General features: G+C 67.4%; 54 protein-coding genes and 1 tRNA gene. 27 read left to right on the top strand and 28 right to left on the bottom strand.

Annotated features, from left to right (window positions below):
• Positions 1–130 precede the first annotated feature (130 nt).
• Positions 131–1,573 (top strand): coniferyl aldehyde dehydrogenase, encoded by a 1,443-nt coding sequence (locus HWX25_RS25145; RefSeq protein WP_175911124.1) that lies wholly within the window; start codon positions 131–133, stop codon positions 1,571–1,573.
• A 72-nt stretch (positions 1,574–1,645) separates the two neighbouring features.
• On the opposite strand, the gene HWX25_RS25150 is transcribed toward HWX25_RS25145, so the two are convergent.
• Both HWX25_RS25150 and HWX25_RS25155 read right to left on the bottom strand, forming a co-directional pair.
• On the bottom strand, positions 1,646–2,677 hold the full coding sequence (locus HWX25_RS25150; protein WP_175911126.1) for a serine/threonine protein kinase: 1,032 nt from the start codon (positions 2,675–2,677) through the stop codon (positions 1,646–1,648).
• Positions 2,678–2,726: 49 nt separating this feature from the next.
• Complete coding sequence (locus HWX25_RS25155) at positions 2,727–2,939, bottom strand: hypothetical protein (RefSeq protein ID WP_011886311.1); 213 nt, start codon at positions 2,937–2,939, stop codon at positions 2,727–2,729.
• Between the two features lie 627 nt (positions 2,940–3,566).
• On the opposite strand from HWX25_RS25155, the gene HWX25_RS25160 reads away from it, so the two are divergent.
• Together HWX25_RS25160 and HWX25_RS25165 are read left to right on the top strand one after the other, a co-directional pair.
• Positions 3,567–4,448 (top strand): DMT family transporter, encoded by an 882-nt coding sequence (locus HWX25_RS25160; RefSeq protein ID WP_175911128.1) that lies wholly within the window; start codon positions 3,567–3,569, stop codon positions 4,446–4,448.
• Between the two features lie 301 nt (positions 4,449–4,749).
• Positions 4,750–4,935 carry a hypothetical protein gene (locus tag HWX25_RS25165; RefSeq protein ID WP_014895742.1) on the top strand — a complete coding sequence of 62 codons (186 nt, stop codon included), beginning with the start codon at positions 4,750–4,752 and terminating at the stop codon, positions 4,933–4,935.
• A gap of 119 nt (positions 4,936–5,054) precedes the next feature.
• Here HWX25_RS25165 and mgrA read toward each other — a convergent pair whose 3' ends face one another.
• The gene (gene mgrA, locus HWX25_RS25170; RefSeq protein ID WP_059819940.1) at positions 5,055–6,098 is read right to left on the bottom strand and encodes an L-glyceraldehyde 3-phosphate reductase; all 1,044 of its coding nucleotides are present in this window, start codon (positions 6,096–6,098) and stop codon (positions 5,055–5,057) included.
• Between the two features lie 184 nt (positions 6,099–6,282).
• On the opposite strand from mgrA, the gene HWX25_RS25175 reads away from it, so the two are divergent.
• Positions 6,283–6,489 carry a DUF3185 family protein gene (locus HWX25_RS25175; protein WP_059534988.1) on the top strand — a complete coding sequence of 69 codons (207 nt, stop codon included), beginning with the start codon at positions 6,283–6,285 and terminating at the stop codon, positions 6,487–6,489.
• Between the two features lie 157 nt (positions 6,490–6,646).
• On the opposite strand, the gene HWX25_RS25180 is transcribed toward HWX25_RS25175, so the two are convergent.
• Positions 6,647–7,420, bottom strand: a complete 774-nt coding sequence (locus tag HWX25_RS25180) for a phytanoyl-CoA dioxygenase family protein (protein ID WP_175911130.1) — start codon at positions 7,418–7,420, stop codon at positions 6,647–6,649.
• Between the two features lie 353 nt (positions 7,421–7,773).
• On the opposite strand from HWX25_RS25180, the gene HWX25_RS25185 reads away from it, so the two are divergent.
• Complete coding sequence (locus tag HWX25_RS25185; protein ID WP_059819942.1) at positions 7,774–8,115, top strand: hypothetical protein; 342 nt, start codon at positions 7,774–7,776, stop codon at positions 8,113–8,115.
• 119 nt (positions 8,116–8,234) lie between these two features.
• On the opposite strand, the gene metK is transcribed toward HWX25_RS25185, so the two are convergent.
• Positions 8,235–9,422 (bottom strand): methionine adenosyltransferase, encoded by a 1,188-nt coding sequence (gene metK / locus HWX25_RS25190; protein WP_043184698.1) that lies wholly within the window; start codon positions 9,420–9,422, stop codon positions 8,235–8,237.
• Positions 9,423–9,687: 265 nt separating this feature from the next.
• Between metK and lpxL the strand changes: the two genes are divergently transcribed.
• From lpxL to hslU, 9 genes are all read left to right on the top strand, one after another.
• Positions 9,688–10,572 carry a lauroyl acyltransferase LpxL gene (gene lpxL, locus HWX25_RS25195; RefSeq protein WP_175911132.1) on the top strand — a complete coding sequence of 295 codons (885 nt, stop codon included), beginning with the start codon at positions 9,688–9,690 and terminating at the stop codon, positions 10,570–10,572.
• Positions 10,573–10,868: 296 nt separating this feature from the next.
• On the top strand, positions 10,869–11,738 hold the full coding sequence (gene dapF, locus HWX25_RS25200) for a diaminopimelate epimerase (RefSeq protein ID WP_175911133.1): 870 nt from the start codon (positions 10,869–10,871) through the stop codon (positions 11,736–11,738).
• Positions 11,739–11,774: 36 nt separating this feature from the next.
• Positions 11,775–12,500 (top strand): DUF484 family protein, encoded by a 726-nt coding sequence (locus HWX25_RS25205; RefSeq protein ID WP_059534978.1) that lies wholly within the window; start codon positions 11,775–11,777, stop codon positions 12,498–12,500.
• Positions 12,501–12,510: 10 nt separating this feature from the next.
• Positions 12,511–13,431 (top strand): tyrosine recombinase XerC, encoded by a 921-nt coding sequence (xerC, locus tag HWX25_RS25210; protein WP_059534976.1) that lies wholly within the window; start codon positions 12,511–12,513, stop codon positions 13,429–13,431.
• Positions 13,432–13,508: 77 nt separating this feature from the next.
• Positions 13,509–14,723: a class I SAM-dependent rRNA methyltransferase gene (locus tag HWX25_RS25215; RefSeq protein ID WP_059819944.1), complete on the top strand. Its 1,215-nt coding sequence runs from the start codon at positions 13,509–13,511 to the stop codon at positions 14,721–14,723.
• 198 nt (positions 14,724–14,921) lie between these two features.
• The gene (locus HWX25_RS25220) at positions 14,922–15,992 is read left to right on the top strand and encodes a GTP-binding protein (protein ID WP_059819945.1); all 1,071 of its coding nucleotides are present in this window, start codon (positions 14,922–14,924) and stop codon (positions 15,990–15,992) included.
• Positions 15,993–16,487: 495 nt separating this feature from the next.
• Entirely contained in the window at positions 16,488–16,904 is a 417-nt protein-coding gene (dksA, locus tag HWX25_RS25225) for an RNA polymerase-binding protein DksA (RefSeq protein ID WP_006477498.1), read from the top strand.
• Positions 16,905–17,141: 237 nt separating this feature from the next.
• Entirely contained in the window at positions 17,142–17,678 is a 537-nt protein-coding gene (gene hslV, locus HWX25_RS25230; RefSeq protein ID WP_006760749.1) for an ATP-dependent protease subunit HslV, read from the top strand.
• A gap of 10 nt (positions 17,679–17,688) precedes the next feature.
• Positions 17,689–19,032, top strand: coding sequence for an ATP-dependent protease ATPase subunit HslU (gene hslU, locus HWX25_RS25235; RefSeq protein WP_175911135.1), 1,344 nt, complete (start codon positions 17,689–17,691; stop codon positions 19,030–19,032).
• Positions 19,033–19,116: 84 nt separating this feature from the next.
• On the opposite strand, the gene HWX25_RS25240 is transcribed toward hslU, so the two are convergent.
• From HWX25_RS25240 to HWX25_RS25250, 3 genes are all read right to left on the bottom strand, one after another.
• Positions 19,117–19,659, bottom strand: a complete 543-nt coding sequence (locus HWX25_RS25240; protein WP_044847841.1) for a response regulator transcription factor — start codon at positions 19,657–19,659, stop codon at positions 19,117–19,119.
• A gap of 13 nt (positions 19,660–19,672) precedes the next feature.
• Positions 19,673–21,079: an ATP-binding protein gene (locus HWX25_RS25245; protein WP_059703134.1), complete on the bottom strand. Its 1,407-nt coding sequence runs from the start codon at positions 21,077–21,079 to the stop codon at positions 19,673–19,675.
• Between the two features lie 112 nt (positions 21,080–21,191).
• Positions 21,192–21,416: a cysteine-rich CWC family protein gene (locus HWX25_RS25250; protein WP_059691929.1), complete on the bottom strand. Its 225-nt coding sequence runs from the start codon at positions 21,414–21,416 to the stop codon at positions 21,192–21,194.
• A gap of 296 nt (positions 21,417–21,712) precedes the next feature.
• Between HWX25_RS25250 and argB the strand changes: the two genes are divergently transcribed.
• The 7 genes from argB to HWX25_RS25285 all read left to right on the top strand — a co-directional run bounded on the left by argB (position 21,713) and on the right by HWX25_RS25285 (position 28,605).
• On the top strand, positions 21,713–22,612 hold the full coding sequence (gene argB, locus HWX25_RS25255; RefSeq protein ID WP_175911136.1) for an acetylglutamate kinase: 900 nt from the start codon (positions 21,713–21,715) through the stop codon (positions 22,610–22,612).
• A complete protein-coding gene (locus HWX25_RS25260) occupies positions 22,609–23,400 on the top strand; it encodes a pyrimidine 5'-nucleotidase (protein WP_175911138.1) in 792 nt (263 codons plus the stop codon). The genes argB and HWX25_RS25260 overlap by 4 nt, the downstream gene beginning before the upstream one ends.
• Positions 23,367–24,029, top strand: coding sequence for a nucleoid occlusion factor SlmA (gene slmA, locus HWX25_RS25265; RefSeq protein ID WP_059819946.1), 663 nt, complete (start codon positions 23,367–23,369; stop codon positions 24,027–24,029). Before HWX25_RS25260 ends, slmA begins: the two co-directional genes overlap by 34 nt.
• Positions 24,030–24,283: 254 nt before the next feature.
• Positions 24,284–25,429, top strand: a complete 1,146-nt coding sequence (locus HWX25_RS25270) for a homoserine O-acetyltransferase (protein ID WP_059534960.1) — start codon at positions 24,284–24,286, stop codon at positions 25,427–25,429.
• Positions 25,426–26,034: a methionine biosynthesis protein MetW gene (metW, locus tag HWX25_RS25275; RefSeq protein ID WP_044847830.1), complete on the top strand. Its 609-nt coding sequence runs from the start codon at positions 25,426–25,428 to the stop codon at positions 26,032–26,034. Before HWX25_RS25270 ends, metW begins: the two co-directional genes overlap by 4 nt.
• Positions 26,035–26,150: 116 nt before the next feature.
• Entirely contained in the window at positions 26,151–27,572 is a 1,422-nt protein-coding gene (locus tag HWX25_RS25280; protein WP_175911140.1) for an AmpG family muropeptide MFS transporter, read from the top strand.
• On the top strand, positions 27,562–28,605 hold the full coding sequence (locus HWX25_RS25285; protein ID WP_175911142.1) for a M48 family metallopeptidase: 1,044 nt from the start codon (positions 27,562–27,564) through the stop codon (positions 28,603–28,605). Before HWX25_RS25280 ends, HWX25_RS25285 begins: the two co-directional genes overlap by 11 nt.
• Positions 28,606–28,659: 54 nt before the next feature.
• Here HWX25_RS25285 and HWX25_RS25290 read toward each other — a convergent pair whose 3' ends face one another.
• The gene (locus tag HWX25_RS25290) at positions 28,660–29,604 is read right to left on the bottom strand and encodes an AraC family transcriptional regulator (protein ID WP_059819949.1); all 945 of its coding nucleotides are present in this window, start codon (positions 29,602–29,604) and stop codon (positions 28,660–28,662) included.
• A 227-nt stretch (positions 29,605–29,831) separates the two neighbouring features.
• Between HWX25_RS25290 and HWX25_RS25295 the strand changes: the two genes are divergently transcribed.
• Entirely contained in the window at positions 29,832–30,884 is a 1,053-nt protein-coding gene (locus tag HWX25_RS25295; protein WP_059691926.1) for an NAD(P)-dependent alcohol dehydrogenase, read from the top strand.
• Positions 30,885–30,992: 108 nt separating this feature from the next.
• Here the strand turns inward: HWX25_RS25295 and HWX25_RS25300 are convergent, their stop codons facing one another.
• The 5 genes from HWX25_RS25300 to gatC all read right to left on the bottom strand — a co-directional run bounded on the left by HWX25_RS25300 (position 30,993) and on the right by gatC (position 36,115).
• The gene (locus HWX25_RS25300) at positions 30,993–31,766 is read right to left on the bottom strand and encodes an exodeoxyribonuclease III (RefSeq protein WP_059534945.1); all 774 of its coding nucleotides are present in this window, start codon (positions 31,764–31,766) and stop codon (positions 30,993–30,995) included.
• A 49-nt stretch (positions 31,767–31,815) separates the two neighbouring features.
• Positions 31,816–32,655, bottom strand: a complete 840-nt coding sequence (locus HWX25_RS25305) for a polyphosphate kinase 2 family protein (protein WP_059534943.1) — start codon at positions 32,653–32,655, stop codon at positions 31,816–31,818.
• A 126-nt stretch (positions 32,656–32,781) separates the two neighbouring features.
• The gene (gene gatB, locus HWX25_RS25310; protein ID WP_175911144.1) at positions 32,782–34,254 is read right to left on the bottom strand and encodes an Asp-tRNA(Asn)/Glu-tRNA(Gln) amidotransferase subunit GatB; all 1,473 of its coding nucleotides are present in this window, start codon (positions 34,252–34,254) and stop codon (positions 32,782–32,784) included.
• A gap of 4 nt (positions 34,255–34,258) precedes the next feature.
• Entirely contained in the window at positions 34,259–35,749 is a 1,491-nt protein-coding gene (gene gatA / locus HWX25_RS25315) for an Asp-tRNA(Asn)/Glu-tRNA(Gln) amidotransferase subunit GatA (RefSeq protein ID WP_059691924.1), read from the bottom strand.
• A 66-nt stretch (positions 35,750–35,815) separates the two neighbouring features.
• Positions 35,816–36,115: an Asp-tRNA(Asn)/Glu-tRNA(Gln) amidotransferase subunit GatC gene (gene gatC / locus HWX25_RS25320; RefSeq protein ID WP_006407213.1), complete on the bottom strand. Its 300-nt coding sequence runs from the start codon at positions 36,113–36,115 to the stop codon at positions 35,816–35,818.
• A 367-nt stretch (positions 36,116–36,482) separates the two neighbouring features.
• On the opposite strand from gatC, the gene HWX25_RS25325 reads away from it, so the two are divergent.
• The 5 genes from HWX25_RS25325 (at position 36,483) to rodA (ending at position 42,785) form a co-directional block, all read left to right on the top strand.
• A complete protein-coding gene (locus tag HWX25_RS25325) occupies positions 36,483–37,526 on the top strand; it encodes a rod shape-determining protein (RefSeq protein WP_004189550.1) in 1,044 nt (347 codons plus the stop codon).
• 127 nt (positions 37,527–37,653) lie between these two features.
• On the top strand, positions 37,654–38,721 hold the full coding sequence (mreC, locus tag HWX25_RS25330) for a rod shape-determining protein MreC (protein WP_175911146.1): 1,068 nt from the start codon (positions 37,654–37,656) through the stop codon (positions 38,719–38,721).
• Positions 38,718–39,230, top strand: a complete 513-nt coding sequence (gene mreD / locus HWX25_RS25335; RefSeq protein WP_009687274.1) for a rod shape-determining protein MreD — start codon at positions 38,718–38,720, stop codon at positions 39,228–39,230. The genes mreC and mreD overlap by 4 nt, the downstream gene beginning before the upstream one ends.
• 109 nt (positions 39,231–39,339) lie before the next feature.
• Positions 39,340–41,625 carry a penicillin-binding protein 2 gene (gene mrdA / locus HWX25_RS25340; protein WP_175911148.1) on the top strand — a complete coding sequence of 762 codons (2,286 nt, stop codon included), beginning with the start codon at positions 39,340–39,342 and terminating at the stop codon, positions 41,623–41,625.
• Between the two features lie 11 nt (positions 41,626–41,636).
• A complete protein-coding gene (gene rodA / locus HWX25_RS25345; protein ID WP_175911150.1) occupies positions 41,637–42,785 on the top strand; it encodes a rod shape-determining protein RodA in 1,149 nt (382 codons plus the stop codon).
• Positions 42,786–42,893: 108 nt separating this feature from the next.
• Here rodA and HWX25_RS25350 read toward each other — a convergent pair whose 3' ends face one another.
• The 14 genes from HWX25_RS25350 to def all read right to left on the bottom strand — a co-directional run bounded on the left by HWX25_RS25350 (position 42,894) and on the right by def (position 55,628).
• Positions 42,894–43,670 carry a tetratricopeptide repeat protein gene (locus HWX25_RS25350; protein ID WP_175911152.1) on the bottom strand — a complete coding sequence of 259 codons (777 nt, stop codon included), beginning with the start codon at positions 43,668–43,670 and terminating at the stop codon, positions 42,894–42,896.
• Entirely contained in the window at positions 43,667–44,452 is a 786-nt protein-coding gene (locus tag HWX25_RS25355; RefSeq protein ID WP_059534929.1) for an aldolase/citrate lyase family protein, read from the bottom strand. Before HWX25_RS25355 ends, HWX25_RS25350 begins: the two co-directional genes overlap by 4 nt.
• A 276-nt stretch (positions 44,453–44,728) precedes the next feature.
• Positions 44,729–45,181, bottom strand: coding sequence for a 6-carboxytetrahydropterin synthase QueD (gene queD / locus HWX25_RS25360; RefSeq protein WP_044847357.1), 453 nt, complete (start codon positions 45,179–45,181; stop codon positions 44,729–44,731).
• 18 nt (positions 45,182–45,199) lie between these two features.
• A complete protein-coding gene (queE, locus tag HWX25_RS25365; protein ID WP_059468636.1) occupies positions 45,200–45,832 on the bottom strand; it encodes a 7-carboxy-7-deazaguanine synthase in 633 nt (210 codons plus the stop codon).
• A 75-nt stretch (positions 45,833–45,907) separates the two neighbouring features.
• Entirely contained in the window at positions 45,908–46,642 is a 735-nt protein-coding gene (gene queC, locus HWX25_RS25370; protein ID WP_059534927.1) for a 7-cyano-7-deazaguanine synthase QueC, read from the bottom strand.
• A gap of 349 nt (positions 46,643–46,991) precedes the next feature.
• Positions 46,992–47,067 (bottom strand) — tRNA-Phe (locus HWX25_RS25375).
• A 61-nt stretch (positions 47,068–47,128) separates the two neighbouring features.
• The gene (gene esaR, locus HWX25_RS25380) at positions 47,129–47,830 is read right to left on the bottom strand and encodes a response regulator transcription factor EsaR (RefSeq protein WP_175911154.1); all 702 of its coding nucleotides are present in this window, start codon (positions 47,828–47,830) and stop codon (positions 47,129–47,131) included.
• On the bottom strand, positions 47,831–50,245 hold the full coding sequence (gene esaS, locus HWX25_RS25385) for a sensor histidine kinase EsaS (RefSeq protein ID WP_059534923.1): 2,415 nt from the start codon (positions 50,243–50,245) through the stop codon (positions 47,831–47,833).
• Positions 50,235–50,825 carry a DUF4390 domain-containing protein gene (locus HWX25_RS25390; protein ID WP_044847362.1) on the bottom strand — a complete coding sequence of 197 codons (591 nt, stop codon included), beginning with the start codon at positions 50,823–50,825 and terminating at the stop codon, positions 50,235–50,237. Before HWX25_RS25390 ends, esaS begins: the two co-directional genes overlap by 11 nt.
• Entirely contained in the window at positions 50,822–52,210 is a 1,389-nt protein-coding gene (gene rsmB, locus HWX25_RS25395; RefSeq protein WP_175911156.1) for a 16S rRNA (cytosine(967)-C(5))-methyltransferase RsmB, read from the bottom strand. Before rsmB ends, HWX25_RS25390 begins: the two co-directional genes overlap by 4 nt.
• A gap of 174 nt (positions 52,211–52,384) precedes the next feature.
• Positions 52,385–53,242 carry a zinc metalloprotease HtpX gene (gene htpX / locus HWX25_RS25400; RefSeq protein WP_175911158.1) on the bottom strand — a complete coding sequence of 286 codons (858 nt, stop codon included), beginning with the start codon at positions 53,240–53,242 and terminating at the stop codon, positions 52,385–52,387.
• 100 nt (positions 53,243–53,342) lie between these two features.
• Positions 53,343–53,984, bottom strand: a complete 642-nt coding sequence (locus HWX25_RS25405; protein WP_175911160.1) for a LysE family translocator — start codon at positions 53,982–53,984, stop codon at positions 53,343–53,345.
• 110 nt (positions 53,985–54,094) lie between these two features.
• Positions 54,095–55,090, bottom strand: coding sequence for a methionyl-tRNA formyltransferase (fmt, locus tag HWX25_RS25410; protein ID WP_175911162.1), 996 nt, complete (start codon positions 55,088–55,090; stop codon positions 54,095–54,097).
• A 34-nt stretch (positions 55,091–55,124) separates the two neighbouring features.
• The gene (gene def, locus HWX25_RS25415) at positions 55,125–55,628 is read right to left on the bottom strand and encodes a peptide deformylase (protein WP_059607517.1); all 504 of its coding nucleotides are present in this window, start codon (positions 55,626–55,628) and stop codon (positions 55,125–55,127) included.
• Positions 55,629–55,690 lie beyond the last annotated feature (62 nt).

Consider the following 55,690-nt stretch of genomic DNA (forward strand, 5'->3'; position numbering starts at 1 on the left):
GTCAGCAGATTTCATAGGGGCCCGCAGCGGCGGTATTGGCTGCAACAAGGCCGGATATAGAGCTGCAGCCCATCCTGTCAGTCGGAACACACGAGAACTGTTGCAAACGGGACGCGTTCATATAGACGACATGAAGAACGATTTGCCCGAACTGGCCCCGCAAGCGCTGCCGTCGGTCGATGCCTTGACGTCGCTGCTGCGCGACCAGCGCGCGGCCTACCTGCGCGCGCCGTACCCGGAGTGGGACACCCGCGCGCAGCACCTGCGCGCGCTGCGCACGATGCTGATCGATCACGCCGATGCGCTCGCCGATGCGATCAGTGCCGACTTCGGGCATCGCGCGAAGCAGGAAGTGCTGCTGTCGGAAATCTGGATGGCGAAGGAAGAGATCGACGACGCGCTCAGGCACGGCAAGCGCTGGATGAAGCCGATCCGCAGGCCGATGAACAAGTGGCTGAGGCCGGCGCGCGCGAAGGTGCTGCCGCAGCCGCTCGGCGTGGTCGGCATCGTCGTACCGTGGAACTATCCGATCCTGCTCGCGGCCGGCCCGCTGATCTGCGCGCTCGCGGCCGGCAACCGCGCGATCGTCAAGATGTCCGAACTGACGCCGCGCACGTCGGCGCTGTTCGAACAGCTGATCGCGAAGGCCTTCTCGCGCGACCACGTCGCCGTCGTGAACGGCGATGCGGAGGTCGGCGCCGCGTTCAGCGCGCTGCCGTTCGATCATCTGCTGTTCACCGGCTCGACGCACGTCGGCCGCCACGTGATGCGCGCCGCGGCCGACAATCTCACCCCGGTCACGCTCGAGCTCGGCGGCAAGTCGCCGGCCATCGTCGGCCCGAATGCACGCTTCGACGCGGCCGTCGACGCGATCATCGGCGGCAAGACGCTGAACGCGGGCCAGACCTGCATCGCGCCCGACTACGTGCTGCTGCCGCGCGGAATGGAAGCCGCGTTCATCGAGCGTGCACGCGCGCGCTTCGCGAAGCTGTATCCGGACCTGTCGACCAACGGCGACTACACGACGATCGTGTCGCCGCGCCATTACGCCCGGCTGCAACAGCTCGCGACCGACGCGCAGGCCGCCGGCGCGCAACTGCATCCGCTATCGGACGCGCCGTCCGATCCCGCGTCGCGCCGCTTCGTGCCGTGCGCGGTCACGCACGTGCCGGCCGCGTCGCAGCTGATGCAGGAGGAGATCTTCGGGCCGCTGCTGCCGCTCGTGCCGTACGAGCGGCTCGACGAAGCGATCGCGTACGTGAACGCGCGCCCGCGACCGCTCGCGCTGTATCTGTTCGATGAGGATGGCGGCACGGTCGACCGCGTGATGCGCGAAACGATCTCCGGCGGCGTGACGGTCAACGATGCGTTGCTGCACATCGCGTGCGGCAGTTTGCCGTTCGGCGGCGTCGGCGCGAGCGGGATGGGCGCGTATCACGGCTACGACGGCTTCGTGACGTTCTCGAAGATGAAGCCCGTGCTCACGCAGGCGCGCCTGAATACCCGCGGGCTGATCGCGCCGCCTTACGGCAAGCGCTTCGCCGCGGTGATCCGGATGATGTTGAAGTTCTGAGCGGCGCGGGCCACGCGCGTTGCGCGTCGGTCCGCCCGAACATGTCGCGCGGCGACGTTGCCGCGCGCGCCGTCACACGGGCCAGAGCGGCCCTTCCTGCATCGCGCCGATCTGCTCGCGCAGTTCGAGCACGCGTGCTTCCCAATAGCGATGCGTGTTGAACCACGGGAACGCGGCCGGAAACGCCGGATCGTCCCAGCGGCGTGCGAGCCATGCCGCGTAGTGGATCAAGCGCAGCGTGCGCAGCGCTTCGACCAGATGCAGTTCACGCGGCTCGAATTCGCAGAAGTCCTCATAACCGGCGAGCAAATCCGCGAGCGCGCGCGACGCGCCTTCGCGATCGCCGGGCAGCAGCAGCCACAGATCCTGGACCGCGGGCGCCATCCGGCTGTCGTCGAAGTCGACGAAATGCGGGCCCGCATCGGTCCATAGCACGTTGCTCGGATGACAGTCGCCATGCGTGCGCAGCAGACGGATCTCGCCCGCCCGCTCGAACGCGGCCTCGACGCCTTCCAGCGCGAGCGTCACCGCCGTCTCGTAGGCGGGCCGTACGTCGTCAGGAATGAAATCGTGCGCGAGCAGATAGTCGCGCGGCTCGTAGCCGAACGTGCGGATGTCGAGCACGGGACGCGCGACATACGGCTGCGTCGCGCCGACCGCGTGAATCCGGCCGATGAAGCGGCCGAGCCATTCGAGCGTGTCGCTGCGGTCGAGGTCGGGCGCGCGGCCGCCGCGCCGCTCGAAGATCGAGAAGCGGAAGCCGTCGAACGCGTGCAGCGTGCGGCCGTCGATAACGCGCGCGGGCACCGCCGGAATCTCGCGCGCGGCGAGTTCGGCGACGAACGCGTGCTCTTCCAGGATCGCTTCGTCCGACCAGCGCGCGGGCCGGTAGAACTTCGCGACGACGGGCGGGCCGTCCTCGATGCCGACCTGGTAGACGCGGTTTTCGTAGCTGTTGAGGGCGAGCAGGCGCCCGTCGGTGCGCAGCCCGGTCGGCATCAGCACGCTGTCGAGCGCGTCGAGCACGCACTCGGGCGTGAGGCCGGCGAACGGCGGGCCGGCGGGAGCTGCGGGGGCGGAAGTGACGTCTTTCATGCCCCGCATTGTGCCGTCAGCCGCGCCGAAACACGAGCGTCCGGTGCGGCACGCGCGCTCAGTGGATCGCGGCGCCGGCCGGCAGCACGGATTCGCCGGTGTCGATCAGGTCCTCGAGAAAGAACGGCTCGGTGTTGAGTTCCTTCGACTCGCCCGGCACGCCCGCGTACCAGGTCACCATGGCCATGTCGCCCAGAACACGCTGAACGATGCCGCGCGCGCCCTTGGGCACCGCGATATGGGTAGTGCAGACAATCGACCCGACATGCATGATGGTTCCCCACTCTTGAAACTTGAAACCCGGCTCGCTGGCGAGCCGGCAAATGCACGATCCGCGCCGCCCTCGTCGGGGTGTTGCGCGTGATCCCATTGTTCACGGTTTATCGAAGCGCGAAAAGAAGAAGAAGCAGGCGAAGTGCCGCGAATTCGTCGAATGTCTCCAATCAACCACTGCGCCGCGCGTGCGCTTGCACGGGCGGATACCCCCATCATACCCTGTCGAATGTGACCGTCCGCCGAATCCGGCCACACGCACGGCACCGGCCTCCCGCCGGCCGTGGTTGCATCAGGCGGCCGCCCTGCGTTACCTTTGACGTTCATTCGCGTTCAAGCGCATTTCGACACGATGCAACCGCTCACGTCCGCTCTCGCAAATTCCCGGCCGCAGTTCGACTCGCGGCCGCAGGCGTGCGCGCATCCGTCGGTCCTCCCTCCTCCTGTCGCACCGCCGTTCGTCGGCGCCGCGCCGCCCCCGCCGGCGGCACGCGTCGGCTGACCAGCCGGCTTTCGGTTTCCGTTTTCCCTTCGCCCGTTTGGGGCCGTTCGTGCGCCATGACGCACGGCGCGTTCCCGCGCGCGCGACGTGGAACGTTTCGATCCGTTCGACAGGTGGATTCACATGGTTTCGTTCAAACGCGCGCTCGCCGCGCATGGCGTAACGTCGCTCTTCGTCTTGCTGTGGAGCAGCGGCGCGATCTTCGCTGAACTCGGTCTGCGTCACGCATCCGCGTTCGCCTTTCTCACCGCACGCTTCGCGCTCGCGTCACTCGTGCTGCTCGTGCCGGCCGTCATGCGCGGACGCTGGCTGCCGCCGCGCGGCGAGCGGCGCATGGCCGCGCTGACCGGCCTGCTGATGATGGGCGGCTATTCGATCTTCTATCTTCTCGCGCTCGAGCGCGGGATCGCACCGGGCGTGCTGGCGACGATCCTCGGCGTGCAGCCGATCCTCACGCTCGCGATCGTCGAGCGGCGCTGGCAACCGATGCGCGTCGCGGGGCTCGGGCTGTCGCTGGCCGGTCTCGCGCTCGTCGTGTGCCGCGGCGTGGGCGGTGCGGGCCTGCCGATCATAAGCGTCGCCTGCGCGCTCACGGCGCTCGTCGCGCTGACCGCCGGCTCGCTGCTGCAAAAGCGCGTGCGCGCGGCGCCCGCCGACGTGTTGCCGCTGCAGAACGCGATCGGCCTCGCGCTGTGCGTGGCGATCCTGCCGTTCCGGCCGATCTCGGTCGAGGTCGGCTGGGCGTTCATCGTCCCGCTGCTGTGGCTCGGCATCGTGATCTCGGTGATCGCGCAGTTGCTGTTCTACCGGTTGATGCAACGCGGCGATCTCGTCAACGTGACGAGCCTGTTCTATCTCGTGCCCGTCGTCACCACGCTGATGGACGCGGTCTGGCTCGGCAACCGGCCTGAACCGCTCGCGCTCGCCGGCATGGGCGCGATCGTCGCGGGGCTCGCGCTCGTGTTCCGCACGCCGGCCGTTCGCGCGCAACCCGATCGCGCGTAGACGGACGGGCCGCCGCGCCTGCGGGTGCGCCGGCCCGTATCGAACATGTCTGACGTTTCAGCGCGAACCGAAAGGAGCGGGAAAGAATGGTGCAAGGCATTCGTCCGACTTACCGGAAAAGTGCGGAATCCCCGGGGTTTTCCGCATACTTTTAATGGTTCGGATAGCGAAAAACGCAGCGAGGTTGCCTATACTCGAACTGCCGGCCCCGTTCGCAATGGGGTCGGCCCAATACGAGAAATGCCCGGCATGGGGCTGGAAGACGCGTGTGCGCCTGTTCCAGCCGGCTATGGAGACACGCATGACGACCTACTTCACGATCGGCGACTTCATCCTGTTGATTCCGATGGCGCTGGCCGGCGCGCTATTTCTCGGCGCGGTGCCGTGCGCAACCGAATTCCGTCACAACCTGCTGCGCGTGCTCGGCGTCATCCTCGGCGTCGGCGTGGCGGTATTGCTCGTCGAAGGCCTGCCCGCGCTGCTCTAGCGACGCGTTGGCGTGCGCCGGTCACGCCGCCGCATCGCGGCGACGTAACCGCTTGTGTGCGTGCACAGCGATACGGCATGCAATGATTCGCATCCCGTATCGACTTTCCTTGATGCCGATCAGATTGCCTGATCGGTTGACGGTTTTTCCCACAGATTGATGCCGCCCTCGGTCGCGTAGCGATCGATCTCCGCGAGTTCGTCGGCCGAGAATTCGAGATTCTTCAGCGCGCCGACGTTTTCACGCACCTGCTCCGCACGGCTCGCGCCGATCAGCGCGGACGTCACGCGGCCATTGCGCAACACCCATGCGAGCGCCATCTGCGCGAGGCTCTGCCCGCGCCGCTCCGCGATGCCGTTGAGCTTGCGCACGTGCTCGAGGTTGTCCGCGCTCAGGTGATCCTGCTTCAGCGAGCCGCCGCCCGGCTTGTTCACGCGCGCATCGGCCGGCACGCCGTTCAGGTATTTCGACGTCAGCAGCCCCTGCGCGAGCGGCGTGAACGCGATGCTGCCCGTGCCGATGTCGTCGAGCGTGCCGAGCAGATCCTGCTCGACCCAGCGGTTCAGCATGTTGTACGACGGCTGGTGGATCAGCAGCGGCACCTTGTATTGCGCGAGCAGTTCGGCCATCTCGCGCGTCTTCGCGGCCGAGTACGACGAAATGCCGATGTACAGCGCCTTGCCCTGCTGCACGGCCGATGCGAGTGCGCCGGCGGTTTCCTCGAGCGGCGTGTGCGCGTCGAAGCGGTGCGAATAGAAGATGTCGACGTAGTCGAGCCCCATCCGCTGCAGGCTCTGGTCGAGGCTCGCGAGCACGTACTTGCGCGACCCGCCGCCGCTGCCGTACGGCCCCGGCCACATGTCCCAGCCGGCCTTCGTCGAGATCAGCAGCTCGTCACGGTATGGCCGGAAATCTTCCTTCAGCAGCCGGCCGAAGTTGGTTTCGGCGCTGCCGTACGGCGGCCCGTAGTTGTTCGCGAGGTCGAAGTGATTGATGCCGAGGTCGAACGCGGTGCGCAGGATGTCGCGCTGCGTCGCGATCGGCGTCGAGTCGCCAAAGTTGTGCCACAGGCCGAGCGACAGGGCGGGCAGTTTGAGCCCGGATTTGCCGCAGGTGCGGTATTGCATGTCGGCATAACGTTCGGAAGCTGCTTCGTAGGCCATGAGTCGGTTCCGTGAAGACGTCGGGGATGGGACGCGCGCCGCGCGCGAACATCGCGCGCCGGCGGCGAGGGAAACGTACGACGGTTATGGTATCGAACGTGGCCGAAGCGCGCACGGCCATGGACGCGACCGCGTGCGTCGCCTACACTGCGGCGTCTCGAATCACCGTTACAGCGAGGTTGGTATGTCCCGGGTCATCTCGGTTGCGCTGCTCGTCGGCGGCGTCGTGCTGCTGTATTTCGGCGGCCAGTCGTTCCATTCGATCAACGACAACGTGTCGCGCTTCTTCACCGGCTCACCCGCCACGAAGACGATCCTGCTGATCGCCGGCGGCGCCGTCGCATCGCTGATCGGCCTGATCGGCCTCGCGATGCCGGGCAACAAGCGCTGATCGCGCGGCTGCGCGACGCACGCCGGCGGCCCGCATCGCACGAGCGGGCTGCACGAAACGCAACGGGCGGCCCAGGCCGCCCGTTTGTTCATCCGCCCGCGCGGCCGCAGCGCCGCATCGGACAACCGGCGCGGCTGCGCCGCCGCCCGAACCGCCGTTAGAACTGCACTTCCGGCTTCGCCGCCGAACGCGTGCCCGGCATCGGCCGGTTGCTCACGCCGTGGTACGTATAGACGAGCGAGAACTTCACCTGGTCGGAGCGGTTCTGCCCCGCGGAATGCAGCGTGTTGCAGTGGAAGAACACGACGTCGCCCGTCTGGAGCGACGGGCAGGTTGCCGCGTCGATCATCTTGCGGTTTTCCGGTAGGTCGCTGCGGAAGAACTTCGCGTCGTCGAACGCTTCCGGCCCGAATTCGGCTGTATGCGAACCCGGCACCAGCCAGAGCGCACCGTTTTCATTCGTTTCCGGACCGAGCGCGAGCCACACCGACACCATGTCCGCGCGTTCGAACGACCAGTAGCGGAAGTCGCGATGCCAGCCCGTCAGACTGCCGTACGCGGGGTGCTTCGTCATCATGCAGTTGTGATGCGCGCGCGACAGCACCGGCTGTTCGCCGAAGTACTCGCGCATCCACGCGCCGATTTCGGGCGCGATCGCGCGCGCGGCGAACGCCGGATCGCGCGTATAGGCATCCAGCAGCCGCCGCACCGTATGCCCGCCCGGCGCATGCTTCGATTCGGGCGCGCCCGGGTAGCGCAAATCCGCCTCGAACTCGATCGGCTCCGCCGCTTCCTGCAACTGGCGCACCGCGATTTGCTTGAGCGCCGCACACTGCGCCTCGTCGACGAGGCCGCGCGCGACGACGAAGCCGCGTTCGCGCAATTCCGCGACTTGCGCGCGGATCGATTCCGACTGCAATGAAGACGACATGGGATGCCAGACGTTTATCGTGTGAATGTGACGATTGTAAATCGGCGCCGGATGCCGCGAACAGCGCCATTGTCGTACGCAGGGGCATGCCAATCGCCGATTTGATCTGGCGCAAGGGAACTGTGCGGCGCGGCGCGAGCCTCAGCGACAGGCGGTATGCAGCCACACGCTTGCGGCACAAGGGTTTATCGCGACTTTTGCACGTCATGAATCCCTTGTAGCCTGTCGCGGCCTGTCAATTCTGGCGGGCGCGGCGCGCAACGACTTTCGTTAAGATCCGTTGCGCCTTCCGAGGCCGTTCATACCAGTGCGCTTTTCAAGGGCGCCATTCATACAAGCGAAGCATCGTTCACATGCCATTCCGTCTGACTTCCCGTCTCAACCGCACTGCGAAACGCGTCGCGCCGTCCGCTCCCGCCCGCCCGCTGCGCCATCATCGCGCACGCACGCAGGCGCTCGCCGAGCACACGCACGCGCACAGCCGGCTGGACGGCATCCGTGCCTGGTTCCACGCGTTCTTCTCGATGATGAGCGCGCAGGCGTTCGCACGCCGCGCCGGCCTGCGCTCGCTGCTGCAGAAACCGTCGTCGCTGCGCGCGCTCGCGCTGCGCCGCACATTGGGCCCGCAGCGCCGCATCAACCGCCCGCGCCGCCTCGCGGCCAGCAACGGCTGGTTCGGCTTCAGCGCACGCTGAAGCCGCGCCGGCGGGCAGCCGCCCGCCACGATCGCCGCGACGCCGTCATTCCGACGGCGATCGACAGGCATAAAAAAAACCCCGGCATGCCGGGGTTTTTCGTTTCGAGCGGACGACGCTTACGCGACGCGTGCCGTCGGCTCCACGCCGGCCGCTTCGGCCAGTGCGAGCGCCTTGTCGGTCGCTTCCCACGAGAATTCCGGCTCTTCGCGGCCGAAGTGGCCGTAAGCTGCCGTCTTCTCGTAGATCGGGCGCAGCAGGTCGAGCATCTTGATGATGCCCTTCGGACGCAGGTCGAAATGCTCGCGCACGAGCTTCGTGATCACCGCATCCGACACGCGGCCCGTGCCGAACGTGTTGACCATCACCGAGGTCGGCTCGGCAACGCCGATCGCGTACGATACCTGGATCAGCGCGCGCGATGCGAGGCCTGCCGCGACGATGTTCTTCGCGACGTAACGGCCGGCATACGCTGCCGAACGGTCGACCTTCGACGGATCCTTGCCCGAGAACGCGCCGCCGCCGTGCGGTGCGGCACCGCCGTAGGTATCGACGATGATCTTGCGGCCCGTCAGGCCGCAGTCGCCCTGCGGGCCGCCGATCACGAACCGGCCGGTCGGGTTCACCAGGAACTTGATGTCGCCCTTGATCAGGTCGGCCGGCAGCGTCGGCTTGATGATTTCCTCGATCACGGCTTCGCGCAGCGCCGGCAGTTCGATGTCCGGTGCGTGCTGCGTCGACAGCACGACGGTGTCGATCGAATCGGGCTTGCCGTCGACGTAGCGGATCGTCACCTGCGACTTCGCGTCCGGGCGCAGCCACTGCAGGCGGCCGTCGCGGCGCAGGCTCGCCTGGCGCTCGACGAGACGGTGCGACAGGTGGATCGGCAGCGGCATCAGTTCCGGCGTTTCGTCGCATGCGTAACCGAACATCAGGCCCTGGTCGCCCGCGCCTTGATCGAGGTTGTCGTCATGCGCACGGTCGACGCCCTGCGCGATGTCCGGCGACTGCTTGTCGTACGCGACGAGCACCGCGCAACCCTTGTAGTCGATGCCGTAGTCGGTGTTGTCGTAGCCGATGCGCTTGATGGTGTCGCGCGCGATCTGGATGTAGTCGATGTTGGCCGTCGTGGTGATTTCACCGGCCAGAACGACGAGACCCGTGTTGCACAGCGTTTCGGCTGCAACGCGCGAATATTTGTCCTGCTCGAGGATGGCGTCGAGAATCGCGTCCGAGATTTGGTCCGCGACCTTGTCCGGATGGCCTTCGGAGACGGATTCGGACGTGAAGAGATAATCGTTTGCCACTTTTTCAGGCTCCTGTGTGGTTACGGTTGGTTTCACGTAGCCAGCTTCGTTGGGCCTGAAGCGGCGACGCTTTAGCGGATTACCAGGACCGGGCAGCGCGCTTCGCGCCAGCCGGCTTCGCCCCGCAAGTTGTCAGTTAACTCGGCGAAGCCCGTATTATAGCGGCTTTCGTGAATTGTCACAGAGCGCCACCCGTGCTGCATCGTCCGCTGTCCTACCCCCCTGTTCGCAACGTGCCGGCCAGCCGGCCCCACGGAGATTCCGCATGCTAGGCCGCCTCGGCACGCACCTCGCCATCGGCTTGCTGAAGCTGCTCGCCCTGCTGCCGTACGGCTTGACCGCACGGTTCGGCGACGGCCTCGGCTGGCTGCTGTACCAGATTCCCAGCCGGCGAAAGCGCATCGTACATACCAATCTGAAACTCTGCTTCCCCGACTGGAGCGACGAACGGCGCGAGGAAGTGGCGGGCCAGCACTTCCGCCACGCGATCCGCAGCTACGTCGAGCGCAGCGTCCAGTGGTTCGGCTCCGAGCGCAAGCTCGCGAAGCTGATCCAGGTCGACAGCGCGGTCGATCTCACCGATCCGGATCTGCCCCCGACGCTGTTCCTGGGCCTGCATTTCGTCGGCATCGAAGCCGGCTCGATCTGGCTGAACCGTTCGCTGCAGCGCCGCTGCGGGTCGCTGTACCAGCCGTTCTCGAATGCCGTGCTCGAGAAAGAGGCGAAGCAGGCCCGCGGGCGTTTCGACGCCGAGATGGTCGGCCGCGCGGACAGCGCGCGTGTCGTGCTGCGCTGGCTGCGCGACCGCAAGCCGGTGATGCTCGGCGCCGACATGGACTATGGCCTGCGCAATTCGACGTTCGTACCCTTCTTCGGCGTGCCGGCGTGCACGTTGACGGCCGTGGGCCGGCTCGCGAAGACGGGCCGCGCGCAGGTCGTGCCGTTCATCGGCGAGGTGCTGCCGAACTACAAGGGATACCGGCTGAAGGTGTTCAAGCCGTGGGACAACTACCCGACCGGCGACGACGATCTCGACGCGCGGCGGATGAACGAATTCCTCGAGGAGCAGATTCCGCTGATGCCGGAGCAGTATTACTGGGTGCACAAGCGCTTCAAGACGCGCCCGCCGGGCGAGCCGAGCCTCTACTGAGCCGAACCCGCGGGCGCGCCGTCAGATGCGCGCCTGCACCCGTGCCGCCTTCGGCGCGCCTTTCGCGCGCGCCTGCCAGAAAATCGTGGGCCGACTGCTGCGCGAGCCACGGATCCGCCCTCCCGCCGTTTTCCTCGCCCGGCCATCCGAATGACGCCCCGCCCGCGCAGGACGCCCCTGTCGGCTGCATGTATCATTTGCGGTTGAGATCAGCACGACGAACGACGCCGCCCGCCCTGGCGGCACGCCGCGTCCGCCGTGCCGACCGCCCTGTTCGCCATGGAATTCCGGACCCAGTGAAACTCTCGTTCACCAAAATGCACGGCGCGGGTAACGACTTCGTCGTGCTCGACGGCTATTCGCGCGCGCTGCCGCCGCTCACCGAGGCGCAGGTGCGCGCGCTCGCCAATCGACACTTCGGCATCGGCGCCGACCAGTTGCTGCTCGTCGAGAAACCGACCGTCGACGGCGCGGACTTCAAGTACCGGATCTTCAATTGCGACGGCGGCGAAGTCGAACACTGCGGCAACGGCGCGCGCTGCTTCGTGAAGTTCGTCAGCGACCGCGGCCTGACCGACAAGCGCAGCGTGCGCGTGCAGGTGATGAAGGGCCTGATCACGCTGACCATGCAGGACGACGGCGAAGTCGTCGTCGACATGGGCGCGCCCGTGTTCGCGCCGGCGCAGGTGCCGTTCGACGCCTCGGGGCTCGATGGCCGGACCGAAGGCAACGACACGCTGTGGCCGCTCGACGTCGGCGGCCACACGCGCTGGATCTCGACGGTGTCGATGGGCAACCCGCACGCGGTGCAGGTCGTCGACGACGCCGAAGCGTATCCGGTGCTCGACGAAGGCCCGTTGATCGAGCTTCACGCCCGCTTCCCGCAGCGCGTGAATGCCGGTTTCATGCAGATCGTGTCGCGCAACGAAGTGAAGCTGCGCGTGTACGAGCGCGGCGCGGGCGAGACGCTCGCGTGCGGCACCGGTGCGTGCGCGGCGGTGGCGGCCGGCATCCGGCGCGGCCTGCTCGATTCGCCGGTGACCGTGCACACGCACGGCGGCACGCTGACGATCAGCTGGGACGGCGCGCGCGACGAAACCGCCGCGCTGATGATGGCCGGGCCCGCCGCGACCGTGTTCGAAGGCGAGATCGACCTGAACGTCTGACCCTTCAACGTCCTGATAACTGAACGCTCCAGCCACATGAACGATCGCGAAGTCGCCGACTACCTGCTCGCCAATCCCGAATTCTTCGCGCAACACGCGGAACTGCTCGCGACGATCCGTCTCGCGAACCCGCACGGCAAGGCCGCGATCTCGCTGCAGGAGCGGCAGATGGAGATGCTGCGCGACAAGAACAAGCATCTCGAGCGCCGGCTCGCCGAGCTCGTGCGCTACGGCCACGAAAACGACAGCCTGTCCGCGAAATTCAGCCGCTGGACCGCGCGCGTGATCGCGGAACGCGACCCGTACGCGCTGCCGCGCACGATCGCCGAAGGCATCGCCGACGTGTTCGACGTGCCGCAGACCGCGCTGCGCGTGTGGGACGTCGCCGACACTTACGCGCAAGCCGATTTCGCGCGCCAGGTCGGCGAGGAAGTGCGCCTGTTCACGAACGGGCTGTCGACGCCGTACTGCGGCGCGAACACCGGATTCGAAGCCGCCCAGTGGCTCGCGCCCGCGCTCGCGGCGCCGGCCGTGAATGCGGCGGAAGGCGCTGAAGCCGCGCCGGCCGGCGACGGCGCGGCCACGTCGGTCGCGCTGCTCGCGCTGCGCGCGCCGCTCGGCGGCACCGACGCCCCCGCATTCGGCCTGCTGGTGCTCGGCTCGCCCGATCCGCGCCGCTTCCACGACGGGATGGCGACCGACTTCCTCGCGCAGATCGCGACGCTCGCGAGCGCCGCGCTCACGCGCCTGCTGCCGCACTGATCCCGCTCCCATGACCGACGATCCGATCGCCGCCTACCTGTCGAACCTGAAGCACGTCAGGCAGCTGTCGGAACACACGCTGCGCGCATACACGCACGAACTCGACGAACTGAAGAAGCTCGCCGCCGGCCGCCCGCTCGACGCGCTGACGGCCGCCGACATGCGCGGCGCGGTCGCGCGCGCGCATGCGGGCGGGCTGTCCGCGCGCTCGATCGCGCACCGGCTGTCCGCATGGCGTGCGTTCTACCGCTGGCTCGCGCAGCGCATCGAGATGCCCGCGAACCCCGTCGCCGCGGTGCGTGCGCCGAAGCGACCGAAGACCCTGCCGAAGGCGCTGTCGGTCGACGACGCATCGGCACTGATGGACGCGCCACTCGCCGGCACGACCGAAGGCATCCGCGATCACGCGATCCTCGAGCTGTTCTATTCGTCCGGGCTGCGCCTCGCCGAACTGGTCGGCCTCGACGTCATGTACACGCAGGCGGACGGCTACCGCTCGGCCGGCTGGCTCGATCTCGCCGAAGCCGAAGTCACCGTGCGCGGCAAGGGCAACAAGGAACGCAAGGTGCCGGTCGGCCGCAAGGCGATCGAGGCGCTGAACGCGTGGCTCGCGGTGCGCGGCGAATTCGTGAAGCACGATCCGCATCCGCTGTTCGTGTCCGTGCGCGGCAACCGGATGGCGCCGGGCGTCGTGCGCGACCGCGTGAAGCGCGCGGCGCTGGCAGCGGGCATCCCCGCCAACGTCCACCCGCACGTGCTGCGCCATTCGTTCGCGACGCACGTGCTGCAGTCGAGCGGCGACCTGCGCGCGGTGCAGGAACTGCTGGGCCACGCGAGCGTCGCCGCGACGCAGGTCTACACGTCGCTCGACTTCCAGCATCTCGCGAAAATTTACGACAGCGCACATCCGCGCGCGAAGAAGCGCGACTGACGCGCGCCCCCGCCCTCCCCGCCGCGCATGGCGGCCGGCCACGGCCGGCGCCGTCCGCGGCCCCTTTCGATCCGATCATGCAAACCGTCACACTCAGACCGTCCAAGGAAAAATCGCTGCTGCGCCGGCATCCGTGGATCTATGCCAATGCGATCGACCGCGTCGACGGCACGCCCGCGCCCGGCGCGACCGTGATCGTGCGCGCGCACGACGGCCGCTTCCTCGCGCGCGGCGCGTACAGCCCGCAGTCGCAGATCCGCGTGCGCGTGTGGAGCTTCGACGAGAACGAGCCGATCGATCACGCGTTCTTCAAGCGCCGCGTGCAGCGCGCGGTCGCGCACCGCACGACGATGGTGTCGGGCACGGGTGCGGTGCGGCTCGTGTTCGGCGAAGCCGACGGGCTGCCGGGGCTGATCGTCGACTACTACGTCGCGGACACGGCCGAGCCGGGCGCCGCGCCGCGCGGCCAGCTCGTGTGCCAGTTCATGGCCGCGGGCGTCGAGGCGTGGAAGGACGCGATCGTCGCGGCGCTCAGCGGCGCGACCGGCTGCCCGAACGTGTACGAACGCTCGGACGTGTCGATCCGCGACAAGGAAGGGCTCGCGCAGACGACCGGCGTGCTCGCCGGCGACGCGCCGCCCGCGACGCTGATCGCGAACGAAAACGGCGTGCGTTATCACGTCGACGTGCCGAACGGCCACAAGACAGGCTTCTACGTCGACCAGCGCGACAACCGCGCGCTCGTCGCGCAATACGCAGCCGGCCGCGACGTGCTCAACTGCTTCTGCTACACGGGCGGCTTCTCGCTCGCGGCGCTCAAGGGCGGCGCGAACCGTGTCGTGTCGATCGACTCGTCGGGAGACGCGCTCGCGCTCGCGCAGCAGAACGTCGTCGCGAACGGCTTCGATGCCGGGCGCGCGACCTGGCTCGACGCGGACGCGTTCAAGACGCTGCGCCGCCTCGTCGACGAAGGCGAGCGCTTCGACCTGATCGTGCTCGATCCGCCGAAGTTCGCGCCGACCCGCGACAGCGTCGACCGTGCATCACGCGCCTACAAGGACATCAACCTGAGCGGCTTCAGGCTGCTGCGCCCGGGCGGCCTGCTGTTCACGTATTCGTGCTCGGGCGCGATCGACATGGACCTGTTCCAGAAGATCGTCGCGGGCGCGGCCGCCGACGCGAAGGTCGACGCGCGGATCCTGAAGCGGCTCGGCGCGGGCGTCGATCATCCGCTGCTCGCCGCGTTCCCGGAAGGCGAATATCTGAAGGGCCTGCTGTTGCAAATCGTCTGACCGCCCCGATCTACGCGCACACCCGCGTCCGCCGGCCCGCCCCGCTGGCGGCTCCGCGCTCGAGCCTGTCGTCCGGACGACGGGCGAGGGCTTGACAGGTATGTTTCAATGGATGGTTGTGCGCCCCGGCTCGCGAGTCGACGGCGCGACGCACACATCCTGGTTTTGACCCCGATTCACGAACCACAGGCGACCGACATGGCCACTCCCGTCACCATCCTCACCGGCTTCCTCGGCAGCGGCAAGACGACGCTGCTCAAGCGCATCCTGAACGAACAGCACGGCATGAAGATCGCCGTGATCGAGAACGAGTTCGGCGAAGAGAACATCGACAACGAGATCCTCGTCCAGGATACGAACGAGCAGATCATCCAGATGAGCAACGGCTGCATCTGCTGCACGATCCGCGGCGACCTCGCGCGCGCGCTCGGCGATCTGGCCGCGAAGAAGCGCGAAGGCAAGCTCGACTTCGACCGCATCGTGATCGAGACGACCGGCCTCGCGAACCCGGGCCCCGTCGCGCAAACCTTCTTCATCGACAGCGAGATCGCCGACGATTTCCTGCTCGACGCGGTCATCACGCTGGTCGACGCGAAGCATGCGGACGCGCAGCTCGACGAACACGAAGTGGTGCAGCGCCAGGTCGGCTTCGCCGATCGCCTGTTCGTCACGAAGTCGGACCTGGTCGACGACCAGACGGTCGCGGCGCTCAAGCACCGTCTGATGCACATGAACCCGAAGGCGACGATCAAGATCGTGAACTTCGGCGATGCCGACATCAAGGAAATCTTCGATCTGCGCGGCTTCAACCTGAACGCGAAGCTCGAGATCGACCCGGACTTCCTCGCCGAGGACGACCACGCGCACCATCACCACGATCACGACCATGATCACGATCACGCGCATTGCGACCACGATCACGGTCAATGCGCGCACGATCACGACCACGGCCACCACCACGCGCATCACGACGACAAGATCAAGTCGTTCGTGTATCGCAACGACCGCCCGTTCGACCCGAACAAGCTGGAAGACTTCCTCGGCGGCATCCTGCAGATCTACGGCGAACGGATGCTGCGCTACAAGGGCGTGCTGTACATGAAGGGCGTCGACCGCAAGGTCGTGTTCCAGGGCGTGCACCAGATGATGGGCAGCGACCTCGCCGCGAAGTGGCTGCCGGTCGAGAAGAAGACCAACAAGATGGTGTTCATCGGCGTCGACTTGCCGCAGGACCTGATCACCGACGGCCTCGACGCCTGCCTCGCCTGAGCCTTCGGGCCGGCGTTGCGCGCCTTCCATGCTGCCGCCTTCCGGGGCGGCCGCGGCGCTTGCGCGGTGCCTTTTCCGGGCAGGGTTTCGCCGTCATCGCTTTTTCGCGATTTGCGCGTTATATTTTCTAGATATTGGCGCAGCCGACGGGGATCGACCCGATACGGCGCCCGCTTGCGATTCAGTTACAATACGTGCCCGCTGGAGTACGGCAACAAACAGGCCCGGTTCTTGCTGAACCAGTTTTCCGGGCATCGCAACCGCGCCGGATCGCCAATCCGCCTCTCGGCCGCGGCCGATGCAATGTGCCGCGCAGCACACCGGTTCGCAGCGCGCGCAACTCCGCGCCAGGCCTATCCTGGTATTTGAGAACCGGTTTTCCAGAGGCTTTCGGCCCCGCGGCGGCAAATCGCAAATGATTGCAAGCGCAGTTGCGGGTAATCCCAAAGTGCAGGCACTATCTCCTGATTTGCCGCACATTGAAGAAGCAAGCAGATGACGAAGAAACTCTTGACCGAAGCCGAAATCCTGAAGATGAGCGACAAGGATTACATGAATGAGGATCAGCTCGCCTTCTTCAAAAATCGGCTCGAACAGTTGCAGGCGGACATCCTCAAGAACGCAGGCCAGACGACCGAGAACCTGCGCGAGACGGTGATCGTCCCCGATCCCGCCGACCGCGCGACGATCGAGGAAGAGCACGCGCTCGAGCTGCGCACGCGCGATCGCGAACGCAAGCTCCTCAAGAAGGTTCAGCAGTCGCTCGCCCGCATCGATTCCGGCGATTACGGCTGGTGCGAGGAAACCGGCGAGCCGATCGGCATCCCGCGCCTGCTCGCGCGCCCGACGGCCACGCTGTCGCTCGAGGCGCAAGAGCGCCGCGAGCTGCGCCAGAAGCTGTTCGGCGACTGATCGAGCGGCGTTCCGCTCCGACACGCTGCTTCCCGGAAGCGCGCGGCCTGCCGCGCGCTTTTTGTTTTTCCGGCACCGGTTCCCGGCCCACCGGCCGATTTGCCTCCCCCTCTTGATATCCCGGCGCCCGCCCTAAAATGAAACGGACGCGCGCCGGGCCGCTCCCCGGCGCACTGCGATTCAAGCGGCGGCGCCCCGCGCCGCCCGACTCTTCCCCGTTTTTCTCAAGGAACGCAGATGGAGCAATTTCACGGCACGACCATCGTTTCGGTCCGGCGCGGCGACAAGGTCGCGCTCGGCGGCGACGGCCAGGTAACCCTCGGCAACATCGTCATGAAGGGTGGCGCGCGGAAAGTGCGGCGGATCTACAACAACCAGGTTCTGGTCGGATTCGCGGGCGGCACCGCCGATGCGTTCTCGCTGCTCGATCGCTTCGAGGCGAAGCTCGAGAAGCACCAGGGCAACCTGACCCGCGCGGCCGTCGAGCTCGCGAAGGACTGGCGCACCGACCGGATGCTGCGCCGCCTCGAGGCGATGCTGATCACGGCCGATGCGACCACCACGCTCGTGATCACCGGCAACGGCGACGTGCTCGACCCGGAAGGCGGCATCTGCGCGATCGGCTCGGGCGGCGCCTATGCGCAGGCCGCGGCCCGCGCGCTCGCGGAGAACACCGAGCTGTCCCCGCGCGAGATCGTCGAGAAATCGCTCGAGATCGCCGGCGACATGTGCATCTACACGAACCACAACCGCATCATCGAAACGATCGAGTAAGGACCGCACCATGAGCACCATGACCCCTGCCGAGATCGTCTCGGAACTCGACAAGCACATCATCGGCCAGGACAACGCGAAGAAAGCGGTGGCCGTCGCGCTGCGCAACCGCTGGCGCCGCCAGCAGGTCGCCGACCCGCTGCGCCAGGAAATCACGCCGAAGAACATTTTGATGATCGGGCCGACGGGCGTCGGCAAGACCGAAATCGCGCGCCGCCTCGCGAAGCTCGCCGACGCGCCGTTCATCAAGATCGAAGCGACCAAGTTCACCGAAGTCGGTTACGTCGGCCGCGACGTCGACAGCATCGTGCGCGACCTGATCGAGATCTCGGTCAAGCAGACGCGTGAATCCGAGATGCGCAAGGTGCGCAGCAAGGCGACCGACCAGGCGGAAGACCGCATCCTCGACATCCTGCTGCCGCAACCGCGCGCGGTGGGCTTCGGCAGCAACGCGGATAACGCGAACGACGACAACAACGCGACGCGCCAGACCTTCCGCAAGCGCCTGCGCGAAGGCCAGCTCGACGACAAGGAAGTCGAGCTCGACCTCGAGCAGCCGTCGGCCGGCATGGACATCATGGCGCCGCCGGGGATGGAAGAGATGACCGAGCAGATCCGCTCGATGTTCTCGAACCTCGGCAGCGGCAAGAAGCAGCGCCGCAAGGTGAAGATCAAGGAAGCGCTGAAGCTGCTGACCGACGAGGAAGCGGCGAAGATGCTCAACGACGAGGAAGTGAAGACGAAGGCCGTGCAAAACGTCGAGCAGAACGGCATCGTGTTCCTCGACGAGATCGACAAGATCACGTCGCGCAACAACGAAGGCAGCGGCGGCGAAGTGTCGCGCCAGGGCGTGCAGCGCGACCTGCTGCCGCTCGTCGAGGGCACGACGGTCAACACGAAGTACGGGATGGTGAAGACCGATCACATCCTGTTCATCGCGAGCGGCGCGTTCCATCTCGCGAAGCCGAGCGACCTGATTCCCGAACTGCAGGGCCGCTTTCCGATCCGCGTGGAGCTCGACTCGCTGTCGGTGAAGGATTTCGAGGCGATCCTCGTCGCGACCGACGCGAGCCTCGTCAAGCAGTACCAGGCGCTGCTCGCCACCGAAGACGTGCAGCTCGAGTTCGCCGAAGACGGCATCCGCCGCCTCGCCGAGATCGCGTACGCGGTCAACGAGAAGACCGAGAACATCGGTGCGCGCCGGTTGTACACGGTGATCGAGAAGCTGCTCGAGGAAGTGTCGTTCTCGGCCGGCAATCACGCCGGCGAGCGCGTGACGATCGACGCGAAGTACGTCGATCGCGCGCTCGGCGAAGTGTCGCAGGACGAAGACCTGTCGCGCTACGTGCTGTAACGCGCGCGGCGTCGAATGCAAAACGGGCGGCCCGGCGGGCCGCCCGTTTTCGTTGGTGCGTCCGGCCGATGCCGCCGCGCCCCTTTACTGCCGCACCGGCTTCTTCGCGAGCTTGCGCTGCAGCGTGCGGCGGTGCATGTTCAGCGCGCGCGCGGTCGCCGAAATGTTGTTGTTGTTCTCCGCCAGCACGCGCTGGATGTGCTCCCATTCGAGCCGGTCGACCGACAGCACGACCGGATTCTCCAGCGCCTCGTCGGCCTGCACTTCGCTCGCGTTGGTCTGCAGCGCGGCCAGGATCGACTCGATGTTCGCCGGCTTCGCCAGATAGTTGTCGGCACCTTCCTTCACCGCCTGCACGGCGGTCGCGATGCTCGCGTAGCCGGTCAGCACGAGGATCCGCGCGTCGGGCTGCAGGTCGCACAGCGGCGCGATCAGGCTCAGGCCCGAATCGTCGCCGAGATGCAGGTCGACGGTGATGAACTGGAACTTGCCGCCGGCCGCCAGCCGCAGCGCCGCCTCCTTGTCGTGCGCCTGCTGGACCGCGTAGCCGCGGCGCTCGAGGCCGCGCGCGAGCGTGCCCGCGAACACCTCGTTGTCGTCGATCACCAGGAAATTGTTCTCGCTCATGTGGTTTCTCCGTCTACGTGTTGGTTGAGGCGGCCGGCACCGCGATACGCGCCACCGGCAGGCGCAGCACCGCGCGCGTGCCGCGGCCGGGGGTGCCGGCCGGGCGGCCGTCCGGCGGGGTCGCCGCTCGTTCGGTCGCGCGCTGGCCCGACGCAGCTGCCGCGTGCCCGTTCGCGCCGCCACCGGCGCGCCCGTTGCCGCCCGTCGCGCGCGGCGTGACATCGGACAGCTCGATCTCGCCGCCGAGACGCACGGCCGCGCTGAACGCAAGATACAGGCCGACCCCGTGCCCGCCCTGCGTGCTGTCGACCGGCATCGAGCCGAGCGATTCGCGCAACGCGGCCGGAATGCCGGGGCCGTCGTCGCATACCTCGAATTCGATCTGGTCCGCAGCCCGCTCGTGGTGCGCGAGCTTCGCGGCCAGCGTCACGCGGTGCGGGCTCGCCCGCGCGGCGTTGTCGAGCAGGATCGTCAGGATCTGGCCGGCCGCGACGGTGTCGTCGAGCCCGACGCCCGACGGGCGCGCGCCGAGTAGTTCGAACTGCACGTGCGGATGCCGCAGGCGCCAGTGCTCGACGAACGTGTCGAGCCAGTCGTCCACCGGCTGGCGGCTCGCCGGCGCGCTCGCCCGGCTGCGCAGGCGCGCGAGCGCCGACGTGCAGAGCGTCATCTGTTCTTCCAGCACCTTCAGGTCGGCCTCGTAGCGCGCGAGCCCCGGATCGGCGCGGGCCGCGTCGCGCAGTTCCTCCGCGAGCATCGCGATCGTCGACAGCGGCGTACCCATCTCGTGCGCGACGGTGGCGGCCTGCACGCCGAGCGCGACCGCCCGCTCGTCGCGCAGCAGGTGCGCCTGCGCTTCGCCGAGTGCCGCATCGCGCTGGCGCAACGCGTTCGACATGCGCGCGACGAACCATGCGATCAGGCCGACGCTGACCATGAAGTTCGCCCACATCCCCGTGCGGTAGTAGTCGAACAGGTTCGCCGGATTGTCCATGTTGAGCGGCACCGAATCGAAGCCGAGCGCCGCGTAGCACGCGACCGCGAACGCCGCGAGCCAGATCATCAGGTGCCACGGCAGCACGGCCGCCGCGATCGCAAGCGACGGCAGGTACAGCGACACGAACGGGTTGGTCGTGCCGCCCGACAGGAACAGCAGCGCCGACAACGCGCCGAGGTCGACCCACAGCTGGCCGAGCAGTTCGAAATTGGTCTCGGGCCGCGCGCGCAGCACACGCACCCAGGTCAGCGCGTTGAAAACGATTTCGAGCGCGATGACCATCAGCATCGCCGGCAACGGCAGATGCACGCCGAAATAGGTCTGCACGACGCCGATCGTCACGAGCTGGCCGATGATCGCGAGATTGCGCAGCCAGAACAGGTGACTGAGGTTGACGCGCCCGGTGGTGGTAATTCGTTGCATCCGAGCAGTTTACCCGTTTAGCGCCCGGCACCTCTACCGGGGGCCGGATCAGTGAGGACGGACGGAGCACCGGGCGAGCCGGCGTCGAGCCGGATTGCACGGGCCTGCGCCGTCAGCCGGCCGCGCGTGCCATACGCTGGGCGATCTCGTCGGCGAGGCACTCCGGGCAGCGGCAGCGCGTACCGGGCGCCGGCGGCGCGCCGCCGGACAGGGTCGGCATCGACGCGCACCAGCAGTCGAACGGCTGCGTGCGGGCGCCGCAGTCGAAGCCGCGCCCGCAGTGCGGGCAGCGCGCACGGCGCGGAGTCGAACGGGCGTCGGCGGCGGTATCGGTCATGGCGGAAACGCGGAAGCGGGCATGAACGTCACCCTACGCGACAAGCATAGCGCGGCGGGCGGATTTTGCACGTCGGCCGATCGGCCGATGCGGGCCGCCAACGCGGGTCGAATCGCGCTGTCCACGCCGCCGCCGCGGGGCCCCGCGCGGGGTCCGGCACCATGGCCGGCGGGCCGCCGCGCGTGGCGACCGGCCCGCGAGATCGGCCGTCACGCCAGCCCAAAAACCCGATGCTGCGCTGCGCCACTCCTGTACAATTCGCCCTGTTTCAACCGTTCCCAGCCAGAGCCGCCGCCATGTCCGAGCCCATCGACCTCTCGCAGATCGCCCCCACGCTGAAGGCAGAAATCCTCGCCGAGGCGCTGCCGTACATCCGCCGTTACCACGGCAAGACCGTGGTGATCAAATACGGCGGCAACGCGATGACGGAAGAGCGGCTCAAGCAAGGCTTCGCGCGCGACGTGATCCTGCTGAAACTGGTCGGCATCAATCCGGTGATCGTCCACGGCGGCGGTCCGCAGATCGATCACGCGCTGAAGAAGATCGGCAAGGCCGGCACCTTCATCCAGGGCATGCGCGTGACCGACGAAGAGACGATGGAAGTCGTCGAATGGGTGCTGGGCGGCGAAGTCCAGCAGGACATCGTGATGCTGATCAATCACTTCGGCGGCCATGCGGTGGGCCTGACGGGCAAGGACGGCGGCCTGATCCACGCACGCAAGCTGCTGATGCCTGACCGCGACAACCCCGGCCAGTACATCGACATCGGCCAGGTCGGCGAAGTCGAGGCGATCAACCCGGCGGTCGTGAGGGCGCTGCAGGACGACGCGTTCATCCCGGTGATCTCGCCGATCGGTTTCGGCGAGGACGGCCTGTCGTACAACATCAACGCGGACCTCGTCGCGGGCAAGCTCGCGACGGTGCTGAACGCCGAGAAGCTGCTGATGATGACCAACATCCCCGGCGTGATGGACAAGGACGGCAACCTGCTGACCGACCTGTCGGCGCGCGAGATCGACGCGCTGTTCGCGGACGGCACGATCTCGGGCGGCATGCTGCCGAAGATCTCGTCGGCGCTCGACGCCGCGAAGAGCGGCGTGAAGTCGGTGCACATCGTCGACGGCCGCATCGAGCACTCGGTGCTGCTCGAAATCCTGACCGAGCAGCCGTTCGGCACGATGATCCGCTCGCATTGAGCGCGCGCCGCAAAACCACCGGCCCGGACCTGCCGGCGTCGCTGCGACGCCGGCGCATCTCCCGCAGCCGGCCGCGCGCCGGCGCGCCCGTCTGGCTGTTCGATCTCGACAACACGCTCCATCACGCATCGCACGCGATCTTTCCGGAGATCAATCGCGCGATGACGCAGTACATCGTCGACACGCTCCACGTCGGGCGTGCCGAAGCCGACCGACTGCGCACCGGCTACACGCAGCGCTACGGCGCCGCGCTCCTCGGCCTCGCGCGCCATCACCCGATCGATCCGCACGACTTCCTGCGCGTCGTCCACACGTTTTCCGACCTGCCCGCGATGCTGCGCGCCGAGCGCGGCCTCGCGCGCATCGTCGCCGCGCTGCCGGGCCGCAAGTTCGTGCTGACCAACGCGCCCGAGAACTACGCGCGCGCGGTGCTGCGCGAGTTGCGCATCGAGCGGCTGTTCGAGCGCGTGATCGCGATCGAGCACATGCGCGACCGTCGCACATGGCGCGCGAAGCCCGACCACACGATGCTGCGCCGGATTTTGCGCGCCGCGCATGCGCGGTTCGAAGACGCGATCCTCGTCGAAGATACCCGCAGCCACCTGAAGCGCTACAAGCGCCTCGGCATCGGCACGGTGTGGATCACCGGGCACCTGCCGGGCCATCTGCCGAACATCGGCCGCCCCCAATATGTCGACCAGCGCATTCGTTCGTTAAAATCGCTCCGACTGGGCACACGATCGGGGCGACAGAAATGCAGCCGACTTACCCGCAGGACCAAGCCGTAACGGAAGACCAGGCCACACCGTCCCGCGCGCGCCCGAAGCCGGGCGAGCGCCGCGTGATGATCCTGCAGACGCTCGCCGCGATGCTCGAGGCGCCGAAGCCCGAAAAAATCACGACGGCTGCGCTCGCAGCCCGCCTCGACGTGTCGGAAGCCGCGCTGTACCGGCATTTCACCAGCAAGGCGAAGATGTACGAAGGCCTGATCGAGTTCATCGAGCAGGCGCTGTTCGGGCTGGTCAACCAGATCGTCGCAAAGGAGCCGAACGGCGTGCAGCAGGCGCGCACGATCGCGCTGACGATGCTCAATTTCGCCGCGAAGAATCCGGGCATGACGCGCGTGCTGACGGGCGAGGCGCTGGTCGGCGAGGACGAGCGGCTCACCGAGCGCGTGAACCAGCTGCTCGACCGGATCGAGGCGACCGTCAAGCAGTGCCTGCGGGTCGCGCGTACCGAGGCGCAGGCGCCCGATGGCGCCGCGCCGTTCGTGCTGCCGGCCGATTACGATCCGGCCGCGCGCGCGAGCCTGCTCGTCAGCTACGTGATCGGCAAGTGGCACCGGTTCGCGAAAGGCGGGTTCCAGAGGCCGCCCGGCGAACAGGCCGATGCGCATTTGCGGCTGATCCTGCAGTAGCCGGGGCAGCCGGCCCGCGAAATCCGCGCTCCGCGGAATTCCGCTATACTCCTCCGACCTGCCGCCTCCTTGGCGGCAGGTCGGAAGCGCGCCGATTTGCTGACTCGATTGCGGGCGCGCGAACCGACCAGGGCCTTGATGCGTCTTCGTCCCGGCGGTTCACTATAAATGCGGCTAAAGAGGTCGTCAGCCGCGCACCTTCGCCTCCGCGCATCGCCGACACCGTTTAGCCGCCCAGTCATAAGGCGGAACGAATGGAATCGATCGGCATCGTCGCTCCACAGACCATGCACTTCGCCGAACCGCTGCGCTTGCAAAGCGGCAGCGTGATCGGCAACTATCAGCTCGTCGTCGAGACGTACGGCGAGCTCAACGCCGCGCGCTCGAACGCGGTGCTCGTCTGCCACGCGCTCAACGCGTCGCACCACGTCGCCGGCATCTATGCGGACGACCCGCGCAGCACCGGCTGGTGGGACAACATGGTCGGCCCAGGCAAGCCGCTCGACACCAACCGCTTCTTCGTGATCGGCGTGAACAACCTCGGCTCGTGCTTCGGCTCGACCGGCCCGATGAGCATCGATCCGTCGTCCGGCAAGCCGTATGGCGCGCGCTTTCCGGTCGTCACCGTCGAGGACTGGGTGCATGCGCAGGCGCGCGTCGCCGACGCGTTCGGCATCGAGCGCTTCGCCGCCGTGATGGGCGGCAGCCTCGGCGGGATGCAGGCGCTCGCATGGAGCCTGATGTATCCGGACCGCGTCGCCCACTGTATCGACATCGCATCGACGCCGAAGCTGTCCGCGCAGAACATCGCGTTCAACGAGGTCGCGCGCTCGGCGATCCTGTCCGATCCCGATTTCCACGGCGGCGACTACTACGCGCACGGCGTGAAGCCGAAGCGCGGCCTGCGCGTCGCGCGGATGATCGGCCACATCACGTATCTCTCCGACGACGACATGGCCGAGAAATTCGGCCGTGCGCTGCGCCGCGCGGACGGCGCGCTCGACGCGTACAACTTCAGCTTCGACGTCGAATTCGAGGTCGAGTCGTACCTGCGCTACCAAGGCGACAAGTTCGCCGACTACTTCGACGCGAACACCTACCTGCTGATCACGCGCGCGCTCGACTACTTCGACCCGGCGAAGGCGTTCGACGGCAACCTGACGGCCGCGCTCGCGCACACGCAGGCGAAGTACCTGATCGCGAGCTTCTCGACCGACTGGCGCTTCGCCCCCGCGCGTTCGCGCGAGATCGTGAAGGCGCTGCTCGACAACAAGCGCACGGTCAGCTACGCGGAGATCGACGCGCCGCACGGCCACGACGCGTTCCTGCTCGACGACGCGCGCTATCACAACCTGCTCCGCGCGTATTACGAACGAATCGCCAACGAGGTGGGTGCATGAACCAGCAAGCGCTGAACTCCCTGTCCGCACGCGCGGACTTCCGTGCGATCGCCCGCTGGGTCGAACCGCGCGCGACCGTGCTCGATCTCGGCTGCGGCGACGGCTCGCTGCTGTCGCTTTTGTCCGAGGAACTGGACGTGTCCGGCTACGGGATCGAACTGAACGACGCCGGCGTGCTCGCGAGCGCGAAGAACGGGATCAACGTGATCCAGCAGAACCTCGAGGACGGCCTGCGCCTGTTCGAGGATCACAGCTTCGATTTCGCGATCCTGTCGCAAACGCTGCAGACGATCCACCAGACGGCCGCGATCCTCCGCGAAACCGCGCGTGTCGGACGCGAATGCATCGTGTCGTTCCCGAACTTCGGTTACTGGGCGCACCGGCTGTCGGTGCTGCGCGGCCGGATGCCGGTGTCGAAGTCGCTGCCTTACCAGTGGCACAACACGCCGAACGTCCGGGTGCTGACGATCAAGGATTTCGAGGCGCTCGCGCCCGAAGTCGGCGTCACGATCCTCGACCGCATCGTGCTGCACGAAGGCCAGCCGATTCGATGGGGAGCGAACTGGCGTGGTAGTCTTGCTGTCTACCGCGTCAAGCGCAGCTGAGCCGGGGAGCCGTTGACGGATGATCCGGCCGGCACCCGCGTGCGGCCGCCCCTCCTGCGCCGCCCGCGCCGCCTGCGCTGCCGCCGCAATCAGTCAACGCTACCCAGTTTCCGTCCATGTCCAAAACGCCACACGAGGCGCCCGCACTCACCGCTCACGAGGATCATCCCGGCTGGCGCGCCTATCTGAACACGCACATGCTGATCTGCGTGTTCCTCGGCTTCACGTCGGGGCTGCCCCTGTTCACGCTCGTCTACCTCGTGCAGGCATGGCTGCGCTCCGAAGGCGTGAACCTGAAGGAAATCGGCCTGTTCGCGCTGATCCAGTTCCCGTATACGTGGAAGTTCCTGTGGGCGCCGCTGATGGACCGCTTCATCCCGCGCCTGCCCGGCTGGCGGCCCGGCCGCCGGCGCGGCTGGATGCTGCTCACGCAGGTGCTGGTCGCCGGCGCGATCGCCGCGCTCGGTTTCGTGTCGCCGCGCGACTCGATCTGGACGGTCGCCGCGCTCACGACGCTCGTCGCGTTCTTCGGCGCAAGCTCCGACATCGTGATCGACGCGTATCGCCGCGAACTGCTGCGCGACACCGAGCAGGGCCTCGGCAACGCCGTGCACGTGAACGCGTACAAGCTCGCCGCGCTGATCCCCGGCTCGCTGGCGCTGATCCTGTCCGATCACATGCCGTGGGACGTCGTGTTCGCGATCACCGGCGCATTCATGCTGCCGGGCATCCTGATGACGCTGCTCGTGCACGAGCCCGAGGTGGTCGGCGCGCCGCCGCGCAACCTGCGCGACGCGATCGTGCTGCCGTTCCGCGAATTCATCCAGCGCGACGGCTGGAGCGGCGCGCTGCTCGTCATCGCGTTCATCTTCCTGTTCAAGATCGGCGACACGATGGCGACAACGCTGTCGACGTCGTTCTTCCTCGACATCGGCTTCTCGCGCACCGAAATCGGCATCGTCGCGAAAACCACCGCGCTCGTCGCGAGCGTCGCCGGCGGCATCATCGGCGGCATCTGGCTCGTGAAGATCGGCATCGGCCGCGGGCTGTGGATCTTCGGCGCGCTGCAGATGGTATCGACGCTCGGCTTCGCGTGGCTCGCGCAGGTCGGCCCCGACTCGCCGGTGCTCGCGGTGATTTACGACTTCACGGTCGCGGCAAGTCACGCGCTCGCGTCGTTCCTGTCGATCTTCGGCTTCGAGGTCACGCCGCATCTGAGCCCGATGACGGTCGCGCTCGCGCTCGTCTACGCCGCCGAAACGTTCACCACCGGCCTGACGATGGCCGCGTTCGTCGCGTATATCGCGAGCACGACCGACCCGCGCTACACGGCCACGCAGTTCGCGCTGTTCACGAGCCTCGCGTCCGTGCCGCGCACGCTCGCATCGGCCGCGAGCGGCTTCATCGTCGCGAAGATCGGCTGGTTCGACTACTTCATCGTGTGCACCGCGCTCGCGATCCCCGGCATGCTGCTGCTGTTCAAGATCGCGCCGTGGAACGGCACCGCGCGCAACGGCGAGGCCAGCCGTGCGCAATGATCGACTGCATCGCGCGGCACGCGTCGCCGCCGCGCTGAGCATCGGCATCGCGGCGCTCGGCGCGGCGGCAAGCGCGCAGGCAGCCGACACGAGTGCGACCGCGCCCGCCACCGCGCCGGCTGCACCGTCCACGCCCGCCACGCCCGCCGCTCCCGGTGCGCAGTCCACCGCCGAAGCCGCGCAGCCGACCGGCGCCGCCGTGCCCGCGAAGGCCTATGCGCCGACGTCGCAGCAGGTGCGCTACGGCAACGCGATCGCGTTCCGTACGCTGATCCCGTCGCCGCTGCTCGAACAACTCACCGCGAGCGAATACGCGCAGATCGTGCAGGCTGCCGCCGACAGCGACCGCCTGCTGCCCGCGAACCAGCCGCGCGTGAAGCGGCTGCGCGCGATCGTCACGAAGCTCGCGCCGTATTCGGTGAAGTGGAACGATCGCGTGAAGACCTGGGCGTGGGACGTCAACGCGATCCGCTCGCGCGACATCCGCGTCACGTGCCTGCCGGGCGGCAAGGTGCTCGTGTACGGCGGGCTGCTCGATCGCGTCCGCCTGAACGACGACGAGTTCGGCGTGCTGCTCGCGCACGGCATTGCGCATGCGCTGCGCGAACACGCACGCAGCAATTTCAGCACGACGTCGCAAACGTCGCTGCGCGCGGCCTCGCTGCCGCCGCTGTTCGGCGTCGGCGATCCGCTGCCGCAGGCGCTGAATCTCGGCGCGCGTCTGCAGACGCTGCGCTACGACCCGACCGACGAAACCGAAGCCGACGTGATCGGCGGCGACATTGCCGCCCGCGCGGGCTTCGATCCGCGCGCGGCGATCACGCTGTGGGACAAGCTCGCGGCGGCGACGCGCGCGAACAGGACGTCGGGCTTCATCTACATGCATCCGTACAGCGCCACGCGGCGGCAGGATCTGCTGAACCGCCTGCCGGACCTGATGCCGCTGTATGCGAAGGCAGTCGGCAAACGGGTCGACACGCTGCCCGACTACGCCGGCATCAGCGCGCAGCGGCGCAAGATCGTGCGGCGCTGAGCGCGGCATCCGGCGGTTTCCTCGCCGCGCATCGCCGGCACATGAGCCCTGGCGCTACGCGCCGACTTCCGACTCGACGGGCCGACTGCCGCTTTCGCGCATCCAGCGCACGTCGTCTCCGGGGCTGCGGCCGAACAGCCGCTTGAACTCGCGGCTGAACTGCGACGCGCTCGCATAGCCGACCCGCGCCGCGGCGGCACCGGCCCCGAGGCCGTCCTGCACCATCATCAGCCGCGCCTGGTGCAGGCGCGCGGCCTTCACGTACTGCATCGGCGACGTCGCCGTCACGTGCTTGAACTGCGCGTGGAACACCGCGAGGCTCATCCCGGCCTCGCGCGCGAGCGTCTCGACGTCGAGATCGGCCTTCAGGTCCGCATGAATGCGCCGCAGCGCCTTCGCGATGCGGCCGAAATGATGTTGCTGGACGAGCGCCGCGCGAATCGCGTCGCCCTGCGCGCCCGTCAGCACGCGGTACGCGATCTCGCGCATGATCGCCGGCCCGAGCACGCACGTGTCGTGCGGCGACGCGAGCGCTTCGAGCAGCCGCACCACCGCGTCGGCGAGCGGCGCATCGAGCGGCGTCGAATAGACGCCGTGCGGCTCGCTGACCGCCGCACCGAGCGTCTCGTCGAGCAGGATCGCGAGCTCGGCGATCACCGCGAGATCGACGCGGATCGAGATCGCGAGAAACGGCTCGTCCATGCTCGCGAAGGTCTCGCATTCGAACGGCAGCGGCACCGACAGCACGAGATACTGCTGCGCGTCGTAGACGAACGAGCGGTCGCCGAGATAGCCGAGCTTGCGGCCCTGGCACACGACGATGATGCTCGGCTCGTACAGCACCGGCATGCGCGGCACGGGGCGGCTCACGCGGAAGAAGCGCACGCCGTCGAGCGCCGCCTGCGTATCGCCGTCGTTCGGCGCGAGGCGCGCATGCAGCTCGATCATGCGGCGCCGCACACGGTCGCCCGCGTCGTCGAAAAGGGGCTGGAAGCTCATCGGCGTCGTCCTGTCCGGCAAGAGAATCAGGCTTGCAATGTAGCACCGTGAAAGCATTTTGACGGCCGTTCGCGTGCAATTCGAGAGGAATAGGCAAATCTTCGAGACCTTCGTGTATTTCGCCGACGCGGCTCGCTCCTTACGATGGGCACCTGTCTCGCCGCGTCGCCACATGACGCGGCGGCAGTCTGATTCGCCGGACGTTTTCCCGGACAAGGAGCCCCTGCATGAGCACAACCTACGCTTACGCGGCGACCGACGCGCAGTCGCCGCTCGCCCCGTTCGAATTCCAGCGCCGCGCGCTGCGCGACCTCGACGTCCAGATCGAGGTGCTCTACTGCGGCGTCTGCCACTCGGACCTGCATCAGGCCCGCAACGAATGGCGCAACACGATCTACCCGGTCGTGCCGGGCCATGAAATCGTCGGCCGCGTGACCGCGACCGGCCCGCAGGTGTCGCGCTTCAAGGTCGGCGAGCTGGTCGGTGTCGGCTGTCTCGTCGATTCGTGCCGCACCTGCCCGAGCTGCGCGGAAGGCCTCGAGCAGTATTGCGAGAACGGCTTCGTCGGCACGTACAACGGCCAGGACCGCGTGACCGGCGACGTCACGTACGGCGGCTATTCGACGCAGCTCGTCGTCGACGAGGCATTCGTGCTGCGCGTGCCCGAGACGCTCGACCCGGCCGGCGCCGCGCCGCTGCTGTGCGCGGGGATCACGACCTATTCGCCGCTGCGCCAGTGGAACGTCGGCCCCGGCAAGAAGGTCGGGATCGTCGGCCTCGGCGGGCTTGGCCACATGGGCGTGAAACTCGCGCGCGCGATGGGCGCGCACGTCGTGCTGTTCACGACGTCGCCGTCGAAGGTCGAGGACGGCAAGCGCGTCGGCGCGCATGAAGTGGTGATCTCGAAGGACGACGCGCAGATGAACGCGCACCTGAACAGCTTCGACTTCATCCTGAACACGGTCGCCGCGCAGCACGACCTGAACCCGTTCCTGCACCTGCTGAAGCGCGACGGCACGATGACGCTCGTCGGCGCGCCGGAGCACGACCATCCGTCGCCGCAGGTGTTCAACCTGATCTTCAAGCGCCGCCGCCTCGCGGGTTCGCTGATCGGCGGAATCGCGGAGACGCAGGAAATGCTCGACTTCTGCGCGGAGCACGGCATCACGTCGGATATCGAAACGATTCCGATGCAGCAGATCAATGCCGCTTACGAGCGGATGCTGAAGAGCGACGTGAAGTACCGGTTCGTGATCGACATGGCGTCGATCAAGCAGTAAGCGACGCGCCAAGCGAAACGGGCCGCATGTTCGACATGCGGCCCGTTTTCGCATCCGGCGACCGGGCGGCTCGACGGCGACGCGCGCGGCGTCGCGTCGCGCCGACGCTCACTTCTTGTAGTCGTAATCCACCGTCAGCGGCGCGTGATCGCTGAACTTGATGTCCTTGAAGATCGACGTGCGCTTCGCGGTGCCGGCCACGCCCGGCGTCGCGATCTGGTAATCGATCCGCCACCCGACGTTCTTCGCGTACGCCTGGCCGCGGTTGCTCCACCACGTGTACTGCTCGGGGCGCGGGTCGAGCGTGCGGAACACGTCGACGTAGCCGACATCGTCGAACAGCTGCGTGAGCCACGCCCGCTCTTCCGGCAGGCAGCCCGAGTTCTTCTGGTTGCTCTTCCAGTTCTTGATGTCGATTTCCTTGTGCACGATGTTCACGTCGCCGCACAGGATCACCTCGCGCTTCTTCTTCAGCTCGGCGAGGTGCGGCATGAACTCGTCCATGAAGCGGTACTTCGCCTGCTGCCGCTCTTCGCCGCTCGAGCCGGACGGCACGTACACCGACACGACCGACAGCTTGCCGTAGCGCGCCTCGACGTAGCGCCCCTCGGCGTCGAATTCGCTGCTGCCGAAGCCGATGATCACGTCATCGGGCTCGTGGCGGCTGTACACGCCCGCGCCGCTGTAGCCCTTTTTCTCGGCGTGGTGGAAGTAGCTCCTGAAGCCGTGCGGCTCGACGAATTCGGCCGGCAGGTCGTCGGCCGATACCTTGATTTCCTGCACGCACACACAATCGGCGTTCTGTTCGCCGAGCCATTCGAAGAAGCCCTTCTTCGCGGCGGAGCGGATGCCGTTCAGGTTGGCGGTAATCACTCGCATCATGTCGGGTTCCGTTGTTCAGTTCAGTTCGATGTTGTTACAGGATCGCAGCCTAGCGGATCTTCACGCCCTCGAGTTCCGGCTTCGGCGGCGGGAATTCGAGCTTCATGTCGGTCATCGTGCGCAGCAGCAGCTCGGCGATCATCACGTTGCGATGCGTCTTCGAGTTCGCCGGGATCACGTACCACGGCGCATGCTCGGCCGACGTCGCGGCGAGCGCGTCGCGGTACGCCGACTGGTACGCGTCCCAGTGCTTGCGCGCGTCGAGATCGGCGATGTCGAACTTCCAGTGCTTGGTCGGATCGTCGATGCGCGCCTGCAGCCGCTCGCGCTGCTCGTCCTTCGAGATGTGCAGGAAGCACTTGATGATCGTCGTGCCGTTCTCGAACAGCATCGTCTCGAAATCGCGAATCTGCCGGTAGCGGCGCTCGCATTCCTTGCTGTCGATCGCGTCGAGCACGCGCGGCACGAGCACGTCTTCGTAGTGGCTGCGGTTGAAGATCGCGAGTTCGCCCGCGGCCGGCGCCTGCAGATGCACGCGCCACAGGAAGTCGTGCACGGCCTCGATCGGCGTCGGCGCCTTGAACGACACGACGCGCAGGCCGAGCGGGTCGACCTCGCGGAACACCGCGCGCACGGTGCCGTCCTTGCCGCTGGTATCCATCCCCTGCAGCACGAGCAGCACACGCTTCTTCTGCTGCGTGTGCAGGCGCTCCTGCTGTACGTCGAGCTCGGTCGACACGGCCGACAGCCGTTCGCGGTCGGCATCCTTCGACCCCGACGAGAACGGCTTCGCGGCCGGATCGAACGCATCGAGCGTGAATGCGGCGGCTTCCTTCTCGCGCGTGCTGTACGGCACGCGGAAATCGTCGAGCGACGGTTGTTTCGCCATTCGTTCCTCCGTTGGACGGTGCAAGGCACACGCGCACACGATAACGCATGCACCAAAACGACGGGCCGCCCCGAACAGTTTCGGCGGCGGCCCGTCGTCAGGCGCGGTTCAGGCGCACGGCCATGCTCAGCCGAGCTTCTTCTTCAGCAACTCGTTGACCTGCTGCGGATTGGCCTTGCCCTTGGTCGCCTTCATCGCCTGGCCGATCAGCGCGTTGAACGCCTTTTCCTTGCCGGCGCGGAACTCCTCGACCGACTTCGCGTTCGCCGCCAGCACCTGGTCGATGATCGCTTCCAGCGCGCCGGCGTCGGAGATCTGCTTCAGGCCCTTCGCGTCGATGATGCGGTCGGCCGCGCCTTCGTCGGTCGCCTTCTCGTCCCAGATCGTCGCGAAGATTTCCTTCGCGATCTTGTTCGAGATCGTGCCGTCGGCGATGCGCTGCAGCACCAGCGCGAGCTGCGCGGCCGAGACGGGAATCGCGTCGATCTCGATGCCGTCGCGGTTCAGCTGCGACGACACGTCGCCCATCAGCCAGTTCGCGGCGATCTTCGCGTTCGCCGCGCCGACCTTCGCGACCACGGCCTCGAAGTACGCGGCCATCGCCTTGCTCGACGTCAGCACGCCCGCGTCGTACGCGGACACGCCGTACTGCTCGACGAAACGCTGCTGCATCGCGGCCGGCAGCTCGGGCATCCCGGCCTGCACGCGCTCGACCCAGTCGCGGCCAATCACGAGCGGCATCAGGTCGGGGTCGGGGAAGTAGCGGTAGTCGTGCGCGTCTTCCTTGCTGCGCATCGAACGCGTCTCGCGCTTGTCCGGATCGTAGAGGCGCGTTTCCTGCACGACCTCGCCGCCGTCCTCGATCAGCTCGATCTGGCGGCGCACTTCGTAGTTGATCGCTTCCTCGAGGAACCGGAACGAGTTCAGGTTCTTGATCTCGGCGCGCGTGCCGAACTTCTCCTGGCCGACCGGTCGCACCGACACGTTCGCGTCGCAGCGGAACGAGCCTTCCTGCATGTTGCCGTCGCAGATGCCGAGCCACACGACGAGCGCGTGCAGCGCCTTCGCATAGGCCACGGCCTCGGCCGCGCTGCGCATTTCCGGCTCGGTGACGATCTCGAGCAGCGGCGTGCCCGCGCGGTTCAGGTCGATCCCCGTCATCCCGGCGAAGTCTTCATGCAGCGACTTGCCCGCGTCTTCCTCGAGGTGCGCGCGGGTCAGGTTGACCGTCTTCTCGTACGCTTCCTTGCCGGCCTTTTCGTTGGCGGGCACCTGGATCGTGATCTGGCCGCCCTGCACGACCGGAATCTCGTACTGGCTGATCTGATAGCCCTTCGGCAGATCGGGGTAGAAATAATTCTTGCGCGCGAAGATGCTGCGCGGCGCGATGGTCGAACCGATCGCGAGGCCGAAGCGGATCGCGCGTTCGACCGCGCCGCGGTTCAGCACCGGCAGCACGCCCGGCAGCGCCAGGTCGACCGGGCAGGCCTGCGTGTTCGGCTCGGCGCCGAACTGCGTCGACGCGCCGGAGAAAATCTTCGAGACGGTCGACAGTTGCGCGTGCGTCTCGAGACCGATGACGACTTCCCATTGAGTCATATGCTTACACCCCCGCCGGAACTTGCTTGTGCCAGTCGGTCGCGCGCTGGAACGCGTCGGCAACCTGCAGCATCCGGGCTTCGTTGAAATAGTTGCCGATGATCTGCAGACCGACCGGGCGCTTCGCGTTCGCGCCGGCGCCGAAGCCGCACGGCACGCTCATGCCGGGGAGGCCTGCGAGGCTCACCGACAGCGTGTAGATATCCGCGAGATACATCTGCACCGGATCGTCGCCCTTCGCGCCGAGATCCCATGCGACCGTCGGCGACGCCGGGCCCATGATCACGTCGCAGGACTTGAACGCTTCCTGGAAATCGTTCGCGATGATGCGGCGGATCTTCTGCGCCTGCAGGTAGTACGCGTCGTAGTAGCCGTGCGACAGCACGTAGGTGCCGACGAGAATACGGCGCTTCACCTCGGGGCCGAAGCCTTCGGCGCGCGACTTCTTGTACATGTCGAGCAGGTCGCCGTACTGCGCGGCGCGGTGGCCGAAGCGCACGCCATCGAAACGCGACAGGTTCGACGACGCCTCGGCCGGCGCGATCACGTAATACACGGGGATCGACAGTTCCGTCTTCGGCAGCGACACCGGCACGAGCGTCGCGCCGAGCGCCTCGTATTGCTTGAGCGCCGCGTCGATCGACGCGCGCACGTCGTCGGCGAGGCCGTCGCCGAAATATTCGTTCGGCAGGCCGATGCGCAGGCCCGCGAGCGGCTTGCCCGCATCGTTGCCCGGCGCCCACGGCTGGCCGATGTGGCGCGTGAAGTCTTCGTCGTCGCGCTCGAGGCTCGTCGAGTCGCGCTCGTCGAAGCCGGCCATCGCGTTCAGCAGCAGCGCGCAGTCGGACGCGCTTTGCGCCATCGGGCCGCCCTGGTCGAGCGACGACGCGAACGCGATCATCCCGTAGCGCGACACGCGGCCGTAGGTCGGCTTGATGCCCGTCACGCCCGCGAACGACGCGGGCTGGCGGATCGAGCCGCCGGTGTCGGTGCCGGTCGCGGCCGGCGCGAGGCGCGCGGCGACGGCCGCCGAGCTGCCGCCCGAGCTGCCGCCCGGCACGGCGTTCGTGTCCCACGGGTTCTTCACGGCGCCGAACGCCGAATTCTCGTTGGACGAGCCCATCGCGAACTCGTCCATGTTGGTCTTGCCGAGCGTGACCATGCCGGCCGCCTGCAGGCGGGCGACGACGGTCGCGTCGAACGGGCTCTCGTAGTTCGCGAGCATCTTCGAGCCGGCGGTCGAGCGCCAGCCGCGCGTGACGAACACGTCCTTGTGCGCGATCGGCAGGCCGGTCAGCGCGCCGCCCGCGCCGCGCGCGAGTTCGGCGTCGGCGGCCTTCGCCTGCGCGAGGGTGAGGTCGGCGTCGACATGGACGAACGCGTTCAGGTCGCGTGCCGCGTCGATCCGTTTCAGGTAGAGCTGCGCGAGCTCGACGGCCGAGCATTCCTTGGCGGCGAGCGCGGCGCGCAGTTCGGTCAGGCTTTTTGCGTGCATTGAGTGGTTTTCCTGGGAATTCTGGGTGGCGCGCGGCGCGAAGGCGGCGCGCTTGTCATCGAACGCTTACTCGATCACCTTCGGCACGAGATAGAGGCCGTCCTGGACGGCCGGCGCCGGACGCTGGTTGTCGTCGCGATTGACGACTTCCGTCACGGCGTCGTCGCGCAGGCGCTGCGCGACTTCCTGGATCTGTTCGATCGGATGGGCGAGCGGCGCGATGCCGGCGGTGTCGACCGCCTGCATCTGCTCGACGAGCCCGAAGAATTCATTGAGCTGGCCGAGCGTATGCTCGGCGTCGGCGTCGGCCATTTCGAGTCGCGCCAGGTGCGCGATGCGTTTCACATCGGTCAGGGTCAGGGCCATGCGATCACCGGAAAAACAAGGCTGCGCAGCGCATCGAAAATCGCGCTGCGGCGGGGGGTTGGAGGGTGCGATCCCACCCTCAAAAATCGGGGCCGAAGCGGCAAAAATACCGTCCGTTTCGATTCAAATACCGTGAAATTATAAGGTATCATTACGCGTTCGACCCAAACCCGGCAGCCTTTTCCCGCACCGTTTCGCCCCGCTTCGGCAAGCCGTGCGTGCTTCGTGCGATCCCCGGTAGACATCACTCGCAGCTTCGTGCGCCGCGGCGGCCGCTTCCGCCACGCTTCCCGAGGCTGTTATTTTTTCCGCTGCCGCCCTCAGCGTTCGCTATGCAGGGCCGGCCCAGAGCGAAACAGGATTCTGAATGTTCGGTTTTTTGCGCAGCTACTTCTCCAACGATCTGGCGATCGACCTCGGCACCGCAAACACCCTGATCTACATGCGCGGCAAGGGCATCGTGCTCGATGAACCGTCCGTCGTGTCGATTCGTCAGGAAGGCGGCCCCAACGGCAAGAAGACGATCCAGGCGGTCGGCAAGGAAGCCAAGCAGATGCTCGGCAAGGTGCCGGGCAACATCGAGGCGATCCGCCCGATGAAGGACGGCGTGATCGCCGACTTCACCGTCACCGAGCAGATGATCAAGCAGTTCATCAAGACGGCACACGAGTCGCGCATGTTCTCGCCGTCGCCGCGCATCATCATCTGCGTGCCGTGCGGCTCGACCCAGGTCGAGCGGCGCGCGATCAAGGAAGCGGCGCATGGCGCCGGCGCGTCGCAGGTCTACCTGATCGAGGAGCCGATGGCGGCCGCGATCGGCGCGGGCCTGCCGGTGTCGGAAGCCACGGGCTCGATGGTCGTCGACATCGGCGGCGGCACGACGGAAGTCGGCGTGATCTCGCTCGGCGGCATCGTCTATAAAGGCTCGGTGCGCGTCGGCGGCGACAAGTTCGACGAGGCGATCGTCAACTACATCCGCCGCAACTACGGGATGCTGATCGGCGAACAGACCGCCGAGGCGATCAAGAAGGAAATCGGCTCCGCGTTCCCGGGCTCCGAAGTCAAGGAAATGGAAGTGAAGGGCCGCAACCTGTCGGAAGGCATTCCGCGCAGCTTCACGATCTCCAGCAACGAAATCCTCGAAGCGCTGACCGATCCACTGAACCAGATCGTGTCGTCGGTGAAGATCGCCCTCGAGCAGACGCCGCCGGAACTCGGCGCCGACATCGCCGAGCGCGGGATGATGCTGACGGGCGGCGGCGCGCTGCTGCGCGACCTCGATCGCCTGCTCGCGGAAGAAACCGGCCTGCCGGTGCTCGTCGCCGAAGATCCGCTCACCTGCGTCGTACGCGGTTCGGGCATGGCGCTCGAGCGCATGGACAAGCTGGGCAGCATCTTCTCGTACGAGTGATCGCCTAAGCAGTCCCGTTTGACATGGCGCACCCGCGGCGTGGCCGGATCGCTCGTTCAGAACGAACCGCCGCGCCGTTTGCGCGTCTGAGCATTATTTAACCGATCACACGCGCCCGGCGCCGACCATGGAATACAGTCCGCCGCCCCTCTTCAAGCAAGGTCCGCCCGCGCTCGCGCGGCTCATCTTCTTCGTCGCCCTCGCCATTGCGCTCCTCGTGTCGGACGCGCGCTTCAGCACGCTCGAAATCGTCCGCGGCGTGCTCGGCACCGTGCTGTACCCGCTGCAGCGCGCGGCGCTCGTGCCGCGTGACCTGTTCATGGGCGCGGCCGACATCGCCGTTACGGGCGCATCGCTGCGCCACGAGAACGACGCGCTACGCAAGCGCAACCTGCAATTGTCCACGCAGGCCAACCAGGCCGCGGTGCTCACGCAGGAAAACATGCACCTGCGCGCGGTGCTCGAGCTGCGCCAGCACATCGCGACGCAATCGACGCCCGTCGAAATCCAGTACGACACCAGCGACCCGTTCACGCAGAAGATCGTGATCGGACAAGGTTCTCAGCAGGGCATCCAGAACGGCGCGCCGGTCGTCAGTGAGGACGGCGTGATCGGCCAGATCACGCGCGTGTTCCCGCTGCAGGCCGAAGTCACGCTGATCACCGACCGCGATCTCGCGATTCCCGTGCAGGTGCTGCGCACCGGCCTGCGCAGCGTGATCTACGGCACGCCGAAGGGCGACTCGCTCGACCTGCGCTTCGTGCCGACGAGCTCGGACCTCGTCGCCGGCGACGAACTCGTCACGAGCGGCCTCGACGGCGTGTACCCGCCGGGCCTGCCGGTCGCGAAGGTCGTGCGCGTCGACAAGCTCGCCGATACCGCGTTCGCGCGCGTGACCTGCGCGCCGGTCGCCGCCGTGCGCGGCGCGCGCCAGATGCTGGTGCTGCACTACCAGAACGACGTCCCGCCGCGCCCGGCCGAGCCCGATCCGGCCGCCGAGAAGAACGCGAAGGGCAAGAAGGGCGCCAAGGCCGCCGCGAAGGGCGACAAGGCCGAAAAGGCCGACGCGAACGCGAAGGCGGCCGCCGCGGCCGCACCCGGCGCGAAACCCGCGCCGTCGGCACCCGTCGCTCCGGCCAAGCCCGCCGTCGCGCCCGCGAAGCCCGCGGCCGGGCAACCAGGAGCCCAGCGATGAACCGCCCGCAATACATCCTGCAGCCGGTCAACCCGTACTTCATCGTCTTCAGCCTCGCCGCAGCATTCCTGCTGAACCTGATGCCGTGGGGCCGCCTGCCCGGCGTGCCCGATTTCGTCGCGCTCGTGCTGCTGTTCTGGAACATCCACCAGCCGCGCAAGGTCGGGATGGGCGTCGCGTTCGCGCTCGGCATCCTGATGGACGTGCATGACGCGGGGCTGCTCGGCGAGCACGCGCTTGCCTATACGCTGCTGTCGTACGGCGCAATCACGATCCACCGCCGCGTGCTGTGGATGCCGATCGGCGTACAGGTGCTGTACGTCACGCCGCTGCTCGTCGTCGCGCAGCTGGTGCCGTTCGTGATCCGCCTCGTGATGGGCGCCGCGTTTCCCGGCTGGCGCTATCTGGTGGACGGCTTCGTCGAGGCCGCGCTGTGGCCGATCGCGAGCCACCTGCTGCTGATGCCGCAACGCCGCCCGGTCGACCCGGACGATACGCGCCCCATCTGAGCCGGACCGACCTTGAATACCCGCCGCCTCCACGCCCGCGCGCCGCGCTCCGGGGCGGCTCCTCGCCCGCGCGCGCTCGCCGCGCACGGGCCAGACCGATCGTGACCGCATGACCGAATTCAACGACACCCAACAGCAGCTCTCGAAGTTCCGCCTGCGCGTCGCGGCGGCGGGCGTGTTCGTGTTCGTCTGCTTCGGGCTGCTCGCGAGCCGCTTCTTCTACCTGCAGTTGATGCAGCACGGCAAATACGCGCTGCAGGCCGAGGAAAACCGCATCTCGGTCGCGCCGATCGTGCCGAACCGCGGGATCATCACCGATCGCAACGGCGTGGTCCTCGCGAAGAACTATTCGGCGTACACGCTCGAGATCACGCCGTCGAAGCTCGACGACACGCTCGACAACACGATCGACAAGCTATCCGCGATCATCCCGATCGACGCGCGCGACCGCCGCCGCTTCAAGAAGCTGCAGGAAGATTCGAAGAACTTCGAGAGCCTGCCGATCCGCACGCGCCTCACCGACGCGGAAGTCGCGCGCTTCACCGCGCAGCGCTTCCGCTTCCCCGGCGTCGACGTGCGCGCGCGCCTGTTCCGCCAATACCCGCTCGGCACGACGGCCGCGCACGTGATCGGCTACATCGGCCGCATCTCGAAGCGCGACCAGGATCGCATCGACGCGATCAGCGACGACAACGACAGCGACCAGGAACACTACGATCCGCGTCGCGACGCGAACAACTACAAGGGCACCGACTACATCGGCAAGATCGGCGTCGAGCAGAGCTACGAAACCGAGCTGCATGGGCTCACCGGCTTCGAGGAAGTCGAGGTGACGGCCGGCGGCCGGCCCGTGCGCACGCTGTCGCGCACGCAGGCGACGCCCGGCAACAACCTCGTGCTGTCGCTCGACATCGGGCTGCAGCAGGTCGCCGAGCAGGCGTTTGCCGGCAAGCGCGGCGCGCTCGTCGCGATCGAGCCGAAGTCGGGCGACGTGCTCGCGTTCGTGTCGTCGCCGAGCTTCGACCCGAACTCGTTCGTCGACGGCATCGACCAGCAGACCTGGGACGAGCTGAACAACTCCACCGACAAGCCGCTCCTGAACCGCCCGCTGCACGGCACCTACCCGCCCGGCTCGACGTACAAGCCGTTCATGGCGCTGGCCGGCCTGACGCTCGGCAAGCGCTCGCCGGGCTGGGGCTTCCAGGATCCCGGCTACTTCACGTTCGGCGGCCACACGTTCCGCAACGACGTGCGCTCGGGCCAGGGCTGGGTCGACATGAACAAGGCGATCATGGTGTCGAACGACACCTACTTCTACATGCTCGCGCGCGACCTCGGCGTGAACGCGATCGCGAACTTCATGAAGCCGTTCGGTTTCGGCCAGATCACCGGCATCGACATCCAGGGCGAGGCGCGCGGGATCCTGCCGTCGACCGACTGGAAGAAGAAGGCGTTCAAGAAGGCCGCGCAGCAGAAGTGGTTCGACGGCGAGACGATCAGCCTCGGGATCGGCCAGGGCTACAACTCGTTCACGATCCTGCAGCTCGCGCACGCCACCGCGACGCTCGCGAACAACGGCGTCGTGATGAAGCCCCACCTCGTGAAGGAAGTCGAGGATCCGATCACGCGCGGGCGCCATCTGACCGTGCCGAAGGAAAGCGAAACGATTCCGCTCAAGCAGTCCGACATCGACGTCGTGAAGCGCGGGATGGAGAACGTGATCGAAAACCCGTCCGGCACCGCGTACAAGGTGTTCCGCGGCGCGCCGTACCTCGCGGCCGGCAAGACCGGCACCGCGCAGGTGTTCTCGCTGCAGGGCTCGAACTACAAGGGCCACCTGCTCGCCGAGCACTTGCGCGACCACGCGCTGTTCATCGCGTACGCGCCGGTCGACCATCCGCAGATCGCCATCGCGCTGGTCGTCGAGAACGGCGGTTGGGGCGCGCAGGCCGCGGGCCCGATCGCACGCCGCGTGCTCGATTTCTACCTCGTCGATCGCCAGAAACCGGAGAACGAGGCGGCCGCCGTCGCCGCCGCTGCGTCGGCGACCGAGCCGATCAACGCACCGGTGATCGGCGATGCCTCGAAGACCGTGTCCGTCGCGGCCGGCTTCAAGGCGCTTGCGCAGCCCGTCGTGCCGACCGCGGCCAGCGCGGCGGACGCGGCATCGGCCGCGTCGGCACCCGATGCATCGGGTGCGGCCGGGGCAAGCGCCGTGCAGCCAGCCGTCGCGAGCGCCGCGGCGCCGATGCCCGCGAGCCTGCCGCCGATCCGGCGCCCGCACCGGCCGCGCCGGCCCGCCAGCGACGCGCAGCCGCTCGCCACCGCGCCGCGCGACGACAACTCCCGTGCCCTGGCCGCCGCGAAAGCGGCGAACGCCGGCACCGCTCATTAACGGAGAAAGGCATGCAATTCGACAAGCGCGCCTGGCTCGACAAGATCAAGCAGATGTTCGCGGGCTTCGACCGCCCGCTCGCCCTCATCGTGTTCCTGCTGCTGTGCGTCGGCATCGTCACGCTGTACAGCGCGTCGATCGACATGCCGGGCCGCGTCGAGGACCAATTGCGCAACATCCTGCTGACGTTCGTGCTGATGTGGGTGATCGCCAACATTCCGCCGACGACGCTGATGCGCTTCGCGGTCCCGCTGTATTCGTTCGGGGTCGCGCTGCTGATCGCGGTCGCGCTGTTCGGGATGACCAAGAAGGGCGCGAAGCGCTGGCTGAACGTCGGCGTCGTGATCCAGCCGTCGGAAATCCTCAAGATCGCGACACCGCTGATGCTCGCGTGGTATTACCAGCGCCGCGAAGGCGGGCTGCGCTGGTACGACTTCATAGCCGCGTTCGGGATCCTGATGGTGCCGGTCGGGTTGATCGCCAAGCAGCCCGACCTCGGCACGGGCCTGCTCGTGTTCGCGGCCGGCTTCTTCGTGATCTACCTCGCCGGCCTGTCGTTCAAGCTGATCGTGCCGGTGCTCGTCGCGGGCGTGATCGCGGTCGGCTCGATCGCCGTGTTCGAAGAGCGCATCTGCCAGCCCGAAGTGCAGTGGCCGCTGATGCACGACTACCAGAAGCACCGCGTGTGCACGCTGCTCGACCCGACTTCCGACCCGCTCGGCAAGGGCTTCCACACGATCCAGGCCGTGATCGCGATCGGCTCGGGCGGCGTGCTCGGCAAGGGCTATCTGAAGGGCACGCAGGCCCACCTCGAGTTCATTCCGGAGAAACACACCGACTTCATCTTCGCGGTGTTCTCGGAGGAATGGGGGCTCGCAGGCGGCCTCGTGCTGCTGACGCTCTACATGGCGCTGATCGCGCGCGGGCTCTACATCGCCGCGCAGGGCGCGACGCTGTTCGGCCGGCTGCTCGCGGGCTCGCTCACGCTCGCGTTCTTCGTCTATGCGTTCGTCAACATCGGGATGGTGAGCGGCGTGCTGCCCGTCGTCGGCGTGCCTTTGCCGTTCATGAGCTACGGCGGCACCGCGCTCACGACGCTCGGCATCGCGATCGGAATGATCATGAGCGTCGGGCGACAGCGGCGACTGATGAAGAGCTGACGCCGCGACACGGCACGCGGTCGCCGGCAGAGCAGTCTGCGGCAAAGAAAACGGCGCTTCGTGCGCCGTTTTTCCTTGGGCAGGTCGAATGCGATGCGTGCCGCCCGCTCACTGCGGCGTCGCGCGCGGGCCCCCGTGGTCCGCGCCGGCGCCCGATGCCGGTTCCTGCGTCTTCAGGCGCGCGCTCAGCTCCTTGAATTTCAGCCCGGCTGTCTCGTCGCCCTGCGCGGCCGCGGCCGCGTAATACGCGCGCGCGATGTTCAGGTTCTGCGTGACGCCATCGCCGCCGCGCTCGTAGAACGATGCGGTCACGTACTGCGCGGTCGGCTCGCCCGCGTCGGCTGCCTGCTTGTACCACGCGAACGCCTGCCGGTTGTCGCGCGGCGTGCCGCGCCCGTCGAGAAACTGGTTCGCGAGCGACAGCTCGGCCTGCACGTGCCCCTGCTTCGCCGCACGCAGGAACCAGCGGTGCGCTTCGGCCGGATTGCGCGCGACGAACTCGCCGTCGTCGAACATCCGCCCGTACACGTACTGCGCATGCGACATGTTCGCGTCGGCCGCCCGCTTCAGCCAGCGCAGCCCTTCGTCGACGTTCGCGGTCACGCCGACGCCGGTGAGCAGCATCATCGCGTAGTTAAACTGCGCGAGCCGGTCGCCGCGTTCGGCCGCGTCGTGGAACTGCACCAGCGCCGCACGATAGTCGCCGGCGTTGTAGTCGGCCACCGCGGATTGCGTCTCGCGCGCCGGGTCCGGCTTCGCGTGCGGCGCATTCTGCGCGACCGCCGCGACGCACACGGCCCACAGCCCGAACATCGTGCCGATCCGCGCGCATACGCCGGCCGTACGCCGCGCGCTGCCGGGCCTCGCGCCGTCGCCGCCGTTCATGACCGCACCTCCTGCAGCGCCTGGCGCGTCGCGCGCAGCAGCCAGCTCACGTCGGCCGACAGCGTGATCATCCGGTAGCCGGCCTCGCGATACTGGCGCGCGGTCGCGGTATCGTTCGCGAAGATGCCGACCGCGACGCCGGCCTGCTTGCCGGCCGCGAGCACGCGCGCCATCGCGGTTTCGACGTCCGGGTGGCGGCTGTCGCCGAGATGCCCGAGGCTCGCCGCCAGATCGGCCGGGCCGACGAACAGGCAGTCGACACCCGGCGTCGCGGCGATCCGTTCGACTTCATCGATACCGCGCGCCGATTCGATCTGCACGATCACCGCGACCTGCGCGTTCGCCGTCTGCAGGTAATCGCGGCGCATGCCGAACGCCGCCGCACGCACCATGCCGGCCACGCCGCGCAGCCCATCGGGGGAATCCGGCGATGGGAAGCGCGTGAGCCGCACTGCGTGCGCGGCCTCGTCTGGCGTCTCGATGCACGGGAACATCAGCGTGCGCGCGCCGGCGTCGAGCGCGCGCTTCACGAGCCACGGCTCGCGCCCCGGCACGCGCACGACGGGCTCGCTCGGCAGGTGCGCGGCGGCCAGCGCGCGCAGTTGCGACGCGACGTCGCGGCTGTCGTTCGGCGCGTGCTCCATGTCGATGCAGAGCCAGTCGTAGCCGGCGTGCGCGAGCGCTTCCGCGGCCGTTTCGCAGCCGAGCGACAGCCACAGGCCGTACAGCGGCTCGTCGCCGTCGTGCAGACGTTGTTTGAGGGAATTGGTGAGCGTGCTCATCGATACGGCCTCCGGGACGGAACGGCAATCGAACGGGACAAGCAACAAGCGAAGCGGGCGCAACACGGGGCCCTGGAACGTCAGTCGGCCGTGGGCGGCCGATCTGACAGCGCGGGCCGCGCGCTGGCGCACGGATGCGTTTTCCGGTGCCACGCAGCGATCATAGCGCGGCGTTACGCGGAATGTGGGAACAGGCGGGGAGCGGCGCCGGACGAGGCCGCACGGCGCGGTGGCAGGCAGCCCGCGCCGGTTGGCGAGGCTGCCGAAAAGGCAGGATCAGCGGCCGGGCTGGCGCTCGACGTCGGCCCAGCAGTTCGGCGTTTCGTACAAGCGCACGCGTTCCAGGCGCAGGTTCACGCCGTAGTGCGCGTCGTACACGTTCGCGAGGATGTCGAATGCGATCGCCGCGAGGTTCTCGACGGTCGGGATCCGGTCGAGCACGACGGTCTTGTGGTCGGCCATCTGCTCGAGGAACGAGCGCACGACTTCGTCGCGCGCGTAGACCAGGAACGCGTGATCCCACTTGTTGACGAGGTGCTCGACCGCGAGCGCCTTCACGTCGGCGAAATCCATCACCATGCCGCGGTCGGGCGCCCCCTCGGTATCGACGAGATCGCCGCGCAGCGTGACTTCGAGCACGTAGCGATGGCCGTGCAGGTTCCGGCACTGGCTGCGGTGATCGGGAATGCGGTGGCCCGCGTCGAATTCGAGTTTTCGGGTAATCAGCACGATGTCAAAAGCCGTGGCTCAGGGAATGTTCAGATATTTGTGGGTCTGCATCGACAGCCGCCACTGCGGATGCCGCTTGCACCAGTCGATCGCGAGCTTCGTATTGAGATCGCGCGACGGGCCGTCCATCGGCTGCACGAGAAAATACTCGAAATCGAGCTTCGCGTAGTCGGCAAGCCGCTGGTTGTCCTGCGGGATCACGACCTTCAGTTCGTTGCCCTTCGTGACGACGAGCGGCGCGTCGGCCTTCGGGCTCACGCAGATCCAGTCGATCGTTTCGAGCACGGGCAGCGAGCCGTTGGTCTCGATCGCGATCTCGAAGCCCGCCGCATGCAGCGCGTCGACGAGCGGCTGGTCGAGCTGCAGCATCGGCTCGCCGCCCGTGCAGACGACGAAGCGATGCGCTTCGCCGTCCGGCCACAGGCCGGCGATCGTCGCGACGAGCGCTTCGGCGTCCTTGAACTTGCCGCCGTTCTCGCCGTCGGTGCCGACGAAGTCCGTATCGCAGAAACGGCACACGGCGTCCGCACGATCCTCTTCGCGGCCCGACCACAGATTGCAGCCGGCGAACCGGCAGAACACGGCCGGACGGCCCGCGTTCGCGCCCTCGCCCTGCAACGTGTAGAAAATTTCCTTGACCGCGTAAGTCATCGTGCTTCGTCCGGCTCGCGCCGCTCGTTGTCGATCAGAATCCGTTATTCATCCGGCGCTGCCGCCGCACCCGCGTCACAGCGGTGCTTCGGTCACCCGCTCGCCCTTCAGGTAGGCCTCGTAGCCGCGCTTGCGCAGCTTGCAGGCCGGGCATTCGCCGCAGCCGAAACCCCAGTCGTGCAGCTCCGCGCGCTCGCCCACGTAGCACGTGTGCGTCTCGACGCGGATCAGCTCGACGAGCGCCTCGCCGCCGAGTTGCTCGGCGAGTTGCCACGTCTGCGCCTTGTCCAGCCACATCAGCGGGGTCTCGAGCACGACGCGCGTATCCATCCCGAGGTTCAGCGCGACCTGCAGCGCCTTCATCGTGTCGTCGCGGCAGTCCGGGTAGCCCGAGAAATCGGTCTCGCACATCCCGCCGACCAGCACGCGCAGACCGCGGCGATAGGCGATCGCGGCCGCGATCGTCATGAACAGCAGGTTGCGGCCCGGCACGAACGTGTTCGGCAATCCGTTCGCCGCGGTCTCGATCTCGATCGTGCGCGTCATCGCCGTATCGCTGATCGCGCCGAGCACCGACAGATCGATCATGTGATCGTCGCCGAGGCGGCCCGCCCATGCGGGAAACCGGTGCTTCAGCGCATCGCGTACACCTTCGCGACACTCGAGTTCGACGCGATGGCGCTGGCCGTAATCGAAGCCGAGCGTCTCGACCGTCTGGTAGCGTTCTAGGGCCCAGGCCACGCACGTGGCCGAGTCCTGCCCGCCGGAAAACAACACGAGCGCGCCGTCTTTAGCGTCTGTCCGAATCACCGTGATACTCCGTGAATGTGTAGGCTCGCGTCGCGCTGCGCCCCGGGGCCGGCTGCCGTCGGACGGCCCGACGCGTGCCGGCCTGCGCCGGCTCGACCAGTATAGGCAGCGCGGTCGGCCGCGAACGCGGCGGCGCGCTTATACCGCCCATCGCGCGGCATCGTTGCCGCGCGTCACGGCGGCGCCTGCGGGCTGCCTGCCGTGCGCATGAAGCGATGCGCTAAGTCATTGAGCGGGCACGGATTTTATCACGCCCCGACGAATGCTGCCGGGCGCGCCGCCGATGCCGCGCAAACCCACCACAAACGAAAAACCCCAAGAACCTTCCGATTCTTGGGGTTGGAACTGCTGGTGGCCTGGGACGGAATCGAACCATCGACACGCGGATTTTCAATCCGCTGCTCTACCAACTGAGCTACCGGGCCAACGAAGAAGAGAAAGTATATCCAGCCCTCATCACTTGCGCAAGTGTTTTCGCGAAATATTTTATGCAGCGCCTTCGGTCGGCTTCTTGCCCAGCTCGACACCGAGCTGCTTGAGCTTGCGATACAGGTGCGTGCGCTCGAGGCCCGTCTTCTCCGCGACGCGCGTCATGCTGCCGTTCTCGCGCGCGAGGTGATATTCGAAGTACGCGCGCTCGAATGCGTCGCGCGCTTCGCGCAACGGGATGTCGAACGGAATCGCGGCCGTCTGGCCCGCGAGGCCGAGCGCCGTGACCATGTCGTCGCCGAGCGTCGGCAGCGCGGCCGCGGATGCGACGGCCGCCGGCCCCGATGCTTGCCCGATGCCGGCTTTCGCCGCTGCGTTGACGGACACCGGTGCCGCGCCGCGCGCGAGACCGTGCTCGACGGACTTCAGCAGCTTCTGCAGCGCGATCGGCTTCTCTAGGAAATCGAGTGCGCCGATCTTCGTCGCCTCGACGGCCGTGTCGATCGTCGCGTGCCCGGACATCATGATCACGGGCATCGTCAACAGGCCCTGCGCCGCCCATTCCTTGAGCAGCGTGACGCCGTCGGTATCGGGCATCCAGATATCGAGCAGCACGAGATCGGGCGCCTGATTCAGGCGGTATTCCCGCGCGGCCTGCGCGTTCTCCGCCGCCTCGACGACATGTCCTTCATCGCTGAGGATCTCCGAGAGCAATTCCCGGATGCCCATTTCATCATCTACCACCAGGATGGTTGCCATTTACGCTGCCTTTGTCTGCACACTTGCTTTTGTCTTGGCGGGAGCCGTCCCGCCCTGCGCGCCGGATTCGGCGCCTGGCGTATCGCTCGCCATCTGCAGGAACAGGATCGACACCTGCGCACCCTCGACGGTCTCGCCGTGCATGCGATTGCGCAGATCGATCCGCGCACCGTGCTCGTCGACGATTTTCTTGACCGTGGCCAGCCCGAGCCCCGTGCCCTTCGCCTTCGTCGTCACGTACGGCTCGAACGCACGGGTCAGGATGCGTGCCGGAAAACCGGGCCCGTTGTCGGACACGGTAAGACGTACCGCGACGCGCGTTTTGCCCTCGGCGTCGGGATCGCCATATTCTACTGTCTTGGTTTCGATCAACACACGCGGATGCGCGACTTCCGCGACCGAATCCTGCGCGTTCTGCAGCAGGTTGTGAATCACCTGGCGCAGTTGCGTCGCGTCGCCGCGAATCACCGGCAGCGACGGCGCGAGTTCGGCGACGATCGCGCTCTTGCCTTCGCCGACACCATACAGCCCGAGCACCTCGCTCGCCAGTTCGTTCAGCTGCAGGTTCGCGAGCACCGCCGGCGGCGTGCGCGCATATTCGCGGAAATCGTCGACCATCCGCTTCATCGCGGCCACCTGGTTGACGATCATCGTCGCGCCGCGCTTGAGCACGTCCGCATCGGGCGGTGCGAGCTTGTCGGACAGCTTCATCTGCAGCCGCTCGGCCGACAGCTGGATCGGCGTCAGCGGGTTCTTGATCTCGTGCGCGAGCCGCCGCGCGACCTCGCCCCATGCGACCGAACGCTGCGCGGAAATCACGTCGGAGATGTCGTCGAACACGACGACGTAGCCGGACGTCTGCGGATCGTCGGCCTCGCCCTCGACCGTCGACACGAGGCGCGTGCCGCGCACGAGCAAGGTCAGCGGATCGGCTTCGCCCGGCACCTCGATCGCAAACTGCTGCTGCCAGTGACCGCGATCGCCGCTGCCGCCGTCCGAAGCCGCTTCGCGATCGGCGAACGCCTTGCGCACCATCGCACCGAATTCCGCGACGACGCCGATTCGGTCGAGCGCCGTGCCGATCATCGAGCTGAACGGCTGCCGGAAGATCCGCTCGGCGCCGCGGTTGGCCGTCGTCAGCCGGAACTGGCGATCGAGCACGAACACGCCGGCCGTCAGGTTCGCGAGGATGCTCTCGAGATACGTCTTCGAATGCTCAAGCGCGATGCGGTTCTTCTCGACCGCCTGCCGAGCCTCCGACAATTGGCGCGTCATCGCGTTGAACGACTGTGTGAGGAAGCCGAGCTCGTCGCGCGACTTGATCTCGCGCTTCGGCGTGTAGTCGCCTTCCGTGACCTCCTTCGTGCCCTGCGCGAGCAGGAACAGCGGCCGCGCGAGCTGCTGGCCGAGCGCGAGCGCGAGCATCATCGCGATGAAGGTCGCGAGGAACAGCGCGAGCGTCAGCGTGCCGATGTACATCTTGCGCAGCCCGGTGCGGCCGAGCGATTTTTCCTGATATTCGCGATACGCGCGCTGCACCGCGTCGGCGTTGTGCGCAAGCGTGGGCGGCACCGGCTGCGTGAGCTGCAGGAATCGCTCCGCCGGTTGCAGCAGCGACGTCGTCGCATCGGGAATCGGCCGCACGACGCGCAGCCGCAGCGCGCCCTTCGCGCCGTGCGCGCGCGGGTCGCCGTCGACCTCGCCCTCGATCGCCGCGTACGCGCCGTGTTCGCGCGCTTGGCTCAGCATCAGCGGCGTCGGCAGGTCGTCCGGAATCAGCGCGGCGAAATTGCCCGATGCCTGCGCGACGATGTGCAGCTCGGGCGCCGCGCCGGAGCCGCCGCGGCTCGGCTCGACGATCGTCGCATCCTGCACGCCGAACTGGTCGCGCAGGCGCAAGAGCGTGAGTGTCGTGCCGTTCGTGTTCGCATCGACGCTCGCGAGCTGATCGGACATCAGCCGCGCCTTCGTCTGCAGGTCGGACAGCGACGCGTCGAGCATCCCGCGGCCGAGGTTCAGGCCGGCCGTCAGCGCGGTCTCGACGTTCACGTCGAACCACGACTCGATACTGCGCGACACGAACTGATACGACACGATGTAGATGATCCCGCCCGGCACCACGCCGACGAGCGCGAAGAACACCGCGAGCTTCGCGAGCAGCCGCGTGCCGAACTTGCCCTTCCTCAGGCGCACGACGATCATCCCGATCAGACCGAGCACCACCAGCAGGAACACGAGCGCGACGATGATGTTCATCGCGTACAGCCACGAGTAGTAGCGGTCGAAGAATTCGGTGTTCGCGCTCGCGGCCGCGAGCAGCACGAGCAGCAGCAGCGCCGTGAGCGCGACGGTCGAGACGATCACGCGAACGAGGAGGCTCTTCCCGCTGGCCGCGCGGCGCACTTTATTTAGCACGTTCGGTCACCGTGAAAGTGAAGCGCTTCCAGTCCGACCCGAGCGTCCAGTCGCGGTTGTTCACCGCGTCGACCTGGAACGGCTTCGGCATCAGCGCCGTATCGAGCTGCATCCGCACCGAGGCGGTGTAGGTTTCGCCGGCGCGCACCTGGTTGCGGTCGATCACGTGCCACGACGTGATGTGCCGGACGACCGCGAGCGCGTCCTTCAGCGACGGGAAGCCGAGTTGCAGCCCGCCCGTCGACACGCGGTACTCGCGCGTGAGCGGCTGGAACGACAGGCGGATCGTCTGCGACACCGACACCGGCTGCTCGTCGAACCAGTACCAGCGCGCGCGGCCCAGTTCGAAGTCGGTCGTGAAGTAAAGCGGGATGCCCTTGTTGACCGCATCCTCGAGGTTCGGATTCAGCTCGAAATCGAAGCGGGCATCGAGGCTCCAGCCGCTTCCGTCAGCCTGCAGCGATGCGCGCTGCACGGCGATCGACTCGGCACGCGCCGGCCGAACGACAGTCAGGCACAGCGTCAACGCGACCAGCAGGACGGCCGCGAGCCGAAGTGGAAAAAGGTGTTTGATCGTCACCGTTTCTGAAACCGCGCGTAGAAAAATCCGTCGTGATCGGTGTTCTGGTCGAGTGCGCCGGCCGCCCCGCCGTGCACGCCGCCCGGCAGCAGTTGGCCGGGCGCGTCCAATCGTACCGCATCTTCACAGGCCGCTTCAAACCAGCGAGCCTGCAACTCACCTTCCTCGGGGAAGATCGAACAGGTCACGTAGAGCAGTTCGCCGCCCGGCTTCACGAGCGGCCACAACGCCGTCAGGATGCGGCGCTGCTCCGCGACGAGCGCGGCGATGTCGGCTTCGCGACGCAGCCAGCGAATATCGGGATGACGACGCACGATGCCGGACGCCGAGCACGGCACGTCGGCGAGGATGCGGTCGAACGGACGGCCGTCGTACCACGCGTCCGGAGCGCCCGCATCGCCGACGCGCACGTCCGCCGCGAGCGACAGGCGCGCGAGGTTCTCGCCGATGCGCGCCGCGCGGGTCGCGTCGCTTTCGAGCGCAACGACTTCGGCGTCGGCCAGTTCGAGGATATGCCCGGTCTTGCCGCCCGGTGCCGCGCACGCATCGAGCACGCGCATGCCGTCGCGCGCACCGAGCCATTCGGCCGCGAGTTGCGCACCGGCATCCTGCACCGATACGACGCCGTCGGCGAAGCCCGGAATGCGGTCGACCGGGAGCGCCGACGCGAGCCGCACCGCGTGGCGACCGATCGCGGTCGCGTCGATTCCACTCGCGCGCAGCGTGTCGAGATATGCGTCGACGGTCGCGCGGCGCGCGTTCACGCGCAACGTCAGCGGCCCCTGGCGCTCGCCGGCCGCAAGAATCGCCTGCCAGGCATCCGGCCATGCACGCTTCACCGCATCGACCCACCAGGTGCGGTAATTCCAGCGTGCGACGGGATCATCCTGCATCGCCGCGACGAGCGCGTCGCGCTCACGCTGGAAACGCCGCAGCACAGCGTTGACCAGCCCTTTCGCGAACGCAAATTCGCGCCGTGCGCCGATCACGGTCACGGCCTGGTCGACGATCGTGAATGCCGGGTACGCGGCCACCTCCTCCGGATCGAGCATCAGCGCGAGCGCACCGGTGAGCACCGCATGCACGTGCGCGGGAGGCGCCTTGCTGACGAGCTGGCCGATCAGCCAGTCCGCGCTGCCGAGACGACGCATCGTCCGGTACGCGACGTCCTGCGTCGCGCCCCGCGCCAGCGCCTGTGCGCCGGCCGGCATCTGCGCGAACACCGCGGCCAGTGCCGCCGGCAGCGCGGTGCCGCGCCGCACCGCATCGACGGCCTGCGCGGCCGCGTCGAGTGCGAAGCCCAGCGAATCGGGCGCGAGATGCAGCGCGGACAGGCGCGCGGCGCGGCCGGAGGAAGACTGAGCGGAGGAGCGGGTTCGTGTCATCGGAGCAAAATCGGCAAACGGGCGCCGCGAGCGGCGGGAACCTGCGGCCGCGTGGCCGCCGCGATTCCAAACCGCGCATTGTAGCGTGAGGTCATGCGTCCCCTTTACGGGGCGCACAAATGAAACACCCCGCAGCGCAGGGCATGCGGGGTGACGTGTCAAGCGCGACGCGACTTAGTCGAAGCGGCCGGTACGCGCCATCTCCATCAGACGCGCGATGCGCTCCTCGGTCGCCGGGTGCGTGGAGAACAGATTCTGCAGACCACCGCCGTGAAGCGGGTTCATGATCATCATCTGCGCGGTGGCCGGATGCGCTTCGGCCGCCTGGAACGGGATGCCGGCCGCATAGCGATGGATCTTGTCGAGCGCGGTGGCGAGCGACTGCGGATCGCCGGAGATCTGCGCGCCGCCGCGGTCGGCCTCGAACTCGCGCGCGCGCGAGATCGCCATCTGGATCAGCGCACCGGCGATCGGTGCGAGCAACGCGACCGCAATGCCCGCGATCGGGTTGGCCGGACGGCCGTTTTCGTCGCGACCGCCGAAGAACATCGCGAAGTTGGCCAGCGCCGAAATCGCGCCCGCCATCGTCGCGGTGATCGTCGAAATCAGGATGTCGCGATGCTTCACGTGCGCGAGCTCATGCGCCATCACGCCGCGCATCTCGCGCTCGGACAGCACACGCAGGATGCCCGTCGTCGCGGCGACCGCCGCGTGCTCGGGGTTGCGGCCCGTGGCGAACGCGTTCGGCGCGTCCTCATTGATCAGGTAGACGCGCGGCATCGCCAGGTTCGCGCGCGTGGCGAGTTCGCGCACCATCCGGTAGAACTGCGGCGCCGTGTTCTCGTCGACTTCCTGCGCGTTGTACATGCGCAGCACCATCTTGTCGGAGAACCAGTACGAGAAGAAATTCATGCCGAGCGCGAACAGCAGCGCGATCGTCATGCCGCGCGAGCCGCCGATCATGCCGCCGATCACGATGAACAGGGCCGTGATCGCGGCCATCAGCATCGCCGTTTTGACCCAATTGAACATACCCACTCCTTATCCGTCAGGGGACCCGCCGCACATCACGATGCACGGCGGAAAATTGTAAGTGATTTGTTAGATAAGGTCTTGCCGGAAAAATTCAATTTCAGCGTTGCGTCGCCGCGAGCCGCAGCCCGAGGCCGACGAAGGCGCTGCCCACCGTGCGGTCAAGCCACTTCCTGACGCCCGGCTTGCCGGAAAAGCGCTGCGTGACGCTCCCCGCGACCCACGCGACGATGCAGGTCCAGACCGTGCTCATCACGACGAACACCGAACCGAGCGCCAGGAACGCCAGCGCCTTGTGCGGGCTGTCGGCCGACACGAACTGCGGGAAGAACGACACGAAGAACAGCACGACCTTCGGGTTCAACACGTTGGTCCAGAAACCCTGCATGAACAGCTGGCGCAGCGGCCTCGCCGCCGTGACGCGTGCCGCCTCGGCGCCTGCCGGCGCGGCCGCCTGCTTCGCAAGGATCATGCGCACGCCGAGGTAAATCAGGTAAGCGGCACCGACCAGCTTGATCACCGTGAACGCGGCGGCCGACGCCGCGAGCAGCGCGGTCAGACCGAACGCGCACGCAAGCGCGTGCACGCAGCAGCCGGCGGAGATGCCGAGCGCGGACATCAGCCCCGCGCCACGGCCCTGCGCGACGCTGCGGCCGACTATGTACGCCGTATCGGGGCCGGGCGTGACGTTCAGCAGGAAAACCGCGAGCACGAAGAAGCCGAAATGGGTGATACCAAGCATGGGAACCTCGAAACCGGAAAGCGCAGGGAAATTCTACGCGCGCCTGCCGCGCCGCGCGACTCGGCCATCCGGCCGATTGCGCTCGACCGGCATGTCGGGTCGAATAAGGCTCAAAGCCCGTCGGGCAACGCGAAGCGCTGGCCCGCGGCGAGCGGCGAGCCGGCCAGGAATTCGCGCGCGGGCAGCCGCTTGCCGCCCGGCTTCTGCAGTTGCGTGACGCGCAGCGCGCCGCCACCGCCGCAGGCGACGACAACACCTTCCGGCGCCGCCTCGACGATCGTGCCAGGCGCCGTGTCGACAATCGCGCCGCGCGCCGCCACCGGCTCGGCCGCCCACAGCTTGATTGCCGCGCCGTCGAGCATCGCGACGCCGCCCGGGAACGGGTCGAACGCGCGCACCTGGCGCGCGAGCACGTCGGCCGGCTTGCGCCAGTCGAGCGCCGCTTCGTGCTTGCCGATCTTTTCCGCGTAGGTCACGCCGTCGGCCGGCTGCGGAATGGCGGGCAGCGCGCCGTCGCGCTCGAGCCGCACGAGCGCGTCGACGATCAGGCGCGCACCGTCGGCGGCCAGCCGGTCGTGAAGCGTCGCGGTCGTATCGTCAGGCGCGATCGTGAGGCGCGCTTCCTCGATCATCGCGCCGGTGTCGAGGCCGACGTCCATCTGCATCAGCGTGACGCCCGTCTCAGCGTCACCGGCTTCGATCGCGCGATGAATCGGCGCGGCGCCGCGCCAGCGCGGCAGCAGCGACGCGTGGATGTTGATGCAGCCGGCGCGCGGAATGTCGAGCACCTCCTGCGGCAGCAGCAGGCCGTATGCGGCGACCACCATCACGTCGTGCGGTGTCGCGCGCAGCAGCTCGATCGCGTCGGCCGCTTCCTCCGGGTACTTGCCCGCGCGGCGCAGCGACGTCGGCTGCGCGACGGGCATCCCGTGCTCGACGGCATAGCGCTTCACGGCGCTCGCCTGCAGTTTCATCCCGCGCCCGGCGGGGCGGTCGGGCTGAGTGAGCACGAGCGGCACCGGGAAACCGGCCTCGTGGATCGCGGCGAGTGCGGCCGCGGCGAATTCCGGCGTGCCGGCAAAAATCACGCGCAACGTATGGGTCATGACAGCGTTCGGGATCGGGCTGGGCAAACGCGCGTCACATCGCGCGTTCGAGTTTCTTCATCTTCGTCTTGATACGGGTCTGCTTCAGCGGCGACAGGTATTCGACGAACACGCGACCCATCAGGTGATCCATCTCGTGCTGCACGCACACGGCGAGAAGGCCCTCGCAGTCGAGCTCGAAGGTTTCGCCCTGCTCGTTGAGCGCACGCACACGCACGTGGTCGGGACGCTCGACTTCGTCGTAGATCCCGGGCACCGACAGGCAGCCCTCCTCGTAGATCTGTTTCACGTCGCTCGACCAGATGATCTCGGGGTTGATGAACGCGCGCAGTTCGTTCTTCTCCTCGGAGACGTCGATCACGATCACGCGCTCGTGCACGTCGACCTGCGTCGCCGCGAGGCCGATGCCCGGCGCGGCGTACATGGTTTCGGCCATGTCGGCGACGAGCTTGCGGATCCGGTCGTCGACCTTGTCGACGGGCTTGGCGACCTTGTGCAGCCGCTTGTCGGGGTAATGAAGAATGTTCAGCAAAGCCATGGTGTTCGGTATTCGGTGGAGCGGCGCGCCGCATCGGCCATCCGGCCGGCTGGCGCCGCCGC

Source organism: Burkholderia sp. BCC1640 (assembly GCF_902833125.1).
Taxonomy (GTDB): domain Bacteria; phylum Pseudomonadota; class Gammaproteobacteria; order Burkholderiales; family Burkholderiaceae; genus Burkholderia; species Burkholderia diffusa.

Excerpts from the sequence above, each read along its gene's own strand:
- queE (WP_059468636.1), bottom strand. The coding sequence starts at position 45,832 with ATGACTTACGCGGTCAAGGAAATTTTCTACACGTTGCAGGGCGAGGGC.
- HWX25_RS25215 (WP_059819944.1), top strand. The coding sequence starts at position 13,509 with ATGCAAACCGTCACACTCAGACCGTCCAAGGAAAAATCGCTGCTGCGC.
- HWX25_RS25300 (WP_059534945.1), bottom strand. The coding sequence starts at position 31,766 with ATGATGCGAGTGATTACCGCCAACCTGAACGGCATCCGCTCCGCCGCG.
- metW (WP_044847830.1), top strand. The coding sequence starts at position 25,426 with ATGAACCAGCAAGCGCTGAACTCCCTGTCCGCACGCGCGGACTTCCGT.
- slmA (WP_059819946.1), top strand. The coding sequence starts at position 23,367 with ATGCAGCCGACTTACCCGCAGGACCAAGCCGTAACGGAAGACCAGGCC.
- HWX25_RS25150 (WP_175911126.1), bottom strand. The coding sequence starts at position 2,677 with ATGCGGGGCATGAAAGACGTCACTTCCGCCCCCGCAGCTCCCGCCGGC.
- HWX25_RS25175 (WP_059534988.1), top strand. The coding sequence starts at position 6,283 with ATGTCCCGGGTCATCTCGGTTGCGCTGCTCGTCGGCGGCGTCGTGCTG.
- HWX25_RS25270 (WP_059534960.1), top strand. The coding sequence starts at position 24,284 with ATGGAATCGATCGGCATCGTCGCTCCACAGACCATGCACTTCGCCGAA.
- HWX25_RS25240 (WP_044847841.1), bottom strand. The coding sequence starts at position 19,659 with ATGAGCGAGAACAATTTCCTGGTGATCGACGACAACGAGGTGTTCGCG.
- mgrA (WP_059819940.1), bottom strand. The coding sequence starts at position 6,098 with ATGGCCTACGAAGCAGCTTCCGAACGTTATGCCGACATGCAATACCGC.
- htpX (WP_175911158.1), bottom strand. The coding sequence starts at position 53,242 with ATGTTCAATTGGGTCAAAACGGCGATGCTGATGGCCGCGATCACGGCC.
- HWX25_RS25305 (WP_059534943.1), bottom strand. The coding sequence starts at position 32,655 with ATGGCGAAACAACCGTCGCTCGACGATTTCCGCGTGCCGTACAGCACG.
- HWX25_RS25165 (WP_014895742.1), top strand. The coding sequence starts at position 4,750 with ATGACGACCTACTTCACGATCGGCGACTTCATCCTGTTGATTCCGATG.
- HWX25_RS25220 (WP_059819945.1), top strand. The coding sequence starts at position 14,922 with ATGGCCACTCCCGTCACCATCCTCACCGGCTTCCTCGGCAGCGGCAAG.
- gatB (WP_175911144.1), bottom strand. The coding sequence starts at position 34,254 with ATGACTCAATGGGAAGTCGTCATCGGTCTCGAGACGCACGCGCAACTG.
- hslU (WP_175911135.1), top strand. The coding sequence starts at position 17,689 with ATGAGCACCATGACCCCTGCCGAGATCGTCTCGGAACTCGACAAGCAC.
- HWX25_RS25185 (WP_059819942.1), top strand. The coding sequence starts at position 7,774 with ATGCCATTCCGTCTGACTTCCCGTCTCAACCGCACTGCGAAACGCGTC.
- HWX25_RS25250 (WP_059691929.1), bottom strand. The coding sequence starts at position 21,416 with ATGACCGATACCGCCGCCGACGCCCGTTCGACTCCGCGCCGTGCGCGC.
- HWX25_RS25155 (WP_011886311.1), bottom strand. The coding sequence starts at position 2,939 with ATGCATGTCGGGTCGATTGTCTGCACTACCCATATCGCGGTGCCCAAG.
- HWX25_RS25405 (WP_175911160.1), bottom strand. The coding sequence starts at position 53,984 with ATGCTTGGTATCACCCATTTCGGCTTCTTCGTGCTCGCGGTTTTCCTG.
- HWX25_RS25145 (WP_175911124.1), top strand. The coding sequence starts at position 131 with ATGAAGAACGATTTGCCCGAACTGGCCCCGCAAGCGCTGCCGTCGGTC.
- dksA (WP_006477498.1), top strand. The coding sequence starts at position 16,488 with ATGACGAAGAAACTCTTGACCGAAGCCGAAATCCTGAAGATGAGCGAC.
- HWX25_RS25280 (WP_175911140.1), top strand. The coding sequence starts at position 26,151 with ATGTCCAAAACGCCACACGAGGCGCCCGCACTCACCGCTCACGAGGAT.
- HWX25_RS25160 (WP_175911128.1), top strand. The coding sequence starts at position 3,567 with ATGGTTTCGTTCAAACGCGCGCTCGCCGCGCATGGCGTAACGTCGCTC.
- argB (WP_175911136.1), top strand. The coding sequence starts at position 21,713 with ATGTCCGAGCCCATCGACCTCTCGCAGATCGCCCCCACGCTGAAGGCA.
- gatC (WP_006407213.1), bottom strand. The coding sequence starts at position 36,115 with ATGGCCCTGACCCTGACCGATGTGAAACGCATCGCGCACCTGGCGCGA.
- hslV (WP_006760749.1), top strand. The coding sequence starts at position 17,142 with ATGGAGCAATTTCACGGCACGACCATCGTTTCGGTCCGGCGCGGCGAC.
- rodA (WP_175911150.1), top strand. The coding sequence starts at position 41,637 with ATGCAATTCGACAAGCGCGCCTGGCTCGACAAGATCAAGCAGATGTTC.
- lpxL (WP_175911132.1), top strand. The coding sequence starts at position 9,688 with ATGCTAGGCCGCCTCGGCACGCACCTCGCCATCGGCTTGCTGAAGCTG.
- rsmB (WP_175911156.1), bottom strand. The coding sequence starts at position 52,210 with ATGACACGAACCCGCTCCTCCGCTCAGTCTTCCTCCGGCCGCGCCGCG.
- mrdA (WP_175911148.1), top strand. The coding sequence starts at position 39,340 with ATGACCGAATTCAACGACACCCAACAGCAGCTCTCGAAGTTCCGCCTG.
- def (WP_059607517.1), bottom strand. The coding sequence starts at position 55,628 with ATGGCTTTGCTGAACATTCTTCATTACCCCGACAAGCGGCTGCACAAG.
- HWX25_RS25180 (WP_175911130.1), bottom strand. The coding sequence starts at position 7,420 with ATGTCGTCTTCATTGCAGTCGGAATCGATCCGCGCGCAAGTCGCGGAA.
- HWX25_RS25355 (WP_059534929.1), bottom strand. The coding sequence starts at position 44,452 with ATGAGCACGCTCACCAATTCCCTCAAACAACGTCTGCACGACGGCGAC.
- mreC (WP_175911146.1), top strand. The coding sequence starts at position 37,654 with ATGGAATACAGTCCGCCGCCCCTCTTCAAGCAAGGTCCGCCCGCGCTC.
- HWX25_RS25245 (WP_059703134.1), bottom strand. The coding sequence starts at position 21,079 with ATGCAACGAATTACCACCACCGGGCGCGTCAACCTCAGTCACCTGTTC.
- HWX25_RS25350 (WP_175911152.1), bottom strand. The coding sequence starts at position 43,670 with ATGAACGGCGGCGACGGCGCGAGGCCCGGCAGCGCGCGGCGTACGGCC.
- xerC (WP_059534976.1), top strand. The coding sequence starts at position 12,511 with ATGACCGACGATCCGATCGCCGCCTACCTGTCGAACCTGAAGCACGTC.
- HWX25_RS25205 (WP_059534978.1), top strand. The coding sequence starts at position 11,775 with ATGAACGATCGCGAAGTCGCCGACTACCTGCTCGCCAATCCCGAATTC.
- HWX25_RS25325 (WP_004189550.1), top strand. The coding sequence starts at position 36,483 with ATGTTCGGTTTTTTGCGCAGCTACTTCTCCAACGATCTGGCGATCGAC.
- gatA (WP_059691924.1), bottom strand. The coding sequence starts at position 35,749 with ATGCACGCAAAAAGCCTGACCGAACTGCGCGCCGCGCTCGCCGCCAAG.
- mreD (WP_009687274.1), top strand. The coding sequence starts at position 38,718 with ATGAACCGCCCGCAATACATCCTGCAGCCGGTCAACCCGTACTTCATC.
- HWX25_RS25295 (WP_059691926.1), top strand. The coding sequence starts at position 29,832 with ATGAGCACAACCTACGCTTACGCGGCGACCGACGCGCAGTCGCCGCTC.
- HWX25_RS25290 (WP_059819949.1), bottom strand. The coding sequence starts at position 29,604 with ATGAGCTTCCAGCCCCTTTTCGACGACGCGGGCGACCGTGTGCGGCGC.
- fmt (WP_175911162.1), bottom strand. The coding sequence starts at position 55,090 with ATGACCCATACGTTGCGCGTGATTTTTGCCGGCACGCCGGAATTCGCC.
- esaR (WP_175911154.1), bottom strand. The coding sequence starts at position 47,830 with ATGGCAACCATCCTGGTGGTAGATGATGAAATGGGCATCCGGGAATTG.